This window comes from Hyphomonas sp. (assembly GCF_022844445.1).
Taxonomy (GTDB): Bacteria; Pseudomonadota; Alphaproteobacteria; order Caulobacterales; family Hyphomonadaceae; genus Hyphomonas.
Map to the genome: position 1 here is coordinate 1 of NZ_JALHLS010000011.1, position 54,988 is coordinate 54,988.

The following is a 54,988-nucleotide window of genomic DNA, read 5'->3' on the forward strand; positions in this document are numbered from 1 at the left end:
ACCGAGGGTTATGGCCCCAGCGAGCGCGCGGTGAACCAGCTGAAGGAGCAGGGCGCGGACGTTTTGCTCACCCTTGATTGCGGGGTGATGGCGCATGACCCGCTGGCCCGCGCGGCGGAACTGGGCCTCGTGACCATCATCGTCGATCACCATCAGGCGGGGGAATTTCTGCCCGAGGCTTATGCGGTCATCAACCCGAACCGGCAGGACGATATCTCGGGGCTGGGATATCTCTGTGCCGCGGGCGTGTGCATGATCTTCATCTCCGCCGTGAACCGCGCGCTGCGCCAGCGTGGCTATTACGGCGAGCAGCGCCCCGAGCCCAACATGCTGCAATGGCTGGAACTCGCCGCACTCGCCACCGTGTGCGATGTGGTGCCGCTCAAGGGCCTGAACCGCGCTTATGTGACCCAAGGCCTGAAGATCATGGCGCGGCGCGAGAATCTGGGGCTGTCCTGCCTTGCCGATGTGGCACGCCTGAAGCGGAAGCCCGACACCTATGCGCTGGGCTATCTCCTGGGCCCCCGGATCAATGCCGCGGGCCGCATCGGCAATGCGGCATTGGCGCTGAAGCTGCTGACCACACGCGACAAGGGCGAGGCATCAGCCATCGCGCAGGAACTGGAACGGCTGAACCGCGAGCGCCAGGAAATCGAGATCGCGGTCGTCGACCAGGCGATGCAGCAGGCGGACGCGATGCTGGGCAAGGAGCGCAATGCTTCCGTGCTGGTGGTGTCGAACAAGGGCTGGCATCCGGGCGTCGTGGGCCTTGCCGCCGCGCGCCTGAAGGAGCGCTTCTCGCTGCCGTCCTTCGTGCTGGCGGAAGACAAGGCGGGCGTGCTCGCATCCGGCTCCGGCCGCTCGATTTCCGGAGTCGATCTGGGCCGCGCCGTGCGCGATGCTTTCGAGGGAGGCCTGATCGAGAAAGGCGGCGGCCACGCCATGGCGGCGGGCCTCACCGTCAAGAAGGAGCGATTGGGCGACCTCCGCGCCTTTATGGAGGAGCAGCTAGCCGCACAGGTGGCCGCAGCGGCAGACCGCGCCTTGTCCATTGATGCTGCCTTAAGTGCCGGCGGCGCCACGCTGGAACTGATCGAACTGCTGGAACAGGCGGGCCCTTATGGCACCGGCCACCCGTCACCCGTATTCGCATTCCCTGCGCACCGCGTGCTCTATGCCGATCAGGCGGGAACCGGCCATATCCGCTGCACGATCTGTTCGAGCGACGGTAAGAAGCTCAAGGCCATCGCCTTCCGCGCCATGGGCACCGAACTGGGCGAACTCCTCCTGTCCGAACGGCAAATGCCGCTCCACATCGCGGGGAGGCTGACAGTCGACGACTGGTCCGGCACAAGGGTTCCCAGCGTCATGATAGAAGATGCCGCACGAGTGAGTTGACCCCTCAGAGCAGGAAATTCGCTTCCGTGAGGGTCGCCGTCTGGGTGACGAAGATGGTGAGGTCGGCGATCATGTCGCCATCGGTATCGCCGGCGACGATCCACTTGTCGCCCCGCTGGTAAACCCGCAGTTCCCCCGCAGCGCCGCTGAAGGCCTGATCGCCGATATAGGTGAAGGCGTCCGGCTCTCCGCCGTCGATGGCATCGATCGTGTAGAGGTCGATCACGTCATCGGCCTCCACCGACCTGATCCGGTCTATTCCATCCGTCCGGTTCGAATCCGACACATCGCTATAGGTGAAGGTATCGGTGCCGGCGCCGCCGATCAGCACGTCCGCGCCGTGTCCGCCTACCAGCCAATCAGCGCCGTCGCGGCCGTTCAGCACATCATCGCCGTCATTGCCCACGATCTCGTCGGCAAGGCTGCCGCCGGTCAGCCGGTCATTGCCGCTGCCCGAATAGAACCACATGAGTTCGAAGCCAGACACCTTGATGCCATTGCCCATGTCGCGCCCGCCCACGGCGAGGTTGAGGGTAAGATCCGCCGTGTTGTCCTGCAATGACAGCCGGATGTAATCGACCCCGGCGCCGCCATTGACCGTGGTGTTGCCGCTTCCGAAGAAGAACCCGACGAAGTCGTTTCCCGCTCCGGTTCTGATGATGTCGTTGCCGCCATTGCTGAGGACCCAGTCATTCTCGGTCGAACCGAAGATGACGTCGTCACCCTCGCTGTCCTCGATCAGGGTGTGATTGCCGGCTTCTTCGGTGGCCGAGAAGGTCCAGTTGGTGAAGGTCCACTGCCGCGCATCGAGAAGATGCGTATCGCCCAGCCTCACATAAATCTCGTTGTAATACTCGGGCACAACATTGTTGAAATGCACCTGGTCGGAAATCTGGACGCCGTCGAACTGGGCGGCGGAAAGCGTGATCTGCACCCCGTAGAGTTCGAAACTCTCGACGCCCGGAAGCTCGAATACGCTGAAGTCGGTGTTGGATATGGCTTGAAGCGTGGTCATCGCGGCGACGGGCCTCCGGTTTCAACAATATTGCCTCAGGCGGCGATGACATAACCTTTGGTGAGGTTTTGGCAACCACGGTCGGTTTTCGGGGTTAATGGCACGGCCCTGCGGCAACGGGCCGGGGGAGGCTATGGTGGCCGTTCCCGCAGCTTGCGGGCAGCATTCCGACGCCGCACCTCGATCTGGCCAGGCCGGGGCGAACCCGTTCTATTCACAGCGCAAATCACTTTGGGCGCCGCCGCCAGCCGGGAATATGCCGCACACTTCACCTGAGGCTTGCCAAGCCTCCCGAACGCCCGTATAGAGGCCCCGCTTTCGAGCACGGGGCGCCCTTCGTCTATCGGTTAGGACGACAGCCTTTCACGTTGTAAAGACGGGTTCGACTCCCGTAGGGCGCGCCATTCCAACGCTAAGTCGTTGAAGCAGCGATAAAACATCAAAATCAATAGGTTGGCTGATCCGGGTTGCTACATCAACTCGCTACATGGGTCCGCTACATTATGGTTCGCATGACACACCTCATCTGGAGAAATGGCAGAGCATATTTCCGCTACCGGCTACCTCTTGAACTCCGCGCCATACCTCGGCCAGCCCATTGGCCGAATGAGCTTCAAGAGCTGGTGAGCGAGGTCAAGCCGGAGCAGCTCAAGAACGAGCTGTCAAAGGCTCTCGACACTCGGGATGAGCGGCTGGCGAAGAGGCGGGCTGCCGTGGAAGTCGTAAAGGCGGAGGACCTGATCAGGCGGGCGACAGAGTTCCTCCAGAAGGGGCCACGCGCCTCGATTTCCAGCGCCGACATCACCCTGATGGCTGCCCAATATGGGAGCAGGATGGTCCGTCATGATCTTGACTTGCGAAAGAAGGGTATGGGCCTTCGCTTGCCTACCGTTGGCCAGGAACTGAGCGCCAAGCTCCTCGACAAGCCCTTGCCCAAGGCAACCATCGACAACAGCGAACCGGGTTTGACGGATGATGACCTCGACCTCCTGACGTTCGCAGCTGAGCAGATGGCACCCGAAATCAAACAAGCGCTTGCCCGGCAGCGCCCCACTCAGGCTGTCAAGGATGCGGTTGTGAAGGTTCTCAACGAGGCAGGGATCATCTTGGATGCTCGTTCGCCTGAGCGCCGGGAGATGGAGCTCGCCTTTCTCGAACAGTACGCCAAGGCGCTTGATGTCTATGCTGCTCGTAACGCTGGAATGATCGTGCCGAACCCGGTGGCCCCGCAGCCCGGTGGCCAAGTTCCCACCATTCAGAAAGCATTCGACGTGTGGAAGACGGGGTCTGGAACGCGCGGAGAGAAGCTACCAGCGGCAAGTTCGGTGGAGGAGGCTTCCTATGCAGTCAGACGCTTCAAGGAGCTGCATGGCGACCACTTCATCATAGACATCACCTCCGCTCACGCCCGCGCCTTTCGTGATGCAATGGCCAAAGTTCCTCCACGCCTTCCCTTGGAGCTGCAGAAACTCCCCTTGCCCAAGCTGCTCCAGAGCCGCGATCTACCGCCCGGCCAGCCTGCTGCAGCAACGATCAACAAACGGCTCACACTGCTGTCTGCCATCCTGCATAAGGCTGCCCTTCACCACGGTGTCAAACACAGTGGGGCGGGTAAATGGAACAACCCGTTCGAGGGCCTGAAGATTGCCGAGAAGGGCGGTGCCAAGAGCAAGCGCTCAAAGTTCAACATGGAAGACCTGAAGATCATCATCAGCCAACCCTTCATCATCATGGGTGATGACGACAAGAAGGGCGGCAAAGGGATGGCAGCCCGTTGGTTGCCGCTGCTTGGCATGTTCACTGGCGCACGGCGCGGAGAACTCGCACAGCTCAAGATCGAGGATGTCATGACGGAGGAGGGGGTAGTCTTCCTACGGATCATGGACCTTGGCGAGGATCAATCGGTGAAGGGCAGCGGATCGGTTCGACGGGTTCCGATCCATCCTGAGCTGGTAAAGTGCGGCTTCTTGGAGTTCGTTCAAAACCGGAGAGCCAAAGGCAAGACCGGCGATTGGCTCTTCCCGAACCTCAAGACGAACCGCAAGGGGGATCGGGGCGACGCATGGGGCCGGTGGTTCGGCAATCAGTTGGAGTCACTTGGAGTCGATGCCGGTGGCCGGAAGGTCTATCACTCGTTCAGACACACCTTCATCGCACGATGCCGGGAGGCCGAGCTGGAACTGGAGATACGCTTTGCACTCACCGGGCATTCGGACGGCGGGTCGGTTGGCCAGAGCTACGGCGGTGACGAGGGCGGGTTCAAGCACTCATTGCAGCGCCTTCACCGCGAGATTTCCAAGGTCAGTTATCCGGGGCTGGACCTTACCCCTCTCTATCCCGCTTGATCGAGCCGTGACAATCAGTGACAGTGCCTCCTCGTGAGGAGTCGCAGTGCCTATGAACCAGCAAGCCCTTTCCGCCTTCATCTGGTCCGTTGCAGACCTCCTGCGGGGCGACTACAAGCAGTCCGACTACGGCAAGGTCATCCTGCCCTTCACGGTGCTGCGGCGGCTGGATTGCGTTCTGGAGGTCACCAAGCCTGCCGTGCTGAAGGAGCTGGAGGTCCGCAAGGCCAGTGGGGTGAACCCGGAACCGTTCCTGCTCAGGAAGTCGGGGCAGTCCTTCTTCAACGCCTCCGACATGGACCTGAAGAAGCTCATGGGTGACGCGGACCACATCCGCCAGAACCTTGAGAGCTACGTCCAAGGCTTCTCCGCCAATGTCCGCGACATCTTCGAGCGCTTCGAGTTCGCCGTCCAGATCGATAAGCTGGCCAAGGCCGGGCTGCTCTATCAGGTAACGGAGAAGTTCGCCCGCATTGACCTCCACCCTGATGCCGTCAGCAACGCCCAGATGGGTGCCGTGTTCGAGGAGCTGATCCGGAAGTTCGCCGAACTCTCCAACGAGACGGCGGGTGAACACTTCACCCCGCGCGAGGTCATCCGCCTCATGGTCGATCTGCTGTTTGTGGAGGACAACGACATCCTCTCCAAGCCCGGCGTGGTCCGCACCATCTACGATCCCACCGCTGGCACCGGCGGCATGTTGTCGGTCGCGGGCGAGTATCTGGCCGAACTCAACCCCAAGGCCAGCCTCGTGATGTACGGGCAGGAGCTGAACGACGCCTCCTACGCCATCTGCAAGGCGGACATGCTCATCAAGGGCCAGGACGTCGGCAACATCATTGCAGGCAACACGCTCTCGGACGACGGACACTCCTCCTCCAAGTTCGACTACATGCTCTCCAACCCGCCCTTTGGCGTCGAGTGGAAGAAGGTCGAGAAGGAGGTTCGCCGCGAGGCAGAGCAACAGGGGTTCAATGGCCGCTTCGGGCCGGGGCTGCCGCGTGTCTCTGATGGCTCGCTGCTCTTCCTCATGCACCTCCTGTCCAAGATGCGCCCGGCCAAGGATGGTGGCTCACGCTTCGGCATCGTGTTGAACGGCTCGCCCCTGTTCACTGGTGGTGCTGGCAGCGGGGAGAGCGAGATCAGGCGCTACGTGCTGGAGAATGACCTGCTGGAGGCCATCGTCGGGCTGCCCACCGACATGTTCTACAACACCGGCATCTCCACCTATGTGTGGATCGTGTCGAACCGCAAGCCAGCGCACCGCAAGGGCAAGGTGCAACTCATCGATGCGAGTGCCTTCTGGCAGAAGATGCGGAAGAGCTTAGGGTCGAAGCGCAAGGAGATGAGCGAGGATCACATCGCTGACATCACGCGGCTGTTCGGCGGGTTCTGCGAAGCACAGATGGCAACGGTGCTGACTGCCGAGGGCAAGGAACTGGTCCGGCATTTGGTCATGGATGGTGAGGCCGTGCCTGAGGCACCGGAAGGCGGCAAGGTGAAGCTGGTACCGCTGTCGCGCATCTTCGCCAACGTATCATTTGGCTATCGCACCATCACGGTGGAGCGGCCCCTGCGTGACGACAAGGGCAACATCGTGAAAGGAGAGAAAGGTAAGCTCAAGGGCAAGCCTCAGCCAGATGCCAGCTTGCGGGACACCGAGAACGTGCCGTTGATTGAGGATGTGGAAACCTACTTCGCCCGCGAGGTGTTGCCCCATGCCGAGGATGCGTGGATTGACCATGAGAAGACGAAGGTGGGCTACGGGATACCCTTCAATCGTCACTTCTACGTCTTCGAGCCGCCGCGCCCATTGGCCGAGATTGATGCCGATCTGAAGCAGGTGACCGACCGCATCAAGGCCATGATCGAGGGGTTAGCCGCATGAGTTTCCTGCGCTATCCGCGATACAGGGCATCGGGCGTCGAGTGGCTGGGGGATGTGCCAGAGCATTGGGATCTGAAGCGCCTGAAGTTCTGTCTGAGGCTTGTCACTGAGAAAGCCGAAAGCCGTACGCGGGCAGTGGCATTGGAAAATATAGAGAGTTGGACGGGGCGTCTCGTTGAAGGTGAAGGCGAGTACGATGGCGATGGCGTTGCATTCGTTGAGGGTGATCTTATTTTTGGTAAGCTGAGGCCTTATCTGGCCAAGGTCCATCTCGCAGATAGATCAGGCGAAGCGGTCGGTGACTTCCACGTCTGCCGTCCTGTGAAAGGTGTGCATGGTCGGTACGCACTTCGCTACATGCTGAACCCAGCGTTCATATCGACTGTTGACGGTTCAACCTACGGCGCAAAAATGCCGAGAGTATCATGGGACTTCATGGCAGACTTGCCGTTTCCCATTCCTCCAGAGATAGATCAACACGCCATCGCCTCGTTCCTCGACCGTGAGACGGCTAAGATTGATGCGCTGGTGGAGGAGCAGAAGCGCCTCATCGACCTGCTGAAGGAGAAACGCCAAGCCGTCATCACCCAAGCCGTCACCAAGGGCCTCAACCCCAATGCCCCGATGAAGCCCTCAGGCATTGAGTGGCTAGGTGACATCCCGTCACATTGGACCATAAGAAAACTTGGACATGTTGCCTTTATGCAAGAAGGCCCAGGTCTCAGGAACTGGCAATTCACAGACTCGGGAACTCGGGTCATCTGCGTAACAAACATCACAGAGTCTGGGATTGACTTTGATCGTTATGAGAAATTCATCTCTCCGCAGGAGTACGCTGAGAGCTATCGCCACTTCACTGTTTCTAAAGGCGACTTGCTCTTGTCCAGCTCAGGTAATTCATGGGGAAAAGTTGCTGTATTCGACGGTGATGAAGAGGTAATACTCAATACAAGCACAATTCGCCTAAACGAGAAAGACAATGCACTGATGTCTGTCTCGTACCTTTTTTATCTATTGATGTCTCCCTCTGTGAGAGAGCAACTGGCGCTCGCAATGACTGGTGCTTGTCAGCCTAACTTTGGTCCATCACATCTGTCAGAAGTGTTAGTTCCAGTTCCAACGGCGCAAGAACAACAATCAATTGTCAAGAAACTCTTCTGCGAGATTGGAAGCATTAACAATTTAGTGTCAGAGGCCGAACGTGCAACATTGTTTCTTCTGGAACGCCGCAGTGCGGTGATTTCGGCCGCCGTAACAGGTGGGATTGATGTGCGCAGCCTCGTTCGTGCGCAGGTCGAAAAGCAACTGGAACCAGACGGAATGGAGGCAGCATGAAGTATGCAGTCAGTTACCGTGTGAGGACCATGTAAGATGCCGCCTACAAAACCTACCAGTTTGTTCATCAAACGCTTTCCGGCGGATTGGGAGAACAAGCCGGACATCGTCAGCGCTTTGCAAGCCTATGAAACAAGCCTTGTTCTTGTTGCGTATGGCCGCTTCCCACACGCTCTTACAAACTGCGTCTCAGCAATAGAAGGCCTCCTGAAGGCAGTGGTGCCAAATACCAAGGGAAAAAGGCTGTTTGAGGTCTTCGAAGAGGCAGCGAAGTTGTCATCACGAGTTGACGCGTTCTCCAAACCCGGACTGACTGAACTCAGAGTGGCCCGCAACGATTTCATACACAGCGGCTTCAGTCCGGAAGATGATGGCAAGGCCGTCGATCTTCTGGTTGGTGTCGGCTTTCCATTTTTCGAACTATGCCTAAATGAGTTCTGCTCATACGACATAGCAGCCAGCACTGATGGGGAAATCGTCATTCATTTGAACGTCGCCCAGAGCGTTCACAAGATGGCTACTTCAAGTGGCATAGCTAGATTAGGCTATTGCATTGATAGTCTGGGCCATTTGATACGATTGAGTTTCGCCAAGAGGGACTTGTCCGATTGGGCTGAGATTGCAGACCACGACGACCAAACTGGTAACAAGTTCTTTAGGCTCAAGGAACGCAAGGATCGACTTGATCTGTCGGAAGAGATGACTTGGTTGTTCGACTGCCCGGTCTGCGGCGGTTTTGAATGTAACATGGTTGAACTCGGTTACACCGAAGACGACGGTAGCGACCTTACCGCTTCAGCGATGCGGTGTGCGGAATGTGATTTCAAAGCGGGTCCAACCAAGCCATTCATGTGCGAAGTCCTTATGGCAGATCAGGTTGAGGCAACGAAGGATGCCATACGCATAGAGTACGGGCTGCTAAAGGACCCAGCGGATGAACCTCCCCAATAACATCCACAAAGAAGTCAGCTTCGAGCGTGAGGTCTGCGAACACCTCAAAGCTCATGGCTGGCTTCATGTGGAGGGCGATGCTGGGCTTTACGACCGTGGCCTTGCACTGCTGCCTTCCGATGTTGTTGCGTGGGTGCAAGCCTCGCAGCCCAAGGCGTGGGACGCGCTGTTCAAAAGTCATGGCGCGGCAGCACAGTCCACGATGTGCGACCGTATCCGCAAGCAGCTGGATGCCAGGGGAATGCTGGACATGCTTCGGCACGGTGTCGAAATGATCGGCCTGAAGCAACCCTTGGCGCTGGCGCAGTTCAAGCCAGCGCTTGCCATGAACCCTGACTTGATGGCGCGGTATGCGGCGAACCGGCTGCGGATCGTTCGGCAGGTGAAGTACTCGCAATCGAGTGAGAACTGCATCGATCTTGTCCTCTTCCTCAACGGGCTTCCGGTTGCAACCGTCGAATTCAAGACCGACTTCACGCAGACAGTGGGAGACGCCATTGACCAGTACCGTGAAGACCGCTTACCCCGCTCGAAGACCGGAGCCGTTGAACCGCTGCTGAACTTCCCCTCTGGTGCGCTCGTCCACTTTGCGGTGAGCAACAGCGAAGTCCACATGGCCACCAAGCTGGAGGGCAGGGCAACGACTTTCCTGCCGTTCAACCGGGGCGATGACGGCGGCAAGGGCAATCCGCCGAACCCAAAGGGCCACCCCACGGCTTATCTGTGGGAGGAGGTCTGGCAGCGGGACAGCTGGTTGGAGCTGCTGGGGCGCTATGTGGTTGCCCAGCGGGACAAGAAGAAGCAGATCGAGAAGCTCATCTTCCCCCGCTACCACCAGCTCGATGCCACGCGGAAGCTGCAAGCGGCGGTGCTGAAGGAGGGGCCGGGTGGCAAGTACCTGATCCAGCACTCGGCGGGTTCGGGCAAGACCAACTCCATCGCATGGTCTGCCCACTTCCTCAGCGAGATGCATGACGCCGCCAACGCCAAGCTCTTCGACAGCGTGATCGTCGTCTCCGACCGCAACGTGATCGACAGCCAGCTTCAGGAGGCGTTGTTCGACTTCCAGCGCATCACCGGCGTGGTTGCCACCATCAAGAACGAGGGCGACAGCAAGAGCGGGCTGCTGGCCAAGGCGCTGTCAGACGGCAAGAAGATCATTGTCTGCACCATCCAGACCTTCCCCTTCGCTTTGACCGCCGTGCAGGAGCTGGCAGCAACGCAGGGTAAGCGCTTCGCTGTGATCGCCGACGAGGCACACAGCTCCCAGACGGGCGAGGCCGCGTCCAAACTGAAGCAGGTACTCTCCGCCGAGGAATTGAAGGCGCTGGAGGACGGTGGCGAGGTGAGTGCCGAGGACATTCTTGCCGCCCAGATGTCAGCCCGCGTGAAGGAGCAGGGCATCACGTACGTTGCCTTCACCGCCACGCCCAAGGCGAAGACGCTGGAGCTGTTTGGCCGACGTCCGAGACCCGAGGAGCCAGCAGGGCCGACGAACCTGCCAGCGCCCTTCCATGTCTACTCCATGCGGCAAGCCATCGAGGAGGGCTTCATCCTCGACGTGCTGAAGAACTACACGCCCTACAAGCTGGCCTTCCGGCTGGCAAGTGGTGGTGAGGAGTGGGATGAGACGGAGGTCGAGCGCTCCGCCGCCATGAAGGGGATAATGCGGTGGGTGAAGCTGCACCCCTACAACATCTCCCAGAAGGTCCAGATCGTGGTGGAGCATTACCGCGACATGGTAGCCCCGCTGCTGAGCGGCAAGGCCAAGGCCATGGTGGTGGTCTCCAGCCGCGTGGAGGCAGTGCGCTGGAAGCTGGCAATAGACAGCTACATCAAGGGCAGGGGCTACCGCATCGGGACGCTGGTGGCCTTCTCAGGCGAGGTGAACGACAAGGAGAGCGGCGAGGGTCCGTTCACGGAAGCCAGCAAGGTGCTGAACCCAGACCTCAAGGGCGTGGACATCCGCGAGGCGTTCAAGTCGCCCGACTATCACATCCTTCTCGTCGCCAACAAGTTCCAGACCGGCTTCGACCAACCGCTGCTCTGCGGCATGTACGTGGACCGTCGGCTTGCTGGCATTCAGGCGGTGCAGACGCTCTCCCGCCTCAACCGCGCCTATCCCGGCAAGGAAGACACCTTCGTAGTGGACTTCGTGAACAGCGCCGAGGAGGTGCTGGAGGCGTTCAAGACCTACTACCGCACGGCTGAACTGTCGTCCGTCACCGATCCCAACATCGTGTTCAACCTCCGTGCCAAGCTCGATGCTTCCGGCCACTATGACAGCTTCGAGGTTGACCGCGTTGTGAAGGTCGAGCTGAACCCGAAGTCGAAGCAGGGCGATCTCATCGCGGCTCTCACTCCGGTGGCTGACCGGCTGCTGAAGCAGTACAAGGCCGCCCAGGACGCGCTCACCATCGCGCGGGCGAAGGAGGATAAAGACGGCGTGAAGGCTGCACAGGCGAGCATCGACGCGCTGCTGCTCTTCAGGAACGACATCGGTGCCTTCCAGCGCATGTACGTATTCCTCTCGCAAATCTTCGACTACGGCAACACCGACATCGAGAAGCGCCACATCTTCTTCAAGCGCCTCCTGCCGCTGCTGGAGTTCGGCCGCGAGCGCGAGGGCATCGACCTCTCGAAGGTAACGCTCACCCACCATGCGTTGAAGGATCAGGGCAAGCGGCAGTTGCCGTTGGTCGAGGGTGAGAGTCCCAAGCTCGAAGGCATGTCAGAGACCGGCAGCGGTGGAGTCTATGACAAGGAGAAGGCGCTGCTTGGCGAGATCATCTCGCGGGTGAACGAACTGTTCGACGGTGGTGAACTGACCGAAGGTGACAAGCTCAGCTACGTGACCAGCGCCATCAGGGGCAAGATGATGGAAAACAACACGCTCCGCCAGCAAGCCGCCAGCAACACCAAGGAGCAGTTCGCTCAGTCACCCGACCTCAACACTGCGTTGATCAACGCCATCATCGACGCCTACGCCGCACATGAGAACATGAGCAAGCAGGCGCTGAACTCGGAGAAGATCAGGCAGGGGCTGAAGGACGTGCTGCTTGGCCCGGCACAGCTTTATGAGGCACTTCGAGGCGCGGCTGCTCCTCCAGCGTAAAAAATTAGCAAAACTGTGAAGCGTCACTCGACTCAAGGTTAGTTGGCTTTCACCCCCTGCCGGGCATCTATCACGTGAGGCATAGAGAGGGATAGGCGAGTGTCGAGCGCATTGGCTTCGAAGACCACACTGATGATTGTGATGATCTTGGCCTGGGCAGGGCAGACTGCACTTGGGGGGTTCGTTGGGGGAATGCTTGTCTCATCTCTCTTGCACGGACTTCAACTCCATTTCGACCTGCTGCACAAGCCAGTGGGCTTGAACAGGTTGATTATGTTGGCGTCGATCATGCTCATGACGGTGGTTTCCGGTGTCCTCCTCTTTGGGCGCAGGGTCGCTGAGTATCGTGAACACTTGGAGCAAATCAGGAAGGATCGTGTGTAAATCTTCTACGGTGTCTCACAGTGGCTTGCCCCCGTGAGACTTGCCAGATCGCGCCGAGAGAGTCTCACAAGAATGGGTCTTGACTTATGAGACTATGACTCCCATGATGTCTTAGAGTTCAGTGAGACATGGGAGAGTGACATGAAGATCGGATACGCGCGGACTTCCACGATTGAGCAGGTGGCCGGGCTGGAGGCTCAGGAACGTGACCTCAAGGCTGCCGGGGTGGAGAAGGTCTTCGCCGAGCAGGTGTCCTCGGTCGCCCGGAGAGACAAGCTGGAGGCCGCACTCGACTACTGCCGCGAGGGCGACACCCTGATCGTCACCAAGCTGGATCGCCTTGCCCGGTCAGTGGCTGACCTCATCACCATCACCCAGAGGCTTGAGAAGAAGGGCGTGACGCTCGTCATCCTCGCCATGAGCCTCGACACCTCGACACCCCACGGCAAGCTCATGCTCAACATTGTCGGAGCTATTGGCCAGTTCGAGCGCGAGTTGATGCTGGAGCGCCAGCGTGAGGGGATCGCCAAGGCCAAGGCCGAGGGCAAGTACAAGGGCCGGGCGCCAACAGCAATGGCCAAGGCCGAACAGGTCCAGACCCTCAAGGCGCAAGGCCGGTCCATCGCCGAGATTGTGGCCCAACTCGATGTCAGCCGGGCGAGCGTCTACAGGATCATCGGCAAGCCCTCGGGAGCCATGTGACGGGATAGGCTGTGCGCCATTCCTGAACACAAGATGTCGATTTGCAGAGCCTCTACACGCGTTTGGCGAGTGGCTGTAGGAGCCGTTTACAGACTCGCTGGCAGGCATCCTCAGGATGGGCCAGTCAGAGACCCCTCGGTCTGTCGAACGATGCCGTGGCCTCCCTGTGGGCTGCAAGGGCTGTCGATTTACCCCCCACCTACAGCGCAACCAACCGCTTTCGCCGGGCGAGTAACAGGCTGAAACCCTAAATCTACCAGATGTTGTGTCTGAGAATGCCCTGGCATCTCTCATTCCATCCTGTGTCTCTCCCCCTGCCAACTGAAAAGGCGGGTAGCGGCCTCGTGCGCCCACGTTAGACCTTTCCCTTCATATCAAGGATCAACCACATGCCATCCACCTGCCTCATCGCGGGGTGCCGACGCGCGTCCAAGCGTCACTCGCCACTCTGCTCCACCCATCAGCAAAACCAACGCCGCCACGGCCACGCTCTCCAGCGTCCGTTTACCAAGGGTGAACTCACCCGCGCCAAGACCCTTGTCCGCCAACTCATCGACAGCCGGTCGAACGCCGAGGCTGTCTGGGCCAAGCTCATCGCCTCTCTTGAACAGGTGAGGACCGAGGCTCTTGCCGAGGTGCGGCAGATGGAAACCTCCGTCCACTTCCGATGGAAGCTGGCGGCTGAGCGGGACATTGTCACGACCTGCCAAGAGGCTCAGGCCGAGGACATCATCCTCACGATGGTTGCTCTGGGCTACATGTCGTCACTCGACGACCGCCGGTTCGAGACAGACACCGCTTGGTTCATGACGGCGGGGCGGAGGTTCCGGCTTCTCGCTCGGTCGAACTACACTGCAACGACCAACCCAACCACCGGCAAGCGCCACTGGACACCCACTGACGTCGCACCCAAGCGCCTGCAGCATCTGGGCGTTCGTTTGATGTCAGTGTTCGCACCACCGGGATTTGCCTTGAGGTCTGCAGAGGTCATCACTGCCCAGAAGCGTGGGGAAGCTCGGACGGCAGCGGCAAAGTTGATCACCGGGGACAAGCCATGACCGGAACCCTTGTGACCGACTTCCCCACAACCTCAAACCAGACCTACTTCCTTCGCCTCAACCGGCGGGGGCGCTGGGTGATCTGGATCGGGGGTCTTCCTCTTCGTGCCACGTCGTTCCGGCTGTTGCGGGAGGCCAAAGCCGGTGCTGCCATCCTGCAGGATCGTTGGCCCGCTCCCATCGTCGTCGAGCGCAACGACAGCCGAGCCCGCAAGGCCCCGGTTTCCACCGATGTCACACCTGCCGCTAGCCCCTTGCCCCACCATAAAGGGGGCAACACCCCGAAAACCTCAAAGACTCCAATGCCTTACAAACTCGCTCCTTAGAAGAGAGACCCCTTACACATGCTCAACACTGCTACCATTCCCGCTACCATTCCCGTTGTCACCATCATCGACCAACCCTGCGGCAGCGGGAAGACATCACGCCTGATCGCCACGTTCCGGCCCGACCGCCAGTACCTTGTGGTCGTTCCGCTTCTCACCGAGGTTGAACGGGTGCTTGCAGACGCCAAGGTACCATTCTCCCAGCCCTCCGAGGAGCAGGGGAACAAGTATTGCTCGATCCTCGACCTGCTGTCCGAAGGCAAGAACATCGTCACCACTCACGCTCTCTACACCGAACTTGCCACCGCCGCCGAACTCGGCCTCCTGCAGAACTATGACACCATCGTCGATGAGGTCCTTGACGTCGTTCACGATGCGGGTCTGAAATCCACTGTAAGCTGGCTGCGGGTTTACGTGGATTGCGGCTGGGCGACGGTCGATGGCGATGGTCGATGCTGGCCCACTGCCAAGTGGTCGGCAGAAGTGAACGAGGTGAAGGATACGCTCGACCCCCGGCTTTACGCGGCGGCCAAGGCTGGGTGTCTCTTCCTTGTGGATAACACGTTCCTGCTCTGGGCGTTGCCGCCAATCCTGTTCACGTCGGGACGGTCGATGACTGTCCTTACCTATCTTGCGGAAGGGTCCACGCTGCTTGCCTATCTGCGTAAGCGTGGCATTCCGTTCCGCCGCCAGTATGACGCCGCCAAGGACCTTGCCTTCCGGCTCAGGGCCAAGGACCTGATCACCGTCCGCACAATCTCCGCCTTGGAGAAGGACAACTGGTCGTACTCCGGGCAGACACTCGGTACAGGCCGGACGGCGAGGGTGGAACGGATCAGCGAGGCCCTATCGACCTTCCGCAAGCGGTCATTGAAGGGCGTGCCACTGAACAACGTCATGGTGACGAGTGCCAAGTCCAACTGGTACGCCAAGGGTCACGATGCCAGCAGCCGCAAGCCCAAAGCGGCGGGTTTTGCCTCGCGGTCGAAGCTGTTCAAGGGAACGCACTGGGTGGCCAACACCACGCGCGGAACCAACAGCTACATCCACTGCACTCACGCGGTCTACCTGTGGGATCAGCACCCGAACGTCTTCATTCAGCGGTGGCTTGGTCTCGGCGGTTGCCGGGCATTTGCAGAGCGGTACGCCACCACGGAGTTGATCCAGTGGCTATACCGCACCCAAGTGCGCCGTGGTCTGCCGGTGACGGTCTACCTGCCATCGCCACGGATGAGGCGCTTGCTGAATGCCTGGCTGAACGCCGAGGACATTCTGCAGGAACGAGGCGGGCTGCAACTCGCCGCCTGACCGTCGTCACTACCGCTGACACACTTCACTACACACCACTGCCGCTCGACCTTTCGGGGCCGGGCGGTAACTCCGCAGGAACCTTCCTCAGGCTACCGTAGCATCAAAACCATTGTCTCCATCGAAGGGAGTGTCAGTCAATGCGAAGAAGAGCAGTGATGTCGATATGCATCTGTTTGTATGTCATGTGTGGCGCCCCGAGCCTGTCTTGGGCGTACTGCTCTGAACCTTCCGCCCCCAGATACTCTGGACCAGAGAAGCCCGATGAACCATCAGCCCCATACTGCGTCAACGAGTACAGTAGAACTCACACATGCGACGACTATGAGATTGACGGCTACAACAACGACATTCGCCAATACAATGATGATGTAGAAGACTACAAGCGGGCGGTGGAAGACTTCGTTGCTGATCTGAGAAGGTACGTGGAGGAAGCGTCAGACTACGCACAGTGTGCAGTCAGGCAGCTGGAATGAGCGCACTATTACTTGATGTCGATGCGCGACAATGCTACATCACTGCTACTCGGGCTGTTTATAACCCATTGAATAGTCGTGTTTTTTGATGCTTATGGCCTCCTCCCGTAGGGCGCGCCATTTTTCAACCTATTCTCTGCACTTTGACGCTCAGTAGATAGTGCCGAGCACTGTCGAAATTTATTCGATTGGCCTAACCAAATCGACCTTTAAATCGATGCTAAGGCGGGCGGCGATTTCTTCCAGTACGATTTTCTTGTCTGCGTTGCTGGCGTGAGTGCCGACTATCCAGTCCTCAATCTTCCTGAAGCCCCGATCTGGTGGAGGCAGAGACTTGCCAACGAATGGCAATCCTCCAAGTTTAAGACCAAGTGGATAAATCTTCTCGACGCCAATCCTTCTCACGGCTTCAGCTAATGCATCTGCGGCATGCTCGCGTATGATTGAATGTCCATTGTGTAGGATCCGAAGCTTTGTTTTGGGGCCTTTCTTGTTGACCGGTCCATTTAGTGCTTCATGGATCAATGCCACGGCCGTTGAAACTTCAGTCTGAAGTAGCTTCAAAGCGCCGGCCACGGATGAAAGTCGCGTCAATTGCCGTCGCAACTCCGCAGTTGTCACCACATCTTTTGTTTCTGAACGAGATTCAGTAACTGGTCTAATTGATGGGCCGACACTGTTAACTGAAAGCGGTGGATCAATTGATCCTTCCGTTCCACCCAAGATTGACTTCACCCGCGACAGTATTGATGAACCGCCGAGTGAACCTGCCGAGCGATCATAGTAGTCGAACCATGGAATGTTTGCTGATTTGTATTGGTTCTGCGTAATTGGCTTTGTAGGTGTGTCCATGCCTGTGAGCTCCTTCCAATTCTCGGCATTTAAAACTGATACAAAGCAACGTGACGAGACACTCTGGTCCCAAGCTTCAACCCCATAAGGGTCTTCGAGTATCTCCTGCCTCATCTTTCCGCCTGCACTGAACCCCATTTCGGCTGTCTTATCAGCTAACATATTAAAATGCGGCTCGTGAAGCTGGTCGTAGCGATGCCGTCTCAACAGGCTTTCAAAGAACTCACGCTTCATTGGGTAAGCGATAACCTGCAATCCCCCGTTCTCTGCAGCGCCAGTTATCTGTTCCTCGACAGTCACTCCTTTACCAAGACGCACGGCAACGAATTGGCGGACAACACCTTTTTCGACGCAGTAGCCATCAAACCACGGTTGCTTTGTAACAACCAAGTAGTCCTGTGGATCATCCTGCAAAGTTTCGGTCCACCCTCTGCCAGTGATCGCATTGATCTTCCCGGTAGCGATCTTAACGGCAAAAGGATATTGGCTTTGACTTCGAAAATTGATCCACATTGCCTCCGATTGCCACATGGGCATAGCGACGCCACCGCGCCGCATTGTTCTCGACGGCAGTTTGGCGGCGTAATCATCGACATGGCTGAGAGGGAAATTACCTAATCCTGCTGGCAGGGGGTATGTACGGCCATCATCAGGTAAGCGCAGAGTCCGCTGGAATTCCAAGCTGAACTCGGCCTCGTCACTGATTTCAGGAAAACGGAAAACAAGCTTGTTGCTCTCTAATGTAATCATGATCTAACCTTTCGCGTTCGATTACCAATCGCCGTCGCGGATTTCCCGGACAACACGAAGAATAGCGTGATCTGGAGCTTGTTTGAGTTCGCGTAGCAAGCTCGCAAACACCTGTGGTCTTTTGCGAATAATCTCTTGCAGATCACTCGAGACTTTGCCGCCCATTGCCAGGAGTAGGTCTACATCTTCGCCCAGTTCCGCGGCAATCGCCCTAATCGTCTGTTCTGACGGGGGATCGAATTCTCCTCGTTCAATCTTGCTGAGATACGTGGGCTGGATTCCCATCCGGCCCGCCATTCGTCGTAAAGAGAATGCAGGATTGCTAGCCTGAATTTCTTCCCGACGTTTCCGAATAAACTCTCCGAAGTGCATGTGTATTGTGTAGGACATACTACACATATTGTCAATAGAAGACCTTGTAGGCCGTTCTGCGGATGCGATGTTCCTTCAACGCCGTAGCCTCTTACAACGGCGTTAGAAGTTTCTCTTCAGATAGCCGTCCGGTACAGCGTCACGCTCAGCCCCCCATGTGCCACAGATTGACCCGGCGTCTCGAACGGCAGGTTCGTCGCCTTGGCGAGCGAGGTTTCCGTCGTCACCAGCCCCACGCGCCAGCCTGAGAACCTTGTGAGCAGCACTTTGCCCAGTGCGCCGTAGAGGCCGTAGAGGGCTTTCCTGTCGCCGATCCTCGTGCCGTAGGGCGGGTTGACGATGACGAGACCGGGCGGGCCTTGCGGGGTCACGAGATCGCTGATGCTGCGCTGCTGGAAATCGGTGAACGCCGCCACGCCTGCACGCTCCGCGTTCTCCTTGGCCATGCGAATGGCGCCGGCGTCGCGGTCGCTGCCGTGGAAGCGGAAGCCGGGGGTTTTCGTTTCCGATTCCTGCTTCATCGCGGCCCAGGCGGCGGCATCGAAGCCTGCGAGTTTTTCGAAGGCGAAGCTCCGTGCGCGGCCGGGCATGAGGCCTGCGGCGATTTCGGCGGCTTCAATGATGAAGGTGCCGGAGCCGCACATCGGGTCCACCACCGGCCCCGTTCCGTCATAGCCGCATTGGCGCAGGAAGAGGGAGGCCATCGTCTCGCGCATCGGGGCCTTGCCCACGCCTTCCTTGTGACCGCGCTTGTGGAGCGACTCGCCCGAGGTATCGATGCTGATGGTGCAGAGATCATCCTCGATGCGGGCCTTGATGACGATCTCGGCATCCTTCGAGATCGGCGCTTTCAATTCCTCCCGGATGGCGGTTTCAATGCGCTGCGCGGCGGCGGCGGAATGATAGATCTTCGAGCGCGTGCAGGTGGCCTCGACGCGCAGCGGCACATCGGGCCGCAGGAAATCCTTCCACGGAAATTTCCGCGCCCGCTTGTCAAGCTGCGCGAGGTGCATGACGCGGAAGGCGCCGATGCGGGCCAGCACGCGGGTGGCGCCGCGCAATTCAAGATTGGCGCGCCAGACATCCGCCCAGCCACCCTGGAAGGTGACGCCGCCGGTGACGATCTTCGGCTTCGGAAAGCCGAGCGCGCGCGTTTCATCGGCCAGCACGGGCTCGATGCCGGGGTGGCCGACGAGGAAGATTTCGAAGGGGGGCGATGACGTCATGCCGGGTGCTTATCCGCAATCCGGACGGTCTTCGACAAGTTTCTTGAAGGCCCTGCTCAGGCTTCGAGCTTCGCCAGCATGTGGCGGGCGTCGGTTGAGGCTGTGAACGATGTGCTCTCCTGCCATATCGATGAAGTTGCATATCGCGTCCCGTTCTCCGTGAGGCGGATGACTGTCGAACGGCCGATGCTGCCCTACGCGCCGCCCCTGTGTGACCGCCGGGCCTTTCGAGCGGGCCAATGTTGCAATCCTGACCAGAGAAAAATACGCTGGCGGCAGAAGGCGGTTTGGCCAATTCTTCCGGCACGCCCGGAGAGGCCAAGCGGCAAGTGAATGTGGAGGATCGATCGATGTATACGAAGCAGGCGTTGCATGAACTGGGCGTGAGGCCCGATACCTTGTCTGCCTTGCAGAAAAGGCAGCTCGACGAGCAGGGCTTCTTCATCGTCGAGAACGTGCTGTCGAAAGCCGATTGCAAGCTGATGTGTGACGAGTTCGAGCGCATTCATGCAGCCGAAGCTGACCGCGGCGGACACGAAGTGCATGTGGAGCCGGGCGCGCGCCGCATCTCCAACATCTTCAACAAGACCACCGCCTTCGACAAATGCCTGTGGATTCCGGAAGTGCTGGCGGCTTCCGCCTATCTGCTGGGCGAGATCAAGGCGCATGGCGCCAACCTGCGCGACCCCGTGAAGGGTTACGGTCATCAGGACCTCCACGTCGACGTGCCGAAAAAATTCCCCGGCGACTGGTGGGTCGTGAACTCGATGCTGATGTTCGACGACATGACGCTGGACAATGGCCCGACGCGCGTTGTCCCCGGCTCGCACCACTGGGCGCCGATCAACGTGCCTTATGTGAATATCGGCGACTGGGAGCCGCAGCCGCTGACGCCTGAGGAAGAAGCGAAGATCCCGAAGGATCTCTCGGCTCCATATCCAGGCGAGGTGCTGGTGGAAGCGCCGGCAGGCTCGGCCATCATCTGCAATTCCTCGATGTGGCATGCGGGCACATTGAAGAAGACCGACGCGCACCGCCGCATGCTGCACCTGACCTATACGCGCCGCGACCTGCCGCAGCAGCTGGTGCAGCTCGATCACCTGACGCCGGAGCTTTACAACCGCATGAGCCCGACGAAGCGCTACCTGATGGAGATCGAGCCCCCCAAGGCCGGCGACGGCATCCTCCGTCAGCCGAAGAAGGATCACAAGGGCTGGTGGAACTGACGCGCGGCTAAATCACCGCCCGCCACACCGTGGCACGTGCCAGCACCTTCTGCACGAGGCCCGAGACGGCAGCAAGCGGCAGGGCCATGAGGATCGTGGCGGCAGAAAAGCTGGCCCACTCGCCGATTGATGAGCCGGTTTGGGCTTCCTTGTTCGATATTTGCCCGATGGCCCACGGCGGCAGCGTCATGGCATGGTCGGCAGCGAGATAGGCAGCGAGGATGTATTCGTTCCAGCACAGCGTGAAGACCAGAAATCCCGCTGCTGCAATGCCTCCGGCTGACATCGGCAGCAGGATGGAAAACACGATAAGGAGGTGCGAGGCGCCATCCAGCCGGGCGGCATCTTCCTGCTCGGTTGCCCTGAGGCCAAGCACCGGCTGCATCAGCCAGATGGCGACGGGAACATTGGCCGTGGTGTAGACGGCGATCAACGCCATGCGGGTGTCCATCATGCCGGCATGCTGCGCCATCATGTAAAGCGGCAGGGCGATGGCGGCCGGCGGCAGCACGCGGGTTGAAAGCAGTGCCGCCAACACCATGCGGCCCCGCCCGGCACTTCCCCAGGGCGTAGCCAAATGGCAGCGCGTGAGCGCATAGATGGCGAGGCCGCCGAACAGCAGGGCGAGCATCGTCGAGGCCGCCGCGATCACCGCGGAATTGAAGAGCCGCGGCAGAAAGGTGTTGAAGGGATCGGCCAGAATGAGAGCCCATGCTTCGAGCGTTGGCCGGAAATCCACGAAGGGCAGAAAGGTTGGCCCCTCGGCAATGGCGGCTTCCGGTTTCAGGGAAGTGACTGCAAGCCACAGGATTGGAAACAGGCAGACGGCGGACCAGGACAGCAGGATGGCATATGTCAGGCTGCGGCGCAGTGCAGGCCAGGCCCTGGCAGGCGTGCGGATCATGCTTCAGCTTTAGGCCCCGCCGGGCCGCCATGCAGCAGAAAACTTCAGATGCCCGCAGGCAGCGCGCGCAAGGTGTTGGGCGCCTGCCGCGTGGTGATTGCCCGCTCAGCGGGCGGCGGTGCGCCGAAGCTTCCGCAGGTGATGCGCGGCAAGCGGCGCGAGGAACATGACGATCACGCTGTAGACCATGAGGCCGCCGGCAAGCGGATTGATCTCCGCCCAGATGCCCGTGCCATCCAACCCGCGCAGCAGGCCGATGATGACTTCGAACACGAAGGTGAGTCCGGCCCACAGCGCGCCGAGGCGGATGAGATTCGAGGTATCGCGAAGCCCGATCCAGCGGATGGCGAGATAGCTGACCCCCAGCACGATGATCAGTCCGACTGGCCAGCCGATGCGGCTTGCCATGTCCTCGCCAAGGCGCGTCACGAGGAACAGCCCGCGCAGCACGCCATGGATCGTTTCGATGAGCATGATGAGGAGCCAGACGAGAAGCCCGCGGGTCATGGTGAAATCCTCTCCGATCGTGCAAGATGAATGCTTATCAGCAAACGGGGATTCGATGTTCGACGATCTGAGGGACAAGGTGGTGGTGGTGACCGGCGGGGTGACCGGCATCGGCGGCGGCGCATCGCTGGCTTTCGCGGGGGCAGGTGCCAAAGTGCTGGCGCAGTATCTCGGCGGCGGGCCGGAGCTTGCGGCCATCGAGGCAGCGGGCATCGCCACGCTGAAGCTTGATCTGACGGAGGAGGGCGCGCCGCAGAAGCTGATCGATACGGCGGTGGAGAAGTTCGGCCGCGTCGACGTGCTGGTGAACAATGCCGGAAGCCTCGTCGCGCGCATTCCGGTGACCGATCTGGAAGATGAGTTCATCGACAAGGTGTTCGACCTCAACTGCCGGCAATTGATCCACTGCTGCCGCATCGCTGCGAAGCTGATGAAGGCGCAAGGCGCCGGCAACATCATCAACGTGACCTCGATTGCGGCGCGCAATGGTTCGAGCCCCGGAGGTTCCGTCTATGCCGGCGCCAAGGCCTTCGTCTCGGCTTTCTCGAAGACGCTGGCGAAAGAGCTGGTGGGCAATGGCATCCGCGTCAACTGCGTGTCGCCCGGCACGATCCATACGGCCTTTCACGACCGTTTTTCGGACGAGGCCAAGCGCGAGGCGGCACGCAGGACCATTCCCATGCAGCGCCTCGGAACGGCGGAGGATTGCGCCGGAACCTTCCTCTATCTCGCCAGCGACCGGGCCAGCGGCTATGTGACGGGTCAGGTGATCGAGGTGAACGGCGGGCAGTTGATGCCATGAGCTTCGAGACGCGGGCGAGATCGGAAGCGCCGGATGCGATTGCGCCAGATGGCTCCGAGGTGCGGCTGCTCGCGTCCGCCGCACGCGGCAGCATGGCGCAGTTCACGCTGAGGCCCGGCGTGGTCTCGGCGGCGGTGGCGCATCGCAGTGTAGAAGAAGTGTGGCTGGTGATGAAGGGCCGTGGCCGCATGTGGCGGAAGCTTGGAGAGGCAGAAGAAACCGTCGATCTCGTTCCCGGCGTCTCGATCGCGATTCCCGTGGGCGCAAGCTTCCAGTTCCGCAACGATGGTGATGAAGCGCTGGAAGCGGTGGGCGTGACCATGCCGCCCTGGCCGGGAATGGACGAGGCTTATGAGGTTGAGGGTATCTGGTGAAGCGTCCTCGCCCTTCGTCCTCTCCTGCGAAGCGGGAGAGGAGGGGGCCCCGACGAAGTCGGGGTAGGTGAGGGGAAGTGGCCATTACTTCAGATCAGGGCTCGGCAGCCCTCATCTCCCCGTTGGCGCGGGTCTCTTCTTCTCCCGCTGAAGAGGCGGGAGAAGACGACAACTACCAGCTTCCCGTGTTCTGCATCGAGGCCCAGGGCTCGGCTGCGGGGAGCGCGTCGCCCTTCTGCAGGAGCTCGATCGAGATGCCGTCGGGCGTCTTGATGAAGGCCATGCGGCCGTCGCGCGGCGGGCGGTTGATGGTGATGCCGTGCTTCTGGAGGTTGGCGCAATAGTCGTAGATGTTGTCGACGCCCAGCGCCAGGTGCCCGAAGTTCCGCCCGCCGGTGTAGACTTCCGGGTCCCAGTTGTAGGTCAGTTCGACCGGCGCATCGGGGCTTTCAGGACAGGCCACGAACACCAATGTAAAGCGTCCCTTCTCGTTTTCGTAGCGGCGCTGCTCGACGAAGCCCAGCTTGTTGATGAAAAAGTCGACCGATTGTTCCAGATTGGAGACGCGGATCATGGTGTGGAGATATTTCATGGGTTCACCTCGTGTTTGAGCGAGACATAGAAGAACTGGCGGCGATGGTCCAGAAATCCCGCCGTGCCGTGGTGTTCACGGGGGCTGGCGTCTCGACCGAATGCGGCATACCGGATTTCCGCTCGGCAGGCGGCTTCTGGACGAAGTACAAGCCGATCGAGTTCCGCGAGTTCCTGGCATCCGCAGATACCCGCCTCGAAGCCTGGCGGCGCTTCCTGATGATCCGCGAGACGATCGGCAACGCTTCGCCGGGGCCGGGCCACCGGGCCATTTCCGAACTCGTGGCGCGCGGCCATGTGAGCCACGTCATCACTCAGAACATCGATGGTCTGCACGAGCAGGCGGGCGTGCCGGCCGAACGGATCATCGAGATTCACGGCAACGGCACCTATGCCACCTGCCTCTCCTGCGGGCTGCGCCACGAGATCGACTGGGTGAAGGCCGCGATCGCACAAGCAAACGCGGCGCCTTCCTGCGTGAGCTGCGAGGGCATCGTCAAGTCCGCCACCATCTCGTTCGGCCAGCCGATGCCCGACCAGCAGATGGCGGATGCGCGCGCGGCAACCTTCAATGCCGATCTCTTCCTTGCCATTGGCTCCTCGCTGCAGGTCTTCCCCGCCGCGGGCTTTCCGGTGACCGCCAAGCAGAACCGCACACCGCTGGTCATCATCAACCGCGAGCCGACAGGGCTCGACGGCCTCGCCGATCTGGTCATCAACGCCGAAATCGGTCCTGTGCTGACGGCAGTGATCGGCCGCCTCTGAGAGCGAATCACTTTCGCGCAAAGATGGAATCACGCGTTTCCTCCGCCGTCTTCGCAGCCGATGGCGAAAATGTGACCCGGGCTTCGATCGGAGACGCGAAAACTCATAACGACTCGCAGCGCTGAAGCCTTATCCGAATTCGTCATGAATTACCGCAGCTTGCAGCAAATCATCAGCAAAGCGCGGGGACTCGTGTGTTGCAAACTTGTGTCGCTGCGAGGTTTTCCACACTGCAGATTGTGGTGATCTCTGTACAAATCCACAAGACTTGAGCAAGTTGAGTGTCAGGCGGTGGGGCAAGTCGATTGGCCGCCTTTGCACAGAGTTGGTAAACATGGCGGCTAGCGGCGTCTACAAGGACGAAACTGTTTCAGGGCTGAGTGAGGCGCCTGAAAACAATGTCCGGATTGTTCAGATCAGTGGATTGGTGAAGTGGTTCGATGTGGGGCGTGGTTACGGCTTCATCATTCCCGATAATGGCATGCAGGACATTCTCCTGCACCTCAGTTGCCTGAAGCGCGATGGCTTCGAGGCGCCGCTGGAAGGCACCCGAATCATCTGCGAGGCGGTCGAGCGCCAGAAAGGCTATCAGTGCCTGCGGGTGCTGACCATCGATGAGTCGACCGCCATCAACCCGGTGGAACGCCGGCCGCGCACCCACACCACGGTGACGCCTTCGAGCCCGTGGATCAGGGTCAAGGTGAAATGGTTCAACCGCGCGCGTGGCTTCGGCTTCGTCTCCGAGGGTGACGGCATGCCCGACATCTTCATTCACATGGAGACGCTGCGGAAGACGGCGATCGCCGATCTGCAGCCCGACACCTGGGTCTATGTCCGTTTCGGCGATGGCCCCAAGGGCAAGATGGCGGCAGAAGTCCGCACGTCGCTCGAGGGCGGTCCGCCTCTCACCAACTAGCCTGCAGCCATCGTTCTGCAACAATTGGCGGGAAAGAGGGCGGGCATGCGCCAATACATCATCGCTCTGTTCACCCTTTTCGTCCTCGGCCTCCAGCCCCTCACGGCTCAAGCCGAGGAGGCGCTGCTCTCGAAACTCGAGCCGCTGACCATCGCGACCGAGACCGATGCGACGATGTTCACCGTGGAGATTGCCGATACCGATGCGCTGCGCGCCCGGGGCCTGATGTTCCGCCAGCGACTGCCGGAAGACCGCGGCATGCTGTTCGACTTCGGCAGCCCCCGCCAGGTGGCGATGTGGATGAAGAACACCTACATCCCGCTCGACATGTTCTTCATCCGGGAAGACGGCACCATCGCCTATATCGCCGAGAACACGGTGCCGCATTCGCTCGATACGGTAGGCGTGAAGGAGCCGGTGCTGGGCGTTCTGGAACTCGCCGGCGGTTCGGCCAAGCGCCTTGGCATCCGGGCGGGCGACACGGTCTATCACCGTGTGTTCAGGAACAAGGATTGAACGCCAGCCTTGCCCCCATGGGCCATTCTCGGATAAGAGCCGGGGCACACGAAGGCAAATCGGGGTGTAGCGCAGTCTGGTAGCGCACCTGCTTTGGGAGCAGGGGGTCGTCAGTTCGAATCTGACCTCCCCGACCAGCCTTTCCCGCCACCGGAGAGAAGTGACATGCCCGTCCGCATCTACAAGCCAGCCCGCAACGCCATGCAGTCCGGCAAGGGCAAGTCTGATCACTGGGTTCTGGAGCACGAGGCGGCAGCTCCCCGTACGGTGGACCCGCTGATGGGCTGGACCTCGTCGAACGACATGCGCCAGCAAGTGAAGCTCACCTTTGACTCAAAGGAAGAGGCAATCGCTTACTGCGAGCGCGAGGGCCTCGCCTACACCGTGATGCCGGAGGCGCCGGCGGGCCGCCTCGTCAAGAAATCCTATTCCGACAATTTCAAGTTCGGCCGTTCGGTGAACTGGACGCACTGACACCATGAACAAGCCGACGTTCCGCCAGAAGCTCCGCTCCGAACTCGAGACGAAGCCGGAGGAACGCAAACTCGGCTCCGGCTGGCTCTCCGGCCTGCTCGCCTTCCTTTTCAGCGTGGCCGCGCTGTTCCTGAGCCTGTGCCGCGCCTTTCCCGGCGTCTTCATCATGCCGGAATTGCGGCCCATCTTCGATCACCCGTGGTTCAGCTTGGGGCTGATGGCGGTGATGGTGGCCGGCTTCGCGCTGGCGCTGCTGAACCTCGTGCTCAGGCCCAACCGCATCCTCGGGCTGACCGCCATCGGGCTGACGCTGATCGCCGGCTTCATCGCCCAGTTCGGCAGCGTCGAGACGAGCCGCGAAGGCCTGTTCTTCGGGCTCGATTTCTTCGTGCTGAACGTGGTGCTGACCGGCCTGCTGTTCGTTCCCATCGAGCGGGCCTTTCCCCTGAAGCGCGAGCAGCGCCTGTTCCGCACCGAATGGCGCGAAGACCTGTTCTACTACTTCGTCTCCTCGATGATGGTGCAGGTGCTGACATATCTTGCCATGGCGCCCGCCAACGCCATCAACGCGGCGAATGCCTGGGAAGGCTTCCGCGCCGCCGTCTTCGCCCTGCCGATGGTGGTGCAGGTGGTGCTGATCATGTTCTTCACCGACTTCGTGCAATACTGGCTGCACCGCGCCTTCCACCGCGTGCCGGCCCTCTGGCGCTTCCATGCCGTCCACCACTCGGCCAAATCCATGGACTGGATCGCCGGCGCCCGCATGCATTTCCTCGAGGTGATCGTGCTGCGGGGGGTGACGGCGATCCCCATGTTCACGCTGGGGTTCAACCCGCTGGCGATCCAGATCTACCTGCTGATCGTCTATTTCTATTCCGCCTTCATCCACGCCAATGTGGGCTGGAACCTGAAGGCCGCCGAGCCATACGTTGCCACGCCCCGCTTCCATCACTGGCACCACGGCGAGGAGCGCGAAGCCATCGACGTGAACTTCGCCATCCATTTCCCGCTGTTCGACCGGCTCTTCGGCACCCACCACATGCCGGAAACCCGCTGGCCCAAGGCCTATGGCATCAAGGGCCATCCGGTGCCTCTTGGGTATTGGAAGCAGTTCCTCTACCCATTCAAGAGATGATCGGCTAAACCCCGGTCTCGGCAAGACTCCGTAGCTCAGCTGGACTAGAGCAAATGCCTTCTAAGCATTAGGTCGTTGGTTCGAATCCAACCGGGGTCGCCATTTTTGATTCGGTGAAAGGTGCAATGGCAGATACTCGAACGAGATATGTACCTCCCTCTATCAGCGAGTTAGCTTTTAATTGTCCGCATTGTGGAGCGCTTGCTAAGCAGTTTTGGTTCACCACCAATGCATTGAAAATGGAGTCAAGTCAGGCGCCCGTAGTTTTTACGGAGGAGTTTCTGAAGACTATCCCTTTTGAAGACTTCACGGATGTGAATGTACGCGAGCACTATAGGAACTGGGCCAAGCGCAAAGCCCTTGGGCATCCGTTTTTAGGTGATGATGTCGATCGGCGTAGTCGCGAGATCAGTAATTTCAATGTTTCGGAATGCTTCAATTGTCACCAGATTTCATTGTGGCTCTACAATAAACTACTTTGGCCACAGCATGGCGAAGCGCCATTGCCCAGTTCTGATCTCCCTGAAAACATCAAGAGAGACTATGACGAAGCAAGTGTAATCCTGAATGCATCCCCGAGAGGAGCAGCCGCGCTGCTTCGGCTATGTGTGCAGAAGTTATGCAAAGAGCTCGGTGAAAAGGGCAAAAACATTGATGAAGATATAGCAGCTCTTGTGAAGAAGGGTCTCGACATTCGGGTGCAAAGAGCACTCGATGTTGTTCGAGTTGTAGGAAACAATGCTGTTCATCCCGGTCAAATAGATCTGAGTGACGACAGAGCTACGGCGGAAGAGCTTTTTAAGCTGGTAAATCTTATTGTTGAAATCATGATCAGCCAGCCGAAGCACATTGAAGAGATGTTCGCTAGATTGCCAGAAACCGCGCTGAAAGCCATAGAACGAAGAGATGGAGGCTAAGATCTGTTCTCAGATTTGAGAGCTAGATCGGCACAAACACTCCACACACAACCCTTCCGCCTTCTCCGCAGTCTCTGCCTCTGCATAGCACCTGAGTTCCGGGGCGTTGCCGGAGGGGCGGAGATGCACGATGTCGCCGTTTTCGAAACTGGCGCGGAAGCCGTCGGTGGTGTCGATGTTCACGAGCTTGCCGGAGTGCGGGGCCATCAGTTTTGCGGCGGCGGCGTGATCACCGGCCAGCCTTGCGATCAGCGCGCGGCTTTGCTCGGTGGCGAAATCCTTGATGCGGTCGCTGTGGGTGAAGCGCGGGGGGAGCGTGGATAGCAGTTTCGAGACGCTCCCCACTGACCTTGCCGCCGCGAGCACCAGCAGCATGGGGAGCAGGGCATCGCGCGTCGGCAGGGCCTTGATCGTGCGGCCATCGATTGTCACATCGCTGCCGAGCAGGAAGCCGCCATTGGCTTCGTAGCCGACGACGGGCTCAACAGTTGCTTGCCCCATTCCTGCCAGCACATAGGGCGATCCGATCCGTGTACGGATGATATGCGGGAAGGCGCCGCATTTCTCCAGTGCCGTGTTGCTGTTGACGGGCGTCACCACCGTCTTCGCGCCCACCGCCTTTGCCGCGAGGATGCCCAGCACGTCGCCGCGCAGCCATTGGCCACGCTCGTCGGAAACGAGTGGACGGTCGGCATCGCCATCGGTCGAGATGATGGCGTCGAAGCCGTGTTCCGCCGACCAGTCGCGCCCGAGCTTGCGGTCTTCCGGGGTGAGGGATTCGGTATCGATGGGAACGAAGGTGTCCGTGCGGCCAAGGCCTGTTGTTCCGGCACCCAGCGCGCGGAAAATGGCGTGCATGAGATCGCGCGCCACGCCCGAATGCTCGTAGATGCCGATCCGCAATCCCGCCAGCGCATCATCCGCAAGGGCGCCGGTGCAGCGGGCGGTATAAACCTCAACGGCGCGCGGGTCCGCCTCGGGCAGGGGCTTCAGCACGAGGGGGGAGAGTGGCGCCTCCGCCGCCATCATCGCCTGCTCGTCGGCTTTGGTGATCTCGCCCTCGGCGCGGTAGAACTTGATGCCGTTGCGGTCGAAGGGGATGTGGCTACCCGTCACCATGATGGCGGGAAGGCCCATCTGCGTGGCGGCATAGGCCAATGCCGGTGTCGGCAGCACGCCTGCGAAGATGACGGAATGCCCCGCCGCTTCGGCCGCCGCGATGACGGCCCGCGCGATGCCGGGGCTGCTGGGGCGAAGATCGTGGCCCAGAAGCACCGTGCCGCGCTTGATGCCCGGAAGCTTCAGGAACCCTTGCGTGAGGCTCAAGCAAACCTCCGGCGTGAAGCCCGTCACCAACCCGCGCGCCCCGCTGGTGCCGAAGGCGACGCCGCTTCGCGCCGTGATCTCTGCAACTTTCAGGCTCATTGGTGATTCCATCCTGGGGTTCCCGCCTCTATAATCTGTCATCGCCCTCAGGGGTGCAAACGCTTGTGCCCCGAAACAAATCTGACCGCCATGCATGAGGACCAATGCCGCACGATACGCCGCTGATCGCCACCATCGCCATTGGCCTGGCACTCGCTTTCGTTCTGGGCCTTCTGGCACAGCGCATGCGGCTGCCGCCGATCGTCGGCTATCTGCTGGCGGGGATCGTGGTCGGCCCCTTCACGCCTGGCTATGTGGCGGACCAGGAACTGGCCACCGAACTCGCTGAAATCGGCGTCATCCTGCTGATGTTCGGCGTCGGCCTGCATTTTTCGCTGAAGGATCTGCTCTCGGTGCGGGCCATCGCCATTCCGGGCGCCATCGGACAGATCGCGGTGGCAACGCTCCTTGGCACGGGGCTGGGCTGGGCCATGGGATGGCCCTGGGGGGCGGGCGTGGTGTTCGGACTATGCCTTTCGGTGGCCAGCACCGTGGTGCTGCTGCGTGCCCTGCAGGAAAGGCGGCTGGTCGAAACCGAGCGTGGGCGAATCGCCGTCGGCTGGCTGATCGTCGAAGACCTGGTGATGGTGCTGACGCTCGTGCTGTTGCCGCCGCTGGCGGGCTTTCTGGGCGGCACAGCGCCGGCGACCACCGGAAACCTCGGGCTTGTGCTGGCGCTCGGCATCGGCCCGATCTGGACGACGCTGCTGCTGACGGGCGTGAAAGTCGGCATCTTCGTGGCGCTGATGCTGATCGTCGGCCGCCGTATCATCCCGTGGGTGCTGCACTACGTGGCCCATACCGGCTCGCGCGAACTGTTCCGCCTTGCGGTTCTGGCGATTGCGCTGGGCGTTGCCTATGGCTCTGCCAGCCTGTTCGGCGTGTCCTTCGCGCTCGGCGCCTTCTTCGCGGGCATGGTGCTGGCGGAATCGCAATTGAGCACCCAGGCCGCCAAGGAAACCCTGCCGCTGCGCGATGCCTTCGCAGTGCTGTTCTTCGTCTCCGTTGGCATGCTGCTCGACCCGGCCGTGCTGCTGAGCGCGCCGCTGGCGGTTCTCGCTACCTTCTTCATCATCGTGCTGGGAAAATCCGCCGCTGCCTATCTGATCGTCCGCGCCTTCGGCCACAGCCGCGACGTGGCGCTGACGATTTCGGCAAGCCTCGCGCAGATCGGCGAATTCTCCTTCATCCTCGTGGTGCTGGGCGGCAGCTTGCAGATCGTGCCGGATGCCGCGCGGGATCTCGTCGTGGCCGGCGCCATCCTCTCGATCCTCCTCAATCCGCTGCTGTTCCTGGCGCTTGGCCGCGTCACGGCTGCCGAGGCGCCTGCGGCGGTGCCCGACCAGCCGCCGCCCCAACGCGGGCGCGACGAGAAGCCGACGGTTCTCAGCGATCATGTGATTCTCGTGGGGCATGGCCGGGTCGGCTCGCGCGTCGGCGCGGAGCTGAGTGCCAGGCGAATGCCGTTTCTGGTGGTCGAGGCCGACGAAGACCTGGTGACCGGCCTGCGCGAAAAGGGGATCGAGATATATGCCGGGCCCTGCGGCGAACCGGCCCTTCTGGAGCGGCTGAACCTCGGCGAGGCGAAGTGGCTGATCACCGCCATTCCGGATGCCTTCGAGGCGGGTCACATCATCGAGGCGGCACGCATTGCCAATCCGGCGATCGGGATCATCGCACGCGCGCATTCGAACGAGGCGGTCCAATATCTCCGGTCGCTCGGCGCCGGGCATGTGCTGATGGGCGAGGATGAAATCGCCGATGGCATGCTGCAGCGGCTGACGGCACAGACCGGCGGGGCTTCTCCTTCCGCATGAGCCGTCTCCCGGCATGCAAGACGGGCACGGCGATCATCCGTTTTGGCTAATTGCCGATGGCATTGCGGAGGATTAGATTCTTTGCCAGCGACGGCGAACCGGCAACTTGATGGAGATGAAGATGCCAGCAAGCGTGAAACAGATGATGGAAGCCGCCAACGCAGTGGTGCCGCGCATCTCGCCCGCCGAGGCGAAGGACCTGATGGTTTCGGGAGATGTTCTGGTGCTCGACGTGCGAGATTCTCCGGAAGTGGAAAGCAGCGGCAAGGTGCAGGGCGCGGTGCATGTCTCCCGCGGCATGCTGGAGTTCAGGGCAGACCCTGAGTCACCCTATCACGACAAGCGGTTCGACAAGTCGAAAACCGTTCTCGTTTATTGCGCTTCCGGCGGCCGCTCGGCCTTGAGCGGCAAGACGCTGAAGGATCTGGGCTACCAGAAGGTTCTGAACCTCGGCGCCTTCAAGGACTGGGCGGAGAGCGGCGGCGAGATCGAACGGCCGATCGAACCCGGCATGTGAAGCGCTGGCGCCGCTGCTACTGGAGGAAGTCCCCGCATTTCGGTGCGGGAAGATTTCCCCACGGCATGATGGGCACCGTCGACGTCGAGTTCTGCGGGCTGCCCTCGATCAGCTTGTCGGTATAGGCGAGATAGACCAGCACATTGCGCTTCGGATCGCAGCCGCGCACGATCTGCATCTTCTTGAAGAACAGCGAGCGGCGCTGGCGGAAAATCTGCTCGCCCTGTTCGAACTTGGCGCTGATCGTCACCGGCCCCGTCTGGCGGCAGGCAAGCGAGGTTTCGGAACGCTCCTCGGCAAAGCCCGCCCAGCCGCTCCAGCCGCCGATTTCGGGCACCGTAAAATAGCAGGAAACGCCGGTGACCGTGGGATCGTCGATCACATAGGTCGCGAGCTTCGCATCGGGCGAGAGCATGCGCCAAACGGTCGTCTTCTTGAAGATCAACTCGGGATCGTCGCTCGCCTGCGCCAGTGCCACGCCCGCCGATAACAGCAGCGCCGCGCCGAATGCCAAAATCGACTTCATCACCATCCCTCCGGAAAATCCTTCAGGGCCTCAGGTAATCATGATCGATGAAAGATCAATGCCGGATCAGGCATCCGCCTTCATCTTGAAGTTTAAGAGGCCCTCGTGGAAATCCGTCGGCCTGTCGCGGAAGGCATAGACCAGCAGTTCGAAATCGCCCCTTCCCTTGCGTTGCACGCAATACTTGAAGCCGGCTGCGAAAAGGGCGCGCGTGAGCGACGCATGCGTGAAGCCGGTCTTGTGGGCATAGAAATCGACGCCCGAACGCTCGATCTGCTTGCCAAAGCCGTAGAGCACGTCGCGCACCAGGATCGGGCCGGCGCCCGACTGGTAGAGCACGCTCTCGATATCGAGGTTCTTCGCGACATAGGCCTTCATGACGAGGTCGAGATCGGGAACACGGATTTCGGCAAACCCGTCGGGGCGCAGCACATGCAGAAAGCCTGACAGCACCTTTGGCACGTCATGCGCGAAGAAGTGCTCGAGGTTGTGCGAGCAGTAGATCGCATCGAACTGCGCGGCGGAAAGGCTCTTCATGGCGCGCGCATCGCAGACGATGTCGGGCTTGCCCACAGGATCGATATCGAGCAGCAGATGTTCGAAGCCCGCATAGTATTGCGGAATGCGGATCTCCTTGTTGTTGCCCCCGACATTGAGAACCTTGCGCTGCGTGGTCATGCTGATTGGAGTCCTTTGAATCCGTCCGTCAGGTCAGTGATGAGATCGTCCGGGCTTTCAAGCCCGATGTGAAAGCGAAGGCACGGGCCCGGCGCCGTCCACGCCGTTGCGGTGCGCAGCGGCTTGAAGGGTATGCACAGGCTCTCGAAACCGCCCCAGCTGTAGCCCATGCCGAACAGCGCAAGCCGGTCGAGAAAGGAATCGACGGCATCGTCCGCGCATGGTTTCAGCACCACCGAGAACAGGCCCGATGCGCCTTTGAAATCGCGCTTCCAGATATCGTGTCCCGGCGCATTGCTGAGCGCCGGGTAAAGCACGGTTTCAACCTCGTCGCGCGAGCGCAGCCATTCGGCAACCGCGATCGCATTCTTCATGTGGCGCTCGAGGCGCACATCGAGCGTATGGATGCCGCGGAGCGTCAGGTACATGTCGTCAGGCCCGGCGAACTGGCCCATGCTTTCGTAGGCGTCTTTAAACTGCTCCCACGTCGCGGCGTTGCAGGTGACGGTGCCCATCATCGCATCCGAATGGCCGACGAGATATTTCGTCGCCGCCTGGACCGAGACGTCGGCCCCATGCTCGAAGGCCTTGAAGAAATGGCCAGCACCCCAGGTGTTGTCGACCATCACGATGGCGCCCGCCTGGTGCGCGGCTTGCGCGATCGACGGCATGTCCTGCACCTCCATCGTTTGCGAACCGGGCGTTTCGCAATAGACGACGCGGGTGTTGGGCCGGATGAGCGAGGCGATGCCGCGGCCGATCATCGGGTCGTAGTAGGTCGTCTCGATGCCGAGGCCCTTCAGCAGCCCATCGCAGAACTGGCGGGCGGGAAAATAGACTGTATCGACCATCAGCAGGTGATCGCCGGATTTCAGAAAGGCGAGGAGGGCGGTCGAGATCGCCGCCATGCCGGACGGCAGCATCTTGGCATTGTGCCCGCCCTCGACGAGGGCCACGGCCTCCTCGACGGCGCGCGATGTGGGCGTGCCCCGCCTTCCGTAAACATAGGTCTGCGACCGGTCGTGCAGCGACTTTGCCGTGGGAAACAGCACGGTCGACCCGTGATAGACGGCAGGGTTGACGAAGCCATGCTCGCCATAGTCGCGGCCCGCCGCCACGAGCTTCGTCTGCGGGGAGAGGGTGGAGAGATCGGGTTTTGATTTCGACATGTTCTGCGCCATTGACTAACAAGAGCGGTAGCATGAGGCAAGCACAGGGGGAAGGTGTCTGACGGCATGACGGTTATTGTGGCGGGAGCGGGAATCGGCGGGCTTGTGGCGGGGTTGAGCCTCGCCCAGGCGAGCGTGGACGTCAGGATTTTCGAGGCGGTGCGGAAGATCGAGCCGGTGGGCGTTGGCATCAACATCCTGCCCCATGCGGTGCGTGAACTCTTCGAACTGGGCCTTGAGAAGCAATTGCTGGCGGCCGGCGTGCAGACGGCGGCGCTGGCTTATTTCAGCAAGCGCGGACAGGAGATCTGGCGCGAGCCACGGGGCCGTGCGGCGGGATACAACTGGCCGCAGATTTCGATCAACCGGGGCACACTGCAGCAAATCCTTCTCGATGCCGCCATGGAGCGGCTGGGGCCAGAGCGCATCGCCACCGGCCATCAACTGGTAGACTGGCGCGAGACGGGCGGCATCGAGGCCACATTCCTGCGCCGGGAAGACAACGAGAGGGTCAAGGTCAGCGGGAACTTGCTGATTGGTGCCGATGGCATCAACTCCACAGTGCGGGCGAAGCTCTATTCTGACGAAGGACCACCGATCTGGAACGGCGCCGTGCTGTGGCGGGGCGTGACGCGGGGCAGGGCCATCCTCGACAACCGCAGCATGATCATGGCGGGCCACGAGTTCCAGAAGTTCGTGTGCTACCCGATTGCGCCGCAGCAGGCGGGCGAACCGGTGATCAACTGGATCGCCGAACTGAAATTCGAGCCCGGCCACGTCTGGCGGCGCGAGGACTGGAACCGGAAGGGCGACTTTGCGGACTTTCTGCCACAGTTCGAGAGCTGGCGCTTTGGCTGGCTGGATGTGCCGGAACTGGTGCACGCTTCCGGCGGCTGCTTCGAATACCCGATGGTCGACCGCGACCCGCTGCCGAAATGGACCCATGGCCGGGCAACGCTTCTGGGCGATGCAGCCCACGCCATGTATCCGATCGGCTCCAATGGCGCGTCGCAGGCAATCCTCGATGCGCGGGTGCTGGCGCGAGAGATCAGGGCGCGCGGAGAGGTTCCTGAGGCACTGGAAGCCTATGAGACGGAACGCCGCCCTGCTACTTCGGCCATCGTGCTTGCCAATCGCCGCAACGGGCCGGAGCAGGTGATGCAGCTCGTCGAGGAGCGCGCACCCCAGGGCTTCGCGAGGATCGGCGATGTGTTGGCACGGGAGGAGCTCGAAGACGTCGCCGCCTCCTACAAGAAGGTAGCGGGCTTCACTATTGCAGAATTGAACGCCAGACCGCCGATCCTCGGCAGCACTTAATCGACCCTGAAGAACGCGAGGTTCACCCTGTCGCCGCTTGCGTGAGCCAGAAGCGTTCCGACGAACACGCTGCGGCAAAGCCAGTCCAGCGGGCCGGTGGCGACTTCAAAGCGTGGAATTGTGCGGCCGCCATAGCTGCCGTCGCCGTTGGGATGCGCGAAGCCTGAATTGATGATGGAGACCAGATGACCCTCATTTGTCTGGATCGTGTAACGCGCCCAGACTTCGGCAATGCCGTCGGGCCTTGTCAGGCACCAGTCCGCACCGCCGGGAAGGACTGTGCCTTGCAGCAGCGGGCCATCGACACTGCCGCCGGTGATGGGAATGACCTCGCGAATCCCTGCCTCCGCAGCCCCGATGACAAGCGGCCGGGCGATGAAAACTTCAAGCTGGGCAACGGGGGTCAGGGAGGGAATCACAATGTTCTCGCAACAGCTGTTGGAATTGTCCGCAGATTGGCCCACAATCCGGCGACGTCAACTGCTGGAATGGCTCGTCAATGTCCCCTCTGGGCGCCCTCATCCTCCGCGCCATGCGGGCAGGCTCGATCGCCGCCGCAGGCTTCGTGGTCCTCGTCATCTTCATCGAGGTGTGGAAACGCTGGAGGTTCGGCGGCTTCGGCGGCATGAGCACGCCGGATCTGACCTTCATGGGCGTGCTGGTGGTGATGCTGATCGGCTTCCTGTGGCTGGCCCGCTCGATCACCCGCGAGATCGCAAAACACGGACCGCGGCAATAATCGCCTTCAGGGCTTCAGCGTGAAGCCGGCATTCTTGTCCACAAAGGCCAGCCAGTTGGAGGACGATGGCATCTCGCGTCCGTCGACGGTGATCTGAACCGTATAGTCGCGGCCATATTTACCGATCCGGGCGCACACGGTCTTGCCAGTGATTTCCCTCAAGCTGGCTGCCAGGATTTTCCTGTACTTCATTGTTTTTTCTTCCGAAACGGGCATTCCGGCTTCCTCGAAAATCGCCGTCATGGCATAGTCCTGGGTGATCAAGGAGCAATTCCTGTCGCCCTTGATGGTGGCGGGCCATCTGGTCGTGATGACGGCGCCCGGCACCGCGGCCTCGTTATAGAAGCGCGCGCTGCCGATGACGTTGTCGCCATCCTTCCACTGGTAAGCGGTCATGCCCTGGCAGGTCTTGTTGTCGAGGTCGGCGGCGAAGCATTCGATCATGCCGGCCTTGGCGGGTTCCCAGGCACTGTCCTCCGCCCGTGCGCAATCCGATGCAGCGAGGCTCAGTGCGGCGGCGGCGGCGATGCGAAACATGGCGGGCTCCATCCTGATGAGATCGGACCATAGGGGATTGAGGCTTCCCAATGGTTAACGAAAGACGAAAGCCTTTACGCAATGCTTGAACCGGCGTGCCCGAGTGAGTACCAAGGCGCCAGATTGACAGGTGACCGAGATGATGGAATCCGCAAAGCGCGTGGCCGACAAGAAGGACTGGATCAAGGGAGCGACCGGCGATTGGGAAATCGTGCTGGGGCTCGAGGTTCATGCCCAGGTGCTGTCGAAATCGAAGCTGTTTTCAGGTGCCTCCGCCGAATTTGGCGGCGAGCCCAACGATCATGTCTCGCTGGTCGATGCGGCGATGCCGGGAATGCTGCCGGTGATCAACGAATTCTGCGTCGAGCAGGCGGTGCGGACGGGGCTTGGCCTCAAGGCCCAAATCAACGCGTACTCGGTGTTTGACCGGAAGAACTATTTCTACCCGGACCTGCCGCAGGGCTACCAGATTTCGCAGTACAAGCAGCCGGTGGTGGGGGAAGGCTCGGTCCACGTCGATGTCGATGGCAAGTCGATCGAGGTCGGCATCGAGCGCCTGCATCTGGAACAGGACGCCGGAAAATCACTGCACGACCAGCACCCCTCCATGAGCTTCGTGGACCTCAACCGTTCCGGCTGCGCGCTGATGGAAATCGTCTCGAAGCCGGACATGCGCTCGGCCGACGAGGCCAAGGCCTATGTGACCAAGCTCCGCCAGATCATGCGCTATCTGGGCACCTGCGACGGCAACATGGAGCAGGGCTCGCTCCGCGCCGACGTCAACGTCTCGGTTCGCAGGCCGGGGGCCGAGTTCGGCACCCGCTGCGAGATCAAGAACGTGAACTCGATCCGCTTCATGGGGCAGGCGATCGAATACGAGGCGCGCCGCCAGATCGGCATTCTGGAGGATGGCGGCAAGATCGACCAGGAAACCCGGCTTTTCGACGCCAGGAAGGGCGAAACCCGCTCCATGCGCTCGAAGGAAGAAGCACATGATTACCGCTATTTCCCCGATCCGGATCTTTTGCCGCTGGAACTGGAGGAGGCCTGGATCGGCGGCATCAAGGCGACGCTCCCCGAACTTCCTGATGAGAAGATCGCCCGCTTCATGAAGGACTATGGGCTTTCCGCCTACGACGCGCTGGTGCTGACCTCGGAGCGCGCCTCCGCCGATTTCTTCGAGCAGGCGGCAAAGGGCAGGGACGGGAAGCTGACCGCCAACTGGGTGATCAACGAACTCTTCGGCCGCCTGAACAAGGAGGGAAAGACCGTCGAGACGACGCCGGTTTCAGCCGAGCAGATCGGCGGCATCGTCGACCTGATCGTCAGTGGCACGATTTCCGGCAAGATCGCCAAGGACCTGTTCGAAATCGTCTGGACCGAGGGCGGCAACCCCGCTGAGATCGTGGAATCGCGCGGCCTCAAGCAGGTGACCGATACCGGAGCGATTTCCAAGGCGGTGGACGACATTATCGCCGGCAACCCCGACAAGGTGGAGCAGGTGAAGGCCAAGCCCACCATGCTCGGCTGGTTCGTGGGGCAGGTGATGAAATCGACCGGCGGCAAGGCAAACCCGCAGGCGGTGAGCGATCTGCTGAAAGAAAAACTGGGGATATGATGACTGCGGTGCCTGACGCCCGAGGCCGGGCACCGCGCATGGCAGGCGTGCGTACCAGATAAAAAGACTGTTGTATTTCAATATCTTAAGAGTTTACCTTGAATGAACAGTTGAAGTCCGAAGACTGGCCGGAGAAACTTGCAGCACCTTCACAGGCTTGGAATTCACTGAGATTCTTCAAGAATTTAGTTTCGATTTTCCTTTCTCCTGGTTCTCGGTTATAGTCCGTACCCTGAGTTTTTGTTGGCGTACACGGGGGCCGGGAGGGGAACTATCATGGCAAAGACAGCCAAGAAGGCTGCGAAGAAGGCGGCTGCCAAAAAGGCCGCGAAGCCGTTGCAGAAGAAGGCACCGGTAAAGGCAAAACCGGTTGCCAAAAAGCCGGCGCCCGCGCCCAAGAAGGCCGCGCCGCCAGCGAAGAAGTCCACACCGTCATCAGGCGGTGGCGACAGGCAGCGCTTCACGCTTTACGGCATCCTGGGGTCCGGCCCCACCTATACGGTCGGCCTGATGCTCACCCTCTGCAAGCATCCGTTCTCTTATATTCACGTGAACCTGCGCGAGGGCCAGCACAAGATGCCGGACTACCTCGTCAAGAATCGCTACGGCCAGGTTCCGGCGCTGCGCGACGGGCAGACCTATTTCGTCCAGTCGGCGGCAATTCTGGAACATCTGGCGGAATCGCTGAAGAAGTTCGACGGCAAGACGGCGGTCGAGAAGAACCGCATCCGCGAATGGCTGTTCTGGCAGTGGGACAAGCTGGCGATTCCCATCTTCCGGCTCAGGGCACGCTCGCGCGGGCTTCGCCAGTTCGGCGATGAGGTGCGCGTCATGTACGACACCGAATCCAAAGCGGCACTTGCGGGCCTCGAGCATGAACTGGCCAGAAACGAGTGGATCGCCGCCAAGAAGCCGACCATTGCCGACATCGGCATCTACGGCGTGCTGCGCTATGCGGCGGAGGCCAACATCGACCTCACGCCCTATCCGAGTGTCGCTGCCTGGAAGAAACGCTTTGAGGCCCTTCCGGGCTTTGGTACACCCGAACAGATTCTGCCGATGGAGAGCAGACTCCTGTAATCGCAACCGGGGCCTCAGTTGACGAAAACGGCTGACAACACAACGCTTCAGCCGGAAACCGGGCCGCCGCGGAAGCGCAAGCCGACCGGCAGGCTCGAGTGCCAGCTCGGCCTGATGCTGGGCCTCGCTGGATTGATCGGCTCGCGGCTGGGCCAGCTGTGGATCGCCTTCGACGTCTTTTCGCAGTTCACGCTGCAGTTCGGCGTCATCACGCTGGCCTTCCTCATTGGCCTGCTCATGCGGCGCGCCAAGCTGCTGACGGCCTTTCTGATCATCGTGCTGGGTCTCATCGGCATCGGGGCCTGGCCCCACGTGGCAAGCCAGGCGCCGCTGACCTTTGCATCGGCGCCGGCAGGCGCCAACGCCCGCGACTTGAAAGTCGCGACGTTCAACACGCTTTATGTCAGTGGCCAGGCCGATGCGGTGCAGGCCGAAATCCTGCGGATCGATGCCGACATCATCACGCTACTGGAGATGGGCCCCAACAAGCGCCGCATTCTCGAAGCGGTAAAGGACCGCTACCCGCATCAGGCGGATTGCTATGGAATCGACTATTGCAACCTGGTGATCCTGTCCAAGTTTCCGATCGCCGAAAGCGACGCCGCCGCGCTGTGGGATGGCCCGCCCTATATTCGCGCCAGACTGGGGCCGGAAGCCGGAAACCTCACGGTGTTCGGCGTTCATACGATCCGCTTTCCGCATTCGCGCGCCCAGTACCGGCAGGTCGTGGAACTCTCGAAGCTGATCGAAAGGCTGCCGGGCAGAAAGCTCGTGATGGGCGACTTCAACGCTACGCCCTTCTCGCGCATCATCGAGGCCGTCGAGAACCGCTCGAACCTTGTCCGGCTCACCAATCTGCCAAGCTGGCCGAGCCATGCCGGACTGCCGCAGATCGCGATCGACCACATCTTCGTATCGCCCGGCATCAAGGCGACGCAGAGCCAGCAGATCGGCGAACCCGCCGGCTCCGACCATTATCCCGTCATGCTCCGCATTGCGGTGCCGTTATCCCCGTGATTTGCCCATCGCGGTGAACGAGCGGTGAACGGAACCTCGCAAATTGCTGGCATTCACGCCCGCAAGTCCTTGATTTGACTCGAACTACGATCGGGGTAACGAAGCGCTCATCCTGTCTCTGCACGCGCCTTTAAGCCTGCCGCTTAACGCGCCATTCCGAAAGGCCGGACAATATGAGCCCATGTTCACGAGACACATAAGTGCAGTGAACATCCGGCGGACCTTCAAGGTGGGACTTGAAACCCGGCGGCAACCAGGGAAATTGAAAGGGACGTCAAATGGCTCGTATATCGATGGGGGAACCCGGATTTGCTGAAATCACGCCGAACGCAGCGACGGCGGACATCCTGTTCGAACTCGGCATGATGTATTGCATCGGCCGCGATGTGCTTCAGGACTATGTGACCGCGCACAAGTGGTTCAACCTGGCCGCGCTGAAGGGCAGCGAGGATGCCCGCCACTATCGCCGTGAACTGGCTCTTGAAATGACCCCGGCGCAGGTTGCCGAGGCACAGCGTCAGGCCCGGGCCTGGATGACCCTGCACTGATCCGGTGCAGATACGCCCGGACGCGAGGGCTCAGTAGTCGATGAACTCGCTGCCGCCGGAAAGTTCCTGGTCGTTCTTGAACCGGTCAAGCTGGCTGGAGAAGACCTTGGCGCGCCGCTGGCGGTTGTAAATCTCGGCTTCGTAGATGTCGACCGCGGAATTCAGCTTGTCCTGCTCGCTGTTGAACTCCGGCAATACCGAGTCGTCCGGCGAATAGCTGTGGCCAAGCGGGATGTAATTCTCGTAGGCAACGGCCTGCGTAGGGGCAATGGCCACGGCGGCGAGCAGCAAAATCGATGTAAATCGCATGGCGAACTCCAATTGCCTGGAATTATAGAGGCACAATCGTCCGGATGCTACCAATAATCCATTAACCAGCAAATTTCTGCCCAGTTCCTGCCGCGATTGGCGGGGTCCAGTTCCGCGCAAGCGCCTCTTGCGAAGTGGGTGGGATGTTCCCGAACTGTTTCTGGCAGCTAAAAAGTCAAAGTTTACGGCGTTTCCTCTTCCGCGGCACGGAAGGGGGAAATGTATCGATCATTTTCTCATTCGCCATGCTCGCTCTGGCGCTCGCGGGCGGAGCGGCTATCGATTTCGGGCGGCTGACGGTCGCTCGCACCAGCTTGGCCGCCGCGGCGGACGCTGCCATCCTGCAGGTCGGCAGTTCGCCCCTCGAAAAGCCCGACGAGATGAGGGTGCTTGCTCAAAAGGTTCTGCAGCAGAACTTCGAGCAAGACGAACACGGCGATATTGTCGACCTCAGTCTGGATTACAACGGCGGCGTGATCACCTTGTCCGCCGTCGCCCGCTTCAAGTCGAGTTTCATGGGCATCGTTGGCGTCCCGACCGTCGACCTGCCCGTCACCGCCGAGGTGACGCGGTCCGGCAACAACATCGAGGTATCCCTCGTGCTTGACACGACGGGTTCGATGAAAGGCTCGCGGATCGCCGCCCTCAAGAAAGCGGCGAAGGAGTTCGTCGATACCGTCGTGTGGGACAAGCAGACGCTGCTGTACTCGAAAGCCGCGGTCATTCCCTATTCGATGGGCGTGAATGTGGGCGCCCTCGCGGATACGGTGCGCGGCACCGCGTCGTCCGGCACCTGCACCGCGCCGGGATGCCAGTATTACAAGTTCAAGAACCAGTTCAAGTCCAACAAGACCTTCGCCGCCAGCACCTGTGTGAGCGAGCGCATCGGCCCCGAGGCCTATACCGATGCTTCCGTCCTCGGCGCCAAGGTGGGCTTCAACTACCCGAGCCCCAACAACCCTTGCCTGAAATACGAGGTCATTCCCCTGACCGCGAACAAGACCCGTCTTTCAGCCGCCATCGACGATCTCGACGGCAGCGGCTCGACGGCGTCCCAAGTGGGCGTGGCATGGGGGTGGTATGTGCTGTCGCGCGATTTCGGCGTCTGGGCCGGCGAGAACCAGCCCGCCGCCTATGGCACGAAGAATGTGTCCAAGATCGCCGTCATCATGACTGATGGCGAATTCAACTCGAGCTATTGCAACGGCGTGATTGCCAAGAGCTCGACCTATGGAAGCGGTTCCGACGACGACAAGATCGACTGCAGCGCGCCCAATGGATCGGCGATCGAACAGGTCCAGAAACTATGTTCCGCCATGAAGAAGAAGGGCATCGTCATCTATACGGTCGGTTTCGATATCGAGAAGCTGGAAATCGTGAAGCAGACCCTGACCAATTGCGCGACAAGCGCCAGCAATGCCTATCTGGCGGCAACTTCCGACCAGCTGTCCTCGGCATTCCAGGAGATTGGACGCAAGGTGACGGGACTGCGGCTGTCGAAATAACCGCACTCCCGCCAGATTTCATCAGTCGTTGAACTGCACCTCGTCGACAAGCTTCGCGGCGGCGGGCTCGAATTTCGCGATCTCAGCGACGTTCAGCGTATCGGGCGTGAAGCTGCCCCAGGCCTTGACGATCTCGGAGGCCGACACCGCGGGGTTGACCGGATACTCGAAATTGCCGTCGGCATAAAGACGCTGGGCCTCGTCGCTCGCCAGGTATTCCATGAGCTTCACGGCGTTGTCCTTGTTGGGGGCGTTCTTCGTCAGCAGCATGCCGGAAATATTCACATGCGTGCCGAATTCAGGCGAGGAGGGGAACACGATCTTCACGGCTTTCGCCCAGTCCTTCTGCTCGGGCTCTTCGTTGTTCGTCATCATCTTGCCCATGTAATAGGTGTTGGCGATGGCGAGGTCGCATTCGCCGGCGAACACGCTCTTCGCCTGCGCCCGGTCATTGCCGTTGGGCTTCAGCGCCAAGTTCGCCTTGACGCCCTTCAGCCATTCGCGCGTTGCGTCCTCGCCCTTGTGGGCGATCATCGCCGCGATCAGGCCGAGATTATAGGGGTGGTTGCCGGGACGGAGGCAGATCTTGCCCTTCCACTTCGGGTCGGCCAGTTCCTCGTAGGAGATGGCGTCGATCTTGGCGCGGTCGTTCGAGGCATAGATCACCCGGGCCCGCATGGTGAGGCCGAACCACCGGTCCTGCGCATCGCGAAGATTGGCGGGCACCTTGTCGAGAATGGCGGGCGACGAGACAGGCTGGGCCAAATCGCGGGCCGCGGCCTCGACAAGACGGCCGACATCCGCCGTCAGCAGCAGATCAGCCGGACTGTTGCGGCCTTCCTGCGCCAGGCGCTCGACCAGGCCGCTTTCCGCGAACACCGCGCGCACGGTGATTCCGGTCTTGGCGGTGAAGGCTTCGAAGAGGGGGTCGATCAGGGCAGGCTGGCGGTAGGTGTAGACGTTCACCTCGCCTGCCGCCTGGGCCATGCCAGAAATGGAAGTTGTGAGGGCCAGCGATGCGGCGGCGGCGAGCAGCGAGCGGCGGGTGAGAGACATGACGATCCTCGTGGTTGCGATTGAGTGCTGTGACCTCTCTATGCGCAGGCTGATTTCGCGTGTCAAGAAAAACCGAGCAAATTAGTCGGATTTAGAATCGCTCTAAACTGGCGGATCAGCGGGTGACGCGCTATGGTGCAATGCAAAGCGGCGATGTGTGAGGTTTGACATGGCATTCGAAGAACTGAAGGCGCAGATCGGCATGCTTCTGGGCGAGATGAACGAGCAGCCCGAAGACCTGCACGAGCTTTACCACCGCATCCACCAGGAACTGAACGAACTCCGCGCCACGGGCGCTGCCCTTCCGGAGGATCTTCTGGCGCTGGAGCGCCGCCTTCTCGAGGAGTTCCCCGAGGCTCCCAGGACCTGACGTCTCAACCCCGGACGCCGCACTTGCATCCGCCCGAAAATCGCGGCAAAAGCCCCGCAGCAGGAGACGTGGCCGAGTGGCTGAAGGCAACGGTTTGCTAAATCGTCATACGCTGTAAGGCGTATCGAGGGTTCGAATCCCTCCGTCTCCGCCAGTTTCCTGTCGCTAAATCCCTAACAGCGCAAATGAGCGTCGAAATTCCTTTTGGTTTCAAAAGGGTTTGCGAGAGTAATGCGGACTTCAGAGACTGGGGACCAGCCCGAAATCAGTCTCTAAAGGCCCACCGTCTCATTCCGAGCGGACCTCACCGAAATCGGTACGCACTCAAAATATCACAAAATATCAACTGCTTGGTCGAGCGGACCTCCGGCAAAGTTGAGACGAGTTCGAGCGCTAGCCAATGGACTTGATGACAACCAAAGTTGGTGCAGTTTGGTAGCGGTGCGCAAAGAAGCGTAACGCCGCTGTTCAAGTCTTTCGATCAGGAGCGGTGGCAGATAGCCTGTACGATCCGATTCGACGCTTCCATCGCTCCGGCCAGATAGCCAGGCTCTGTTGCGCTGGCTTCGCTTCCCGCCAACAGCAAGCGACCTGCCCATGCTCCGGTGACCCACTCCGCGCCGACGGCGGACGGATGGCCGGCAGCGGTAACATCCGCCGAGGTCGCCGTCAGCTCATCAGCGGCCCAGTCCTTCAGAAGGGTCGCGCGCGGTAGGGCAGCCTCGGGTCCGAACAAGCGGATGAGTTGTTGGATTGCTGCACGGATGAGGGTTTCCGGCCCGATGCTCTTTCGTTGGGCCGCCGGGATGCCGACAAAGCCAAAGAGTGCCGCCTTACCCGAGGCGGTGGTTGCATCATGAATCTCGGCGAGCGGTCCGACCATGCTCTGCGCAGTGCCGGACAGGCCCGCATCTCGCCAGAAGGGGTGATCATAGACGGCGAAGAACTTCGCATGCGGTGCCATCCATGTGGGTGTGCCTTGCCAGAGATCGAGTGTGGCTGGATCGGGCGCGGGGTCCCATCGGATAACGGTGGCAAGAAGGCGCGGGGGCAATGCGGCGATCACCTGGTTGAAGCTGATGCGTTCCGGCTGCTGGTCATCTCTCGCGACGGTCACGTCGATTCCAAAGTCCGTCAGGTGTAACGCGGTCACAGCGGCGCCGGTATTCAGCGCTCCGTCCGGCAAGCCTGAGGCCAGTGTGCGGATCAACGCTGCACTGCCGCTGGCCAGCCGCATCGACTGTGGTTGGTGCGTCATGCCGGGCAGGCGGCTCGGTCCTTCGCGCGCCGTGCGTTCGAAGAGCATATCGCCCGTGCTGTACTGGGCAAAAGCCTGAAGGCCGAGCTCGGAGACAAGGTTGCCGATGGCAGGCTGCATCTCGGGCCAGAACCATGAAGGACCGAGGTCGAACCCATCCTCAGCCGGGCTTCCTGTCTCATCAACGGTCAGGATGCGACCGCCAAGACGATCGCGTGCTTCGAACAGTTGAAACGAAATGCCCGCGCGATGCAACAGGCGCGCCGCGTTCAGTCCGGCCAGGCCGCCGCCAATGATCGCCACCCGTGGCGTTGTCATGATCTTTTCCTGGTTCGGTTTAGGCCGGCATCGGCAGGATGTCTGCGTGTTGCAGCGGGGCATCCTTGAGCCAGACCTGCGCGCACTCGGAACCTGCCTTGGCCGTCAACTGTTGCCCTGCCGGGAGGCGGCCCCAACCTTGTGGGGTAAGCAATATGTCCTGCACCTTCACCATGCCGGACAGGATTACGAATTCGAGGCCCCGGTCATTCGGGATGGTCAGCATTGCCCCCGGTGTCCATGTCTCGAGAACGACACGCTCCGCATGATCCTCGAACAGAAGTCTGGCGGCGCTGACACCGTCGCGCGGCATCAGGAGTTCGCCTTCACCCGGCTGGCGGACGATCTGAGCATGGTCGTCCTGCCGGAATTGCCAGAGGCGGACGAAGATTACGCAGCCGTCGGCAGCTGCGGGACTGTGGTGGGTGCCAGGAGGATTACGGAAATAACTGCCCGCCGGATAGTCGCCGTGCTCATCCTGGAACGTGCCGTCGAGGACGAGGATTTCCTCGCCTCCGCTATGTACATGCGCCGGAAAGGCACTCCCTTGCGCATAGCGGACGATGGAGGTGGCACGGGCGACCTCGCCCCCTTCACGGTAGAGCATCCGTCGGTCTACGCCGGCAGCAGGGCTGGGAACCCACTCCATAGCGCTCGCATCAAGAAGTACGGGGTTTGTCAGATCGTCGTTGATGCGCATTATGGCAGAAAAATCTAAGAGTTCACTTTACCTTTACGATGCCCTAGACTGAAAAGGGCGATTAGTGTTTTTCGTTCCCAACTGCCCGTCTCTTTTTGAGTGGGACATATCTTTATCTGGAGTAGCCCTGTCGATAAACATTTAGGCCAATTGGCTCAGATCACCCGGTCTTTTGAGGCTTGTCCTTTACTTCCTCTTCGGGTCTTTTTTCCCATCAATCTTGGCAAACTCTTTGCCAGCTTTCTTCAAGCCGCTTTTAACTTGCCGAATATCTTCAACCAAAGGCATAAACTCTGGTTCGGTTCCACTAATCCTCTTCATACTTTGCCGAACCTCACGCCCTACGGACTCGTGCGCCCGTTCAAGGTTTTTTTGACCTTTAAGATTCTCTTTCGAGATCTTTTCCTCCGTCTGAGTGATGCGGAAAAGATTAGCGGCCAATTCTGTTTTTCCCATGAAATCCAGAATTGACCTATCTTGTGGTGCGTTCTTGAAGGCGCGCAGATCATTCATGTTCATGTTGTACATACCGCGATAGCCCGCATTCTGGAAGAATGCGTAGTTCTCGACACCGCGTCCGTAGGCGATCGCACTGAGAGACTTCTCGCGGTCTGAAACTTCGCCACGGATAAGAACGCGCTCGACTCCTTCTGAGGTCTGCACATATTGCCGAAACGCTTCAGCCATGGTGATAAAGTATGCTTGGGCAGCAGCAACTCTCGGATTGCGAGGGTTGCAGTTCATAACTGTGAGATAACAGGCAAACCTCGAGAGGCAGTAATCCTTGCCGATCCCCTCCGTTTCGACCTCTTTGAAATTCTCGAGGATCGGCACACCGAGATTGGCACATGCGGCGATGGCTTTGTTTACAGCCTTACGAACGGCATCCATGCTGGGATATTCCAGCATCTTGAGAAGGTCTGACGCCAACCAGTGCCGGAAGCCGTTTTCACGTCCGTAAGCCTCAAAACTCGGCTTATCGCCGTCGAAGTGGAAAACCTCAATCTCGGTCATGTAACGGCTCCAGCCCTGCGCCATTGCATTAGAGACGCTGGCTAAATGGGTTTCTTCTACCATGTCGGCCATGTCAATCCCCCGGAATTTCTGACTGAATCTACCAGGCCGTGAATTCGTTTCTTCCACCGTCACGCGGGGACAGCCGTGATGGACGAGAGATGAATTCCTGTCCATCTGGCTCGGACTTACAGGCTTTTGCCGATATTGTGTGCAGGAATGTTTCGCCTCTTCCTTCATTGCCGGAAATAGATGAGGACTTATCTGACTCTGAGGTCATGATGCTGAGAAACACCCAAGCAAACATCACCCAAACACCCGCTCCGTCTGTTCACGCCACGCTTCGCCTGCGACGAAACACAAATCATGCAGGCTGATCGCTGTGGCCCCACGCCCGCAGGTTAGACGCTTCAAGACCTCCGGGGAGAGATAAGCCAGCCGCAGCAGGCGGCTGACGTGCCGCTCGCCGAGGCCGACGGACTGGGCCAAGTCTTCGACGGTGCCGAACTCGCCCGCCTCCATGCGCCGCCGCCACGCCCAGGCGCGGCCAATGGCACGCAGGATGTGCGGATCCTGCGTGCGGTCTTCGCTGGGCTTGTAATCCGCAGGCGGAAGGATCCGTGGCCGTCCGTTCTTCCGGCGAAGCTTCAGCGGGATCACGACCCGGATCGTATCGTTGGTCTGCGTCATTACTCAGCGGCCTCCAATTTGCGTGATGTGATCATGTCCCGGATGATGCCAGCGATGCCTTCCTTCCGAAGGTCGACTTCCAGCCCTGTGGTGGTGACGGTGACGCGCCGGACGAGCAGCTGAATGATGCGAGCCTGTTCAGCGGGGAACAGCTGCCCCCAGAGTGCGTGGAAGTCTCGGAGGGCCTCGATCGCGTCGGCCTCGGCTGCTTTGCCTCGATCTTCTCTCAGGGCCGCGGCGACATGGCTGATGATTTCCGGTGTCTGCAGCACACGGCGGACCTCCGCCACGACCGCGTCCTCTGCCATTCCGGCGGCGAGCCGTGTCGGCGCCGTTGTTTCACCGCTCTCCCGATTACGGATTACATCCATGGAGACGTAGTAGCGGTAGCGCCGCGGACCTTTCTTTGTGCTGGTCGGCGTCATGGCGGCACCCGTCTCGCTGAAGATGAGGCCCTTCAGCAGCGCTGGCGTTTGAGTCCGTATATCGTTCGCCCGCTTGCGGGGACTCTCCTGCATGATGGAACGCACCTGCTCCCAGAGGACGTCGCTAATGATCGCCTCATGTTCTCCGGCGTAAACGTTGCCCTTGTGGACCGCCGCGCCGCGATAGACACGATTGTTCAGGAGACGGTAGAGGTAGCCCTTGTCGATGAGCGTGCCCTGCTTGTTGCGGGTGCCGCCGCGCCGCAGTTCCCGTGCCAGCTCCGTGGCGGATCCCAATTCGACATAGCGCTCGAATATCCGGCGCACCGTGGCGGCCTCGTCGCCGTTCACGACAAGTTTGCGGTCCCGGACGTCGTAACCAAAGGGTACGGAGCCGCCCATCCACATGCCGCGCTTGCGCGAGGCGGCGAACTTGTCTCGGATGCGTTCTCCGATCACCTCGCGCTCGAACTGGGCGAAGCTCAGCAGGATGTTGAGCGTAAGACGGCCCATTGAGGTGGTAGTGTTGAAAGACTGAGTGACGGATACGAAGGTCACGTTGTTACGATCGAACACTTCGACCAATCTCGCAAAGTCCATGAGCGAGCGGCTGAGGCGGTCAATCTTGTAGACGACGATAACATCGATGAGGCCGTTCTCGATGTCGTTCAGCAACTGCTTGAGAGCAGGGCGCTCCAGCGTGCCCCCGGAGAATCCACCGTCGTCGTAGCGCTCCCGGATGGCAGCCCAGCCTTCCGAACGCTGGCTGGCAATATAGGATTCGCAGGCGTCACGCTGCGCGTCCAGAGAATTGAACTCCATGTCGAGACCTTCCTCGCTCGACTTGCGTGTATAGATGGCGCAGCGAAGGCGGCGGTGCGGGCGGTTCATCGCATCCATCAGACATGCTCCTGCTTGCGCTCGCGGAGCCCAAAATATCTATAGCCATTCCACCGCGTGCCGGTGATTGCGCGCGCGATGGCGGAAAGCGACTTGAACTTTTGGCCCTGCCAGTCGAAGCCGTCCTTCAGGACCGTCACGGTGTGTTCGACGCCATTCCATTCCCTGACCAGTCGCGTTCCGACCACCGGGTTGCGCGGGTCGGCAATCTGGCTCTTGCGGCGCGACAGTCCTTCGACCTCGTCCGCCAGCAAATCCAACATGCGCCGTGTCTCGCGGTCCAGTCCGCCCAGCGTCAGTTCCTGGATGCGGTAGCCGATCCGGATCTCGAGGAAGATGCGGCTGTTGTTGGGAGCGGGCTCACCGAAGAGGGTCTGCCAGTCGGCCTTCAGTTCCCTCACGGATTTTACCTTCAGTGCGGACAGGCGGGCCAGTACGGTCTGGTCCATCCCTGCTCCAAGGCGCGGCTGGGTCTTCGCGCTTTCAATCTTCATGCTTTCCTCCGATGCGGATGCGGATGCGGTGTGCGCGACGAGAACCGCTCTTCCGGGGGCGGAAGTCCACGAAACTGTCTCCGCTTGCCGTTGATAAAGCAGTGGACTTCATTGCGATCCGACGCATGACGCCGGCGGCGAGGATGCGGCCGATTTCGGCGAGGCGGGCCTCGGGCGTCATGCGATCAGGTGGAATGGAATTGGGACCCGAGACCGGATCCAACGTGGTGCGGGCCATGGTGACGTTTCGCGATGTGAATGACGGCCACAAGCTATCGCAAAATTATAAAAACACAATCAGATCAATATGTTGGTGGATATTGTCCACCTATGGGGACGGCTGCGTACAACTGCGTAACGCTCACGCGCTTGCGGAATGCCCGCAGCTGCCACGAACCACGCGAATCAGATGCGTCCGCCATCCATGAACTTGTCGAAGGTATCGGGAACGGGTTCATCTTCCAGCGCTGCCATCTCCTGCGGCGTGGGCGCGCGGTCGGGATAGAGTAGCAAGGAGATCGTCATCTCGTTCGAAGGCGAGAACACCATCATCTCGTGGACGGCCTCGGTTCCGCGCCACACGCCGGGAGCATGTATCACACCATTGCGGGCAGTTTCCGGATGTGCGCCTTGCGCCGCCAGCGATGCCGGAGGCAACTCAATCACCTCCTGCTGCGCTGCATAGTAGATCCCGGACCGGATAAGCGCATTACTCGACCATGCCCAGTCCATGAACCCGTCCTTGCCAACGACAATCATGGCGCGCTTCTCGGTGATGCTCAGCCATTTGAGGATCGCGGCCGTCAGCGAAACGGCATAGCGGTCGGCCATTTCCGTCAGGTTATCGATGTCGATGGGGCGCGTCCGGATCTGGTCGCGGAAGTCGTCGAGGGGCATGAGGAGAAAGGAAGCAAAGGTGTTCGCTTCGGCTTCGACGATCTCGTCCCTGGTTCGCTGGCGACCGTTGCTCCACTCGCCCATGTCGCGCCCGCTGCACTCTCGGCCCTGCGCGAGTTCGGCGCGATGGAGCAGGTAATGACCGAACTCATGCGCCAGCGTGAAGTTCTGCCGGCCCGGGGACCTGATGCTGTTGTTATAGAGAATGCCCCACTCGCCGGAGCCATCCTTCTTCTGCACCAGCATACCTTCGACGCCCTTGGACATGGCAGCGCCTGCCACCATGGTGATCGGGGCGTCGGGAAAATAGTGGCGCGAGAACTCCATGGCGATCGCGGCCACGTCGATGGGGAAGCGCGGCTGGCCATGGGCATCCTGAACCGCATTGAGCAGCTGGGTGAGGCGAATGGCCCATGCTTCGGGCGTGGCTGGCAGCTTCACCGACAATCACGTCACCTTGGCGCCCATCATTTCGTTTTCTTTGCGCCCCAGCTCTCAATCATGTCGGCGATCTTCTCCTTGTCGTCCGCGGTGAGCTTGCTGAATTTCCGGAAGAACGCTTCCTTCCGCATCTCATCATCCGCTTCGGCCGTGTCATCGAGAAGATAGTCGGTGGTCACGCCAAGGGCCTGTGCGACTCGGGTCAGTTTTTCCGCCGAGGGCTTCCGCGTATCACGGTTCTCGAGCTCCCACAGGTAGCTTTTGCTGGATTCGGTCAGTTCCGCGAGCTTGTCGAGGGAATACCCCTTCTCCTGGCGGTGGTGCTTGAGCTTGGCCCCGAGAGAGGTGGTCATCGAATCATTTCCGTGTTCCCAGCCTGTTCCATGTCAACTGCATTGTTCGGTATATGTCGAACAAAACTGTTGTCCACAAGTAGACAAAGCGTCGCGTTCGGTATACATCGAACATATGCGTATCGATGCGCATGATTTTCGTGCTTTCTCCCTTTCACATCATGAGGTTTTTCAATGACTTCGATTGCCGCCTTCTTCCGCAAGACCCCTGTGAATCGCCTGCATGACTACTTTACCCAGTTCCCGTCGCTTCCGCCAATCGACTGGAGCAAGCCGGAGCCAGAGGTGATCGAACCTCTGATCGAGGCGGTGGACTCCATGAGCGACCCCGAACGCCAGCGTGTCGTCCTCGATGCCGCCCGCGTGGGGGCGCTCGCCACCGAGCCAGGCCAGACCGCCCTGAGGAGCGTGGTCCGCGACCGCGCCGATTTCGATGAGTTGGAGGGCTTCAACAACCGTTCGCTCTGGGTCTTCCTCCGGGACTATCCGCGTTTCTGCATGGCCGAGGAGGTGCTCTATAATGACGAGCGCCGGCGCGGGCGTTCGTGGAGCGGCTTCGAGGTCGAGAAGGACTGTTCTGTCCGCAAGGACGAGATCTCCGTCGCCGCCTTCACCGCAGCCATCCGCGAGCGCTTCGACACTCCCCACGCCCATGTCGATATCTTCGACCGTCACCGCGTGCTTCTGGACGATCTCGAGTGCGACCTCGTTCAGGTGGCCATCTATCGCGAGGGCGCGGCCGAGGACGTGCTGGGCTTCGACGAACGCAGCAGGATTGCGCGCCGTGTCGTCCGGCCGGTGTTCGAGGCGGCCATGACCTACGAGCCTGCCACAGGCGTTGTCGAAGTGGTCGCCGGCAGCCGCAAGGACCGCATCGATCTGACGCGCCTCATGGCGAAGCACCTGCTGGGCATCGACTTCGAGGAAAAGTACGTGCCCCTGCGTGAATACGACCTGAGCGTCCTCCTCAAGCCCTTCAATTTCCCGACTGACCCCGAGGATGGCATCGAAAGCGTCACGGTGAGGGAGCTGCGCCTGATGGATTCCGGTGAGCCCGGGGAAAGGATCGAGCTGCAGTCTCCGAGGGATGCCCGCCGTACGATCTGGGACATGGCGCGGCATCGCCTGGGCCTCGGCGCGGATGGAGCAGCGGCTTCGGCGTTCCCGTCGGAGTTTTATGGCGAACAGCCGGACTGGGCGATCACGCGGGCGGTGATCACAGTGCGCTTCCGTCCGGCAGCAGGAAGCGGGCGCGGCAAGTCGCTCACCCTCACCGTGACCATGCCGCATGGCTGCGATCTCAAGGACATGACTCCGCAGGAACGGCTGATCGGCGAAAAGTACCTCCGCCGCTGGAATATCCTGAGGGAGGAAGCCGATGCTCGCCACCACGCTGAATAATCAGTCCATCGGGGTTCTGCTGCGCGTGATGGACATGCATACGGCCAGGGCGCAGGGGGCGGTGCTCAGGCTGATGGGCCAGCGCGCCGCCGACAGTCTGATCGATGCAGGGCTGCTCTCCGAGGACGGCGTCATCCCCATCATCGTGATGATGGATGACTATGAGGACGATCCGGTCGCAGCGGAATGGTCGCCCGAGCACCGCGCCTACGGATACCGGGATAACACCGGCCGCTGGATCGAGGCCGATGTTCGCGACATTGCCGCCTATCAAGTCGAATTCCCGCGTGTCATCGCCGGCATGCTGGTGCAGTTCGACCGCGCGGGATCGCCGCCGCCAAAGATGCTGGTCGGGGGGCACCTCCTCGATCTCGGTGTGATCAGGCTGGCGGGGTCGGAGAAGCCCGTGCCTGTCTGGTTCGCGCGGTGCCTCGGTAATCCGGAGGTCTGGCAGAAGGTCTCCGGCTTTATGGAGCGGCGCCCGCCAGTGGGGATGAGAATCATTCTCACCTCGACCTGCGGCGAGCGTATCCCCGCTTCACCGAACAGGCGGGATGCGATTGTTGCCGTGTCCGATGTTTTCGCTGACTCGGGGAGTCTTGCCATCTCGCCGGAGATGCTCAACGCCAGGGTGTTCCCCGGTCAGGTGCAGCGTCGCGAGCCGATCGACCACTCCGAGAATTGCGGTGTGGTCTGGCTGCGCGGTGAAAGGTTGGAATTTGGCGGCGATAAGCAGCGCCAGTTTTTGCAGTTGCTCTTCGATGCCTATTGGGCGGGGAAGCCTGTGCGGCGTACCATCGACGTTCTGTCGGAGGCCGGTTTCAAAGAGGACACCAACAGTGTGGCCAAAGCCTTCAGCGGCAAGCCCAGCTACAAGAAGTTCATCAGGCAATCCGAAGGAAACATCTGGATCGAGCCGTGAGCCAGCTTTCTGAAGATCGAACGAGAGGCCGTCCGGTAGGGCGGCCTTTCTGCTTTTCGGGGCCGACTTTCTTCGCCCCCTACCATTTCCCCTACCACCCGCCTTCCTCTGCCCTACCAGCCCTCTGCGATTCTCCTCTCCGCAATCTTTCGCACAACCCCGCAGGAGAATCAGATGGCGACAAGACACCTTTCCCAGATCGAGCTCGCCGCTCGCTGGAACATCTCGCACCGCACACTTGAGCGCTGGCGCACCACGGGCGAGGGCCCCAGGTTCATCCGCCTCATCGGCCGCATCGTCTATCGCCTTGAGGACGTCGA

Annotated in this window: 55 protein-coding genes and 4 tRNA genes (1 of these 59 cut by a window edge); 35 read left to right on the plus strand and 24 right to left on the minus strand. The window is 60.4% G+C overall.

Going from position 1 to position 54,988, the window contains the following annotated elements:
- A partial coding sequence (gene recJ / locus Q0C17_RS12625; RefSeq protein WP_291206832.1) for a single-stranded-DNA-specific exonuclease RecJ occupies positions 1-1,398 on the plus strand: 1,398 nt, incomplete at its 5' end.
- Positions 1,399-1,402: 4 nt separating this feature from the next.
- Here the strand turns inward: recJ and Q0C17_RS12630 are convergent.
- On the minus strand, positions 1,403-2,413 hold the full coding sequence (locus tag Q0C17_RS12630; RefSeq protein ID WP_291206835.1) for a calcium-binding protein: 1,011 nt from the start codon (positions 2,411-2,413) through the stop codon (positions 1,403-1,405).
- A gap of 329 nt (positions 2,414-2,742) precedes the next feature.
- Between Q0C17_RS12630 and Q0C17_RS12635 the strand changes: the two genes are divergently transcribed.
- The 9 genes from Q0C17_RS12635 (at position 2,743) to Q0C17_RS12675 (ending at position 15,824) form a co-directional block, all read left to right on the plus strand.
- A tRNA-Glu gene (locus Q0C17_RS12635) sits at positions 2,743-2,817 on the plus strand.
- Positions 2,818-3,036: 219 nt separating this feature from the next.
- Positions 3,037-4,758: a site-specific integrase gene (locus Q0C17_RS12640; protein ID WP_291206838.1), complete on the plus strand. Its 1,722-nt coding sequence runs from the start codon at positions 3,037-3,039 to the stop codon at positions 4,756-4,758.
- 52 nt (positions 4,759-4,810) lie between these two features.
- Positions 4,811-6,646, plus strand: coding sequence for a class I SAM-dependent DNA methyltransferase (locus Q0C17_RS12645; RefSeq protein ID WP_291206841.1), 1,836 nt, complete (start codon positions 4,811-4,813; stop codon positions 6,644-6,646).
- Complete coding sequence (locus tag Q0C17_RS12650; protein WP_291206844.1) at positions 6,643-7,980, plus strand: restriction endonuclease subunit S; 1,338 nt, start codon at positions 6,643-6,645, stop codon at positions 7,978-7,980. Before Q0C17_RS12645 ends, Q0C17_RS12650 begins: the two co-directional genes overlap by 4 nt.
- Positions 7,981-8,016: 36 nt before the next feature.
- Entirely contained in the window at positions 8,017-8,931 is a 915-nt protein-coding gene (locus Q0C17_RS12655) for a hypothetical protein (RefSeq protein ID WP_291206847.1), read from the plus strand.
- Complete coding sequence (locus tag Q0C17_RS12660; RefSeq protein ID WP_291206850.1) at positions 8,915-12,046, plus strand: type I restriction endonuclease; 3,132 nt, start codon at positions 8,915-8,917, stop codon at positions 12,044-12,046. The genes Q0C17_RS12655 and Q0C17_RS12660 overlap by 17 nt, the downstream gene beginning before the upstream one ends.
- A 525-nt stretch (positions 12,047-12,571) precedes the next feature.
- Positions 12,572-13,132 carry a recombinase family protein gene (locus tag Q0C17_RS12665; protein ID WP_291206853.1) on the plus strand — a complete coding sequence of 187 codons (561 nt, stop codon included), beginning with the start codon at positions 12,572-12,574 and terminating at the stop codon, positions 13,130-13,132.
- A gap of 389 nt (positions 13,133-13,521) precedes the next feature.
- On the plus strand, positions 13,522-14,190 hold the full coding sequence (locus tag Q0C17_RS12670; RefSeq protein WP_291206856.1) for a hypothetical protein: 669 nt from the start codon (positions 13,522-13,524) through the stop codon (positions 14,188-14,190).
- A 344-nt stretch (positions 14,191-14,534) separates the two neighbouring features.
- Positions 14,535-15,824, plus strand: coding sequence for a hypothetical protein (locus Q0C17_RS12675; protein ID WP_291206859.1), 1,290 nt, complete (start codon positions 14,535-14,537; stop codon positions 15,822-15,824).
- 656 nt (positions 15,825-16,480) lie between these two features.
- On the opposite strand, the gene Q0C17_RS12680 is transcribed toward Q0C17_RS12675, so the two are convergent.
- From Q0C17_RS12680 to Q0C17_RS12690, 3 genes are all read right to left on the minus strand, one after another.
- On the minus strand, positions 16,481-17,902 hold the full coding sequence (locus tag Q0C17_RS12680; RefSeq protein ID WP_291206862.1) for a hypothetical protein: 1,422 nt from the start codon (positions 17,900-17,902) through the stop codon (positions 16,481-16,483).
- A 21-nt stretch (positions 17,903-17,923) separates the two neighbouring features.
- A complete protein-coding gene (locus Q0C17_RS12685; RefSeq protein ID WP_291206865.1) occupies positions 17,924-18,274 on the minus strand; it encodes a helix-turn-helix transcriptional regulator in 351 nt (116 codons plus the stop codon).
- Between the two features lie 116 nt (positions 18,275-18,390).
- Positions 18,391-19,500, minus strand: a complete 1,110-nt coding sequence (locus Q0C17_RS12690) for a hypothetical protein (protein ID WP_291206868.1) — start codon at positions 19,498-19,500, stop codon at positions 18,391-18,393.
- A gap of 350 nt (positions 19,501-19,850) precedes the next feature.
- Between Q0C17_RS12690 and Q0C17_RS12695 the strand changes: the two genes are divergently transcribed.
- Entirely contained in the window at positions 19,851-20,726 is an 876-nt protein-coding gene (locus tag Q0C17_RS12695; protein ID WP_291206871.1) for a phytanoyl-CoA dioxygenase family protein, read from the plus strand.
- A 7-nt stretch (positions 20,727-20,733) separates the two neighbouring features.
- Here Q0C17_RS12695 and Q0C17_RS12700 read toward each other — a convergent pair whose 3' ends face one another.
- Together Q0C17_RS12700 and Q0C17_RS12705 are read right to left on the minus strand one after the other, a co-directional pair.
- On the minus strand, positions 20,734-21,630 hold the full coding sequence (locus Q0C17_RS12700; protein ID WP_291206874.1) for a carbohydrate ABC transporter permease: 897 nt from the start codon (positions 21,628-21,630) through the stop codon (positions 20,734-20,736).
- A 105-nt stretch (positions 21,631-21,735) separates the two neighbouring features.
- Positions 21,736-22,137: a hypothetical protein gene (locus Q0C17_RS12705; RefSeq protein WP_291206877.1), complete on the minus strand. Its 402-nt coding sequence runs from the start codon at positions 22,135-22,137 to the stop codon at positions 21,736-21,738.
- Between Q0C17_RS12705 and Q0C17_RS12710 the strand changes: the two genes are divergently transcribed.
- A complete protein-coding gene (locus tag Q0C17_RS12710) occupies positions 22,136-22,939 on the plus strand; it encodes an SDR family oxidoreductase (protein WP_291206881.1) in 804 nt (267 codons plus the stop codon). The two genes, Q0C17_RS12705 and Q0C17_RS12710, sit on opposite strands and share 2 nt — an antisense overlap.
- A complete protein-coding gene (locus Q0C17_RS12715; protein ID WP_291206884.1) occupies positions 22,936-23,313 on the plus strand; it encodes a cupin domain-containing protein in 378 nt (125 codons plus the stop codon). The genes Q0C17_RS12710 and Q0C17_RS12715 overlap by 4 nt, the downstream gene beginning before the upstream one ends.
- A 172-nt stretch (positions 23,314-23,485) precedes the next feature.
- Here the strand turns inward: Q0C17_RS12715 and Q0C17_RS12720 are convergent, their stop codons facing one another.
- Positions 23,486-23,905 (minus strand): VOC family protein, encoded by a 420-nt coding sequence (locus Q0C17_RS12720; RefSeq protein ID WP_291206887.1) that lies wholly within the window; start codon positions 23,903-23,905, stop codon positions 23,486-23,488.
- Between the two features lie 44 nt (positions 23,906-23,949).
- Here Q0C17_RS12720 and Q0C17_RS12725 point away from each other — a divergent pair, with 44 nt between their 5' ends.
- The 8 genes from Q0C17_RS12725 to Q0C17_RS12760 all read left to right on the plus strand — a co-directional run bounded on the left by Q0C17_RS12725 (position 23,950) and on the right by Q0C17_RS12760 (position 28,627).
- Positions 23,950-24,669: a Sir2 family NAD-dependent protein deacetylase gene (locus Q0C17_RS12725; RefSeq protein ID WP_366914825.1), complete on the plus strand. Its 720-nt coding sequence runs from the start codon at positions 23,950-23,952 to the stop codon at positions 24,667-24,669.
- 334 nt (positions 24,670-25,003) lie between these two features.
- The gene (locus Q0C17_RS12730) at positions 25,004-25,585 is read left to right on the plus strand and encodes a cold-shock protein (protein WP_291206893.1); all 582 of its coding nucleotides are present in this window, start codon (positions 25,004-25,006) and stop codon (positions 25,583-25,585) included.
- A gap of 45 nt (positions 25,586-25,630) precedes the next feature.
- Positions 25,631-26,101, plus strand: a complete 471-nt coding sequence (locus Q0C17_RS12735; RefSeq protein ID WP_291206896.1) for a DUF192 domain-containing protein — start codon at positions 25,631-25,633, stop codon at positions 26,099-26,101.
- A gap of 60 nt (positions 26,102-26,161) precedes the next feature.
- Positions 26,162-26,238, plus strand: a tRNA-Pro gene (locus tag Q0C17_RS12740).
- Positions 26,239-26,266: 28 nt separating this feature from the next.
- A complete protein-coding gene (locus tag Q0C17_RS12745; RefSeq protein ID WP_291206899.1) occupies positions 26,267-26,575 on the plus strand; it encodes an ETC complex I subunit in 309 nt (102 codons plus the stop codon).
- Positions 26,576-26,579: 4 nt separating this feature from the next.
- Positions 26,580-27,710, plus strand: a complete 1,131-nt coding sequence (locus Q0C17_RS12750; RefSeq protein WP_291206902.1) for a sterol desaturase family protein — start codon at positions 26,580-26,582, stop codon at positions 27,708-27,710.
- A 24-nt stretch (positions 27,711-27,734) separates the two neighbouring features.
- Positions 27,735-27,812, plus strand: a tRNA-Arg gene (locus tag Q0C17_RS12755).
- A 23-nt stretch (positions 27,813-27,835) separates the two neighbouring features.
- Complete coding sequence (locus Q0C17_RS12760) at positions 27,836-28,627, plus strand: DUF4145 domain-containing protein (protein ID WP_291206905.1); 792 nt, start codon at positions 27,836-27,838, stop codon at positions 28,625-28,627.
- 9 nt (positions 28,628-28,636) lie between these two features.
- On the opposite strand, the gene Q0C17_RS12765 is transcribed toward Q0C17_RS12760, so the two are convergent.
- Complete coding sequence (locus tag Q0C17_RS12765; protein ID WP_291206908.1) at positions 28,637-30,052, minus strand: phosphomannomutase; 1,416 nt, start codon at positions 30,050-30,052, stop codon at positions 28,637-28,639.
- 104 nt (positions 30,053-30,156) lie between these two features.
- On the opposite strand from Q0C17_RS12765, the gene ybaL reads away from it, so the two are divergent.
- Positions 30,157-31,869: a YbaL family putative K(+) efflux transporter gene (gene ybaL / locus Q0C17_RS12770; protein WP_291206911.1), complete on the plus strand. Its 1,713-nt coding sequence runs from the start codon at positions 30,157-30,159 to the stop codon at positions 31,867-31,869.
- A 121-nt stretch (positions 31,870-31,990) separates the two neighbouring features.
- A complete protein-coding gene (locus Q0C17_RS12775) occupies positions 31,991-32,386 on the plus strand; it encodes a rhodanese-like domain-containing protein (protein ID WP_291206913.1) in 396 nt (131 codons plus the stop codon).
- Positions 32,387-32,402: 16 nt separating this feature from the next.
- On the opposite strand, the gene Q0C17_RS12780 is transcribed toward Q0C17_RS12775, so the two are convergent.
- The 3 genes from Q0C17_RS12780 to metC all read right to left on the minus strand — a co-directional run bounded on the left by Q0C17_RS12780 (position 32,403) and on the right by metC (position 34,759).
- On the minus strand, positions 32,403-32,912 hold the full coding sequence (locus Q0C17_RS12780; protein ID WP_291206916.1) for a CreA family protein: 510 nt from the start codon (positions 32,910-32,912) through the stop codon (positions 32,403-32,405).
- A gap of 66 nt (positions 32,913-32,978) precedes the next feature.
- Positions 32,979-33,590: a methyltransferase domain-containing protein gene (locus tag Q0C17_RS12785; RefSeq protein WP_291206919.1), complete on the minus strand. Its 612-nt coding sequence runs from the start codon at positions 33,588-33,590 to the stop codon at positions 32,979-32,981.
- Complete coding sequence (gene metC, locus Q0C17_RS12790) at positions 33,587-34,759, minus strand: cystathionine beta-lyase (RefSeq protein ID WP_291206922.1); 1,173 nt, start codon at positions 34,757-34,759, stop codon at positions 33,587-33,589. Before metC ends, Q0C17_RS12785 begins: the two co-directional genes overlap by 4 nt.
- Positions 34,760-34,825: 66 nt before the next feature.
- Here metC and Q0C17_RS12795 point away from each other — a divergent pair, with 66 nt between their 5' ends.
- Complete coding sequence (locus Q0C17_RS12795; RefSeq protein ID WP_291206925.1) at positions 34,826-36,076, plus strand: flavin-dependent oxidoreductase; 1,251 nt, start codon at positions 34,826-34,828, stop codon at positions 36,074-36,076.
- On the opposite strand, the gene Q0C17_RS12800 is transcribed toward Q0C17_RS12795, so the two are convergent.
- Positions 36,073-36,495 (minus strand): DUF3237 domain-containing protein, encoded by a 423-nt coding sequence (locus tag Q0C17_RS12800; RefSeq protein ID WP_291206928.1) that lies wholly within the window; start codon positions 36,493-36,495, stop codon positions 36,073-36,075. The two genes, Q0C17_RS12795 and Q0C17_RS12800, sit on opposite strands and share 4 nt — an antisense overlap.
- 80 nt (positions 36,496-36,575) lie before the next feature.
- On the opposite strand from Q0C17_RS12800, the gene Q0C17_RS12805 reads away from it, so the two are divergent.
- Positions 36,576-36,815: a hypothetical protein gene (locus Q0C17_RS12805; protein WP_291206931.1), complete on the plus strand. Its 240-nt coding sequence runs from the start codon at positions 36,576-36,578 to the stop codon at positions 36,813-36,815.
- Positions 36,816-36,821: 6 nt separating this feature from the next.
- Here Q0C17_RS12805 and Q0C17_RS12810 read toward each other — a convergent pair whose 3' ends face one another.
- A complete protein-coding gene (locus tag Q0C17_RS12810; RefSeq protein WP_291206934.1) occupies positions 36,822-37,352 on the minus strand; it encodes a hypothetical protein in 531 nt (176 codons plus the stop codon).
- 139 nt (positions 37,353-37,491) lie between these two features.
- Here Q0C17_RS12810 and gatB point away from each other — a divergent pair, with 139 nt between their 5' ends.
- The 4 genes from gatB to Q0C17_RS12830 all read left to right on the plus strand — a co-directional run bounded on the left by gatB (position 37,492) and on the right by Q0C17_RS12830 (position 41,615).
- On the plus strand, positions 37,492-38,970 hold the full coding sequence (gene gatB / locus Q0C17_RS12815) for an Asp-tRNA(Asn)/Glu-tRNA(Gln) amidotransferase subunit GatB (protein WP_291206937.1): 1,479 nt from the start codon (positions 37,492-37,494) through the stop codon (positions 38,968-38,970).
- A 276-nt stretch (positions 38,971-39,246) separates the two neighbouring features.
- The gene (locus tag Q0C17_RS12820) at positions 39,247-40,050 is read left to right on the plus strand and encodes a glutathione S-transferase family protein (RefSeq protein ID WP_291206940.1); all 804 of its coding nucleotides are present in this window, start codon (positions 39,247-39,249) and stop codon (positions 40,048-40,050) included.
- 18 nt (positions 40,051-40,068) lie between these two features.
- On the plus strand, positions 40,069-41,067 hold the full coding sequence (locus Q0C17_RS12825; RefSeq protein WP_291206943.1) for an endonuclease/exonuclease/phosphatase family protein: 999 nt from the start codon (positions 40,069-40,071) through the stop codon (positions 41,065-41,067).
- 278 nt (positions 41,068-41,345) lie between these two features.
- Positions 41,346-41,615, plus strand: coding sequence for a hypothetical protein (locus Q0C17_RS12830; RefSeq protein WP_291206946.1), 270 nt, complete (start codon positions 41,346-41,348; stop codon positions 41,613-41,615).
- A 30-nt stretch (positions 41,616-41,645) separates the two neighbouring features.
- Here the strand turns inward: Q0C17_RS12830 and Q0C17_RS12835 are convergent, their stop codons facing one another.
- Positions 41,646-41,924: a hypothetical protein gene (locus tag Q0C17_RS12835; protein WP_291206949.1), complete on the minus strand. Its 279-nt coding sequence runs from the start codon at positions 41,922-41,924 to the stop codon at positions 41,646-41,648.
- 143 nt (positions 41,925-42,067) lie between these two features.
- Here Q0C17_RS12835 and Q0C17_RS12840 point away from each other — a divergent pair, with 143 nt between their 5' ends.
- A complete protein-coding gene (locus Q0C17_RS12840) occupies positions 42,068-43,429 on the plus strand; it encodes a pilus assembly protein TadG-related protein (RefSeq protein WP_291206952.1) in 1,362 nt (453 codons plus the stop codon).
- Between the two features lie 21 nt (positions 43,430-43,450).
- On the opposite strand, the gene Q0C17_RS12845 is transcribed toward Q0C17_RS12840, so the two are convergent.
- The gene (locus tag Q0C17_RS12845; protein ID WP_291206954.1) at positions 43,451-44,485 is read right to left on the minus strand and encodes a Fe(3+) ABC transporter substrate-binding protein; all 1,035 of its coding nucleotides are present in this window, start codon (positions 44,483-44,485) and stop codon (positions 43,451-43,453) included.
- A 169-nt stretch (positions 44,486-44,654) separates the two neighbouring features.
- Between Q0C17_RS12845 and Q0C17_RS12850 the strand changes: the two genes are divergently transcribed.
- A complete protein-coding gene (locus Q0C17_RS12850; RefSeq protein WP_291206957.1) occupies positions 44,655-44,855 on the plus strand; it encodes a hypothetical protein in 201 nt (66 codons plus the stop codon).
- Between the two features lie 62 nt (positions 44,856-44,917).
- Positions 44,918-45,009, plus strand: a tRNA-Ser gene (locus Q0C17_RS12855).
- Positions 45,010-45,336: 327 nt separating this feature from the next.
- On the opposite strand, the gene Q0C17_RS12860 is transcribed toward Q0C17_RS12855, so the two are convergent.
- From Q0C17_RS12860 to Q0C17_RS12900, 9 genes are all read right to left on the minus strand, one after another.
- Positions 45,337-46,431, minus strand: coding sequence for an FAD-dependent oxidoreductase (locus Q0C17_RS12860; protein WP_291206960.1), 1,095 nt, complete (start codon positions 46,429-46,431; stop codon positions 45,337-45,339).
- Positions 46,432-46,450: 19 nt separating this feature from the next.
- Positions 46,451-47,131 (minus strand): cupin domain-containing protein, encoded by a 681-nt coding sequence (locus tag Q0C17_RS12865; RefSeq protein WP_291206962.1) that lies wholly within the window; start codon positions 47,129-47,131, stop codon positions 46,451-46,453.
- A gap of 186 nt (positions 47,132-47,317) precedes the next feature.
- Positions 47,318-48,217, minus strand: a complete 900-nt coding sequence (locus Q0C17_RS12870; protein WP_291206965.1) for a BRO family protein — start codon at positions 48,215-48,217, stop codon at positions 47,318-47,320.
- A 234-nt stretch (positions 48,218-48,451) separates the two neighbouring features.
- Positions 48,452-48,835: a hypothetical protein gene (locus tag Q0C17_RS12875; protein WP_291206969.1), complete on the minus strand. Its 384-nt coding sequence runs from the start codon at positions 48,833-48,835 to the stop codon at positions 48,452-48,454.
- Positions 48,835-50,160 (minus strand): recombinase family protein, encoded by a 1,326-nt coding sequence (locus Q0C17_RS12880; RefSeq protein ID WP_291206972.1) that lies wholly within the window; start codon positions 50,158-50,160, stop codon positions 48,835-48,837. The genes Q0C17_RS12875 and Q0C17_RS12880 overlap by 1 nt, the downstream gene beginning before the upstream one ends.
- Positions 50,160-50,654, minus strand: coding sequence for a DUF2924 domain-containing protein (locus Q0C17_RS12885; protein WP_291206975.1), 495 nt, complete (start codon positions 50,652-50,654; stop codon positions 50,160-50,162). The genes Q0C17_RS12880 and Q0C17_RS12885 overlap by 1 nt, the downstream gene beginning before the upstream one ends.
- A complete protein-coding gene (locus Q0C17_RS12890) occupies positions 50,644-50,892 on the minus strand; it encodes a hypothetical protein (RefSeq protein ID WP_291206978.1) in 249 nt (82 codons plus the stop codon). The genes Q0C17_RS12885 and Q0C17_RS12890 overlap by 11 nt, the downstream gene beginning before the upstream one ends.
- A 167-nt stretch (positions 50,893-51,059) precedes the next feature.
- The gene (locus tag Q0C17_RS12895; protein ID WP_291207186.1) at positions 51,060-51,992 is read right to left on the minus strand and encodes an ImmA/IrrE family metallo-endopeptidase; all 933 of its coding nucleotides are present in this window, start codon (positions 51,990-51,992) and stop codon (positions 51,060-51,062) included.
- A gap of 26 nt (positions 51,993-52,018) precedes the next feature.
- Positions 52,019-52,345, minus strand: a complete 327-nt coding sequence (locus tag Q0C17_RS12900) for a helix-turn-helix transcriptional regulator (RefSeq protein WP_291206981.1) — start codon at positions 52,343-52,345, stop codon at positions 52,019-52,021.
- A 174-nt stretch (positions 52,346-52,519) separates the two neighbouring features.
- Between Q0C17_RS12900 and Q0C17_RS12905 the strand changes: the two genes are divergently transcribed.
- From Q0C17_RS12905 to Q0C17_RS12915, 3 genes are all read left to right on the plus strand, one after another.
- Positions 52,520-53,746 (plus strand): hypothetical protein, encoded by a 1,227-nt coding sequence (locus Q0C17_RS12905; RefSeq protein WP_291206984.1) that lies wholly within the window; start codon positions 52,520-52,522, stop codon positions 53,744-53,746.
- Positions 53,724-54,668 carry a hypothetical protein gene (locus tag Q0C17_RS12910; protein ID WP_291206989.1) on the plus strand — a complete coding sequence of 315 codons (945 nt, stop codon included), beginning with the start codon at positions 53,724-53,726 and terminating at the stop codon, positions 54,666-54,668. The genes Q0C17_RS12905 and Q0C17_RS12910 overlap by 23 nt, the downstream gene beginning before the upstream one ends.
- Before the next feature lie 174 nt (positions 54,669-54,842).
- Positions 54,843-54,988, plus strand: the 5' portion of a protein-coding gene (locus Q0C17_RS12915; protein WP_291206992.1) for a helix-turn-helix domain-containing protein. 64 nt of this gene lie beyond the right edge of the window; 146 of the gene's 210 nt are visible here — the first part of the coding sequence; it begins with the start codon at positions 54,843-54,845; its stop codon lies beyond the right edge, outside the window.

Excerpts from the sequence above, each read along its gene's own strand:
- Q0C17_RS12630 (WP_291206835.1), bottom strand. The coding sequence starts at position 2,413 with ATGACCACGCTTCAAGCCATATCCAACACCGACTTCAGCGTATTCGAG.
- Q0C17_RS12645 (WP_291206841.1), top strand. The coding sequence starts at position 4,811 with ATGAACCAGCAAGCCCTTTCCGCCTTCATCTGGTCCGTTGCAGACCTC.
- Q0C17_RS12650 (WP_291206844.1), top strand. The coding sequence starts at position 6,643 with ATGAGTTTCCTGCGCTATCCGCGATACAGGGCATCGGGCGTCGAGTGG.
- Q0C17_RS12655 (WP_291206847.1), top strand. The coding sequence starts at position 8,017 with ATGCCGCCTACAAAACCTACCAGTTTGTTCATCAAACGCTTTCCGGCG.
- Q0C17_RS12660 (WP_291206850.1), top strand. The coding sequence starts at position 8,915 with ATGAACCTCCCCAATAACATCCACAAAGAAGTCAGCTTCGAGCGTGAG.
- Q0C17_RS12665 (WP_291206853.1), top strand. The coding sequence starts at position 12,572 with ATGAAGATCGGATACGCGCGGACTTCCACGATTGAGCAGGTGGCCGGG.
- Q0C17_RS12670 (WP_291206856.1), top strand. The coding sequence starts at position 13,522 with ATGCCATCCACCTGCCTCATCGCGGGGTGCCGACGCGCGTCCAAGCGT.
- Q0C17_RS12675 (WP_291206859.1), top strand. The coding sequence starts at position 14,535 with ATGCTCAACACTGCTACCATTCCCGCTACCATTCCCGTTGTCACCATC.
- Q0C17_RS12680 (WP_291206862.1), bottom strand. The coding sequence starts at position 17,902 with ATGATTACATTAGAGAGCAACAAGCTTGTTTTCCGTTTTCCTGAAATC.
- Q0C17_RS12685 (WP_291206865.1), bottom strand. The coding sequence starts at position 18,274 with ATGCACTTCGGAGAGTTTATTCGGAAACGTCGGGAAGAAATTCAGGCT.
- Q0C17_RS12690 (WP_291206868.1), bottom strand. The coding sequence starts at position 19,500 with ATGACGTCATCGCCCCCCTTCGAAATCTTCCTCGTCGGCCACCCCGGC.
- Q0C17_RS12695 (WP_291206871.1), top strand. The coding sequence starts at position 19,851 with ATGTATACGAAGCAGGCGTTGCATGAACTGGGCGTGAGGCCCGATACC.
- Q0C17_RS12700 (WP_291206874.1), bottom strand. The coding sequence starts at position 21,630 with ATGATCCGCACGCCTGCCAGGGCCTGGCCTGCACTGCGCCGCAGCCTG.
- Q0C17_RS12710 (WP_291206881.1), top strand. The coding sequence starts at position 22,136 with ATGGTGAAATCCTCTCCGATCGTGCAAGATGAATGCTTATCAGCAAAC.
- Q0C17_RS12705 (WP_291206877.1), bottom strand. The coding sequence starts at position 22,137 with ATGACCCGCGGGCTTCTCGTCTGGCTCCTCATCATGCTCATCGAAACG.
- Q0C17_RS12715 (WP_291206884.1), top strand. The coding sequence starts at position 22,936 with ATGAGCTTCGAGACGCGGGCGAGATCGGAAGCGCCGGATGCGATTGCG.
- Q0C17_RS12720 (WP_291206887.1), bottom strand. The coding sequence starts at position 23,905 with ATGAAATATCTCCACACCATGATCCGCGTCTCCAATCTGGAACAATCG.
- Q0C17_RS12725 (WP_366914825.1), top strand. The coding sequence starts at position 23,950 with ATGGTCCAGAAATCCCGCCGTGCCGTGGTGTTCACGGGGGCTGGCGTC.
- Q0C17_RS12730 (WP_291206893.1), top strand. The coding sequence starts at position 25,004 with ATGGCGGCTAGCGGCGTCTACAAGGACGAAACTGTTTCAGGGCTGAGT.
- Q0C17_RS12735 (WP_291206896.1), top strand. The coding sequence starts at position 25,631 with ATGCGCCAATACATCATCGCTCTGTTCACCCTTTTCGTCCTCGGCCTC.
- Q0C17_RS12745 (WP_291206899.1), top strand. The coding sequence starts at position 26,267 with ATGCCCGTCCGCATCTACAAGCCAGCCCGCAACGCCATGCAGTCCGGC.
- Q0C17_RS12750 (WP_291206902.1), top strand. The coding sequence starts at position 26,580 with ATGAACAAGCCGACGTTCCGCCAGAAGCTCCGCTCCGAACTCGAGACG.
- Q0C17_RS12760 (WP_291206905.1), top strand. The coding sequence starts at position 27,836 with ATGGCAGATACTCGAACGAGATATGTACCTCCCTCTATCAGCGAGTTA.
- Q0C17_RS12765 (WP_291206908.1), bottom strand. The coding sequence starts at position 30,052 with ATGAGCCTGAAAGTTGCAGAGATCACGGCGCGAAGCGGCGTCGCCTTC.
- ybaL (WP_291206911.1), top strand. The coding sequence starts at position 30,157 with ATGCCGCACGATACGCCGCTGATCGCCACCATCGCCATTGGCCTGGCA.
- Q0C17_RS12775 (WP_291206913.1), top strand. The coding sequence starts at position 31,991 with ATGCCAGCAAGCGTGAAACAGATGATGGAAGCCGCCAACGCAGTGGTG.
- Q0C17_RS12780 (WP_291206916.1), bottom strand. The coding sequence starts at position 32,912 with ATGAAGTCGATTTTGGCATTCGGCGCGGCGCTGCTGTTATCGGCGGGC.
- Q0C17_RS12785 (WP_291206919.1), bottom strand. The coding sequence starts at position 33,590 with ATGACCACGCAGCGCAAGGTTCTCAATGTCGGGGGCAACAACAAGGAG.
- metC (WP_291206922.1), bottom strand. The coding sequence starts at position 34,759 with ATGTCGAAATCAAAACCCGATCTCTCCACCCTCTCCCCGCAGACGAAG.
- Q0C17_RS12795 (WP_291206925.1), top strand. The coding sequence starts at position 34,826 with ATGACGGTTATTGTGGCGGGAGCGGGAATCGGCGGGCTTGTGGCGGGG.
- Q0C17_RS12805 (WP_291206931.1), top strand. The coding sequence starts at position 36,576 with ATGTCCCCTCTGGGCGCCCTCATCCTCCGCGCCATGCGGGCAGGCTCG.
- Q0C17_RS12810 (WP_291206934.1), bottom strand. The coding sequence starts at position 37,352 with ATGTTTCGCATCGCCGCCGCCGCCGCACTGAGCCTCGCTGCATCGGAT.
- gatB (WP_291206937.1), top strand. The coding sequence starts at position 37,492 with ATGATGGAATCCGCAAAGCGCGTGGCCGACAAGAAGGACTGGATCAAG.
- Q0C17_RS12820 (WP_291206940.1), top strand. The coding sequence starts at position 39,247 with ATGGCAAAGACAGCCAAGAAGGCTGCGAAGAAGGCGGCTGCCAAAAAG.
- Q0C17_RS12830 (WP_291206946.1), top strand. The coding sequence starts at position 41,346 with ATGGCTCGTATATCGATGGGGGAACCCGGATTTGCTGAAATCACGCCG.
- Q0C17_RS12835 (WP_291206949.1), bottom strand. The coding sequence starts at position 41,924 with ATGCGATTTACATCGATTTTGCTGCTCGCCGCCGTGGCCATTGCCCCT.
- Q0C17_RS12840 (WP_291206952.1), top strand. The coding sequence starts at position 42,068 with ATGTTCCCGAACTGTTTCTGGCAGCTAAAAAGTCAAAGTTTACGGCGT.
- Q0C17_RS12845 (WP_291206954.1), bottom strand. The coding sequence starts at position 44,485 with ATGTCTCTCACCCGCCGCTCGCTGCTCGCCGCCGCCGCATCGCTGGCC.
- Q0C17_RS12850 (WP_291206957.1), top strand. The coding sequence starts at position 44,655 with ATGGCATTCGAAGAACTGAAGGCGCAGATCGGCATGCTTCTGGGCGAG.
- Q0C17_RS12860 (WP_291206960.1), bottom strand. The coding sequence starts at position 46,431 with ATGACAACGCCACGGGTGGCGATCATTGGCGGCGGCCTGGCCGGACTG.
- Q0C17_RS12865 (WP_291206962.1), bottom strand. The coding sequence starts at position 47,131 with ATGCGCATCAACGACGATCTGACAAACCCCGTACTTCTTGATGCGAGC.
- Q0C17_RS12870 (WP_291206965.1), bottom strand. The coding sequence starts at position 48,217 with ATGGCCGACATGGTAGAAGAAACCCATTTAGCCAGCGTCTCTAATGCA.
- Q0C17_RS12875 (WP_291206969.1), bottom strand. The coding sequence starts at position 48,835 with ATGACGCAGACCAACGATACGATCCGGGTCGTGATCCCGCTGAAGCTT.
- Q0C17_RS12880 (WP_291206972.1), bottom strand. The coding sequence starts at position 50,160 with ATGGATGCGATGAACCGCCCGCACCGCCGCCTTCGCTGCGCCATCTAT.
- Q0C17_RS12885 (WP_291206975.1), bottom strand. The coding sequence starts at position 50,654 with ATGAAGATTGAAAGCGCGAAGACCCAGCCGCGCCTTGGAGCAGGGATG.
- Q0C17_RS12890 (WP_291206978.1), bottom strand. The coding sequence starts at position 50,892 with ATGGCCCGCACCACGTTGGATCCGGTCTCGGGTCCCAATTCCATTCCA.
- Q0C17_RS12900 (WP_291206981.1), bottom strand. The coding sequence starts at position 52,345 with ATGACCACCTCTCTCGGGGCCAAGCTCAAGCACCACCGCCAGGAGAAG.
- Q0C17_RS12905 (WP_291206984.1), top strand. The coding sequence starts at position 52,520 with ATGACTTCGATTGCCGCCTTCTTCCGCAAGACCCCTGTGAATCGCCTG.
- Q0C17_RS12910 (WP_291206989.1), top strand. The coding sequence starts at position 53,724 with ATGCTCGCCACCACGCTGAATAATCAGTCCATCGGGGTTCTGCTGCGC.